This window comes from Brevundimonas sp. GW821-FHT10A07, assembly GCF_059415785.1.
Genome location: NZ_JBWKNX010000018.1, coordinates 1 through 56,091 on the forward strand (window position 1 = coordinate 1; position 56,091 = coordinate 56,091).

Here is a 56,091-nt window from a genome sequence, read left to right on the forward strand (position 1 = left end):
GACCTCAGGAATGAGGGGTCCTTATTCGACGCCGATCACACCGCTAACGGGGTCCCTTTTCCACGCCGATCCACACCTGAAGACACTGACGCACCGCCTCATAGGGCATGGCGTCCTTACGGACGAACGGCGCCATATAGGTGTCGAACGAGCTGAAGGCCTGGGCGCCCGCCCATTCGTTCTGCAGGGCGCCCAGGAAGTTGACGACCTGGCCGACCGCGCTGGACAGGTGGCGAGGCGGCGCCGACTCGATCTTGTTGGCCACGCCGTTCAGACCTTCCGTGAGCAGGTTTCTGAGCGACCAGCCCGCGCAATAGCCGCTGAGCATGTCCAGATCGTGGATGTGCAGGTCGCCCTCGCGGTGGGCGGCGCCGACGGCGGGCGGATAGAGGTGGGACAGCCAGTAGTTGGCGATCACCTTGCCGGAGACATTCAGGATCAGGCCGCCCAGGGAATAGCCCTGGTTGGCGTTCGCGTTCACCCGCCAGTCCTGCCGGTCCACATATTCGCGAACCGTTTGAACGACGTCGATGGACGGGGCGGCGGGGCGGATGACGGTCAACATATGGTGTATCACTTCTGGTGGATGACTACATGTTGGGTTTTTCCTTGGGGTCGGGTCAATGCGGCGCGGTGCGGCATCGGGCCGCGCGGCGCCGTCCGATAAGCCGAATTCAGATGTCGTCTCCGGGATTGATCGCCATCAAGACGAGGACGGCGACTCCGGCGACGGGCGATGTGACGCGCCGAAACATCGATCAGAGGACAGGGGTTTGCGCCAAGGCAAGGCGCCCGTCGCCGGGCGGCGCCAGAAGGGGGAGCAAGGAGTTCCGCCATGACCACCGATCGCCCCCTTCGCGCTCTTTCAACGCCCGTCCTGTTCAGCTTAGGGCTTCGGCCCTTCTTCCTGTTCGGCGCCCTGTGGGGAGCGATGGCGGCGCCGCTCTGGGTCTATGTTCTGGCGCATGGCGACGGACGGATCGCCGGTCGCGCGGGGATGGACTGGCATATCCATGAGATGCTGTTCGGCTATGTCGGCGCCGTCATCGGCGGTTTTCTTCTGACCGCCGTGCCGAACTGGACCGGTCGCGCGCCACTCGCGGGAACGCCGCTGGCGGTGTTGTTCGGGCTCTGGGCCGTCGGACGTCTGGCCCTGTCGACCCCCGGAGCCGACGCCTTCACCCTGCTGATCCTCGACGGCCTCTATCTGACAGGGCTGAGCCTGGTCGTCTGGCGCGACGTCCTGGCGGCGCGCAACTGGCGCAATCTCGGCGTCGCCCTGGCCGTAACCGGACTGGCCGCCGCCAATCTGGCCTTCCACCTCAGGTCAGGAGAGGCCGGCGGTCTGGACGCCGTGGTGCGCGCCGGTCTAGGCCTGATCGTCATGCTTCTGGTCCTGATCGGCGGCCGTGTGACGCCGAACTTCACCCGCAATTGGCTGGCGCGCCAGGGAAGAGGGCGGCTGCCCGCCCCTGCCTCGCGGTTCGATCTGGGGGTCATGGCGTTTACCCTGACGGCTCTCGTCGCCTGGGTGTGGCGGGCCGACCATCCGGCGGTCGGAGTGGTCCTGGCCTTGGCGGGGCTCTTGAACGGCGTGCGGCTGGCCCGGTGGTGCGGCTGGCGCACCGCCGGCGAGCCGCTGGTCTGGATTCTGCACCTCGGCTACGCCTGGCTCGCCGTCGGCCTGGTCCTGCTGGGGCTGGCCGCCATGGGGGCGAGCTTTGCGCCTTCGGCGGGCGTCCACGCCCTGACGACCGGGGCCATGGGGGTGATGATCCTGGCGGTGATGACCCGGGCCACGCGCGGCCATACGGGACGGCCGCTGGAGGCGGACCGGGCCACGGTGGTCTTGTATGGGCTCGCCAATCTCGCCGCCGTGGTGCGGGTGGCGGGCGGGCTGTGGCCGGAGGTCTATGGCGCGGCCCTGATCGTCGCGGGCGGCCTTTGGGCGGCGTCTTTGCTCGGCTATGCCCTTGTCTACGGGCCGATGTTGCTAGGACCGCGCTTGAGGTGAGGCGCCGCGGCTTGACCGGTGGATCGTTCGGCCTGAACTCAGGCCGTGCGCGGCGCGGCGGAGACGCCTGAGGGGGCCGGCGGCGGAGGCGCGCCGGGCGTCGTGGTCAGGCTTTCGGTCCCCGCCCGTCCGATCGGAAGCGGGCCGGCCTTGACGTGGTTGTCGATGAGCGGCGAGGGGCGGGCCAGGCGCTCGAGCGCGCGAGGGCGCGCCAGATGAATTTCCGGGCCTCGCACCTGAACCCCGTAGTCCGCCAGTTGGGCGAAGGCGCGCGACAGATTCTCGGGCGTCATGCCGAGGAGAGAGGCCAGGACGCGTTTCCCATACGGCAAGACGATATGATGAGGGTCGCCCTGCCGGGCGCTTTGCGCCAGAAGATAGTTGGCCACGCGTTCCAGGCAGCCGCGCAGCTTGTGAGCCTTCACCATACGCACCACGCCGCGGTAGCAGCCGGCCAATTCCTGCACCACGGCGAAACCGAAGGCGGGGTCTTGCCGCGTGGTCCGGCGCAACGCCTCGCCGGACAGCATCAGCACCTCCGACCGCTCCAGGGTCCGTGCGGACATCAAGGCCGGCGCCTCGAGCATCACGGCCGCCAGAATAAAGGTCGAGACGGGGCGCAGAACGGCGAGAACCGCCTCTTTCTCTTTCCAACTCCCCTGGAGCTCCACAGCGCCGTCCAGCAAGACATATAGAAAGTCGACCGGATCGCCCTCCATCAGCAGAGTGGTGCCGGCGGGAAACCGTTGCAGAAAAGCCCCGGCCGTGGCGTCGCGGAAGACGCTCGGGGTCATGTCCGCGAACAGGGGCAGGGTGCGGATGCGGTCAAGGTCTGTCTGACGAATGGACATGACCCACAGGATCACGTCGGACGAGATTTCCGATTGATCCCGATCAAATCGCCTTCAAAGGGGTGAAGACTCCGCCCGTCGGTGTTCAAAGGAGTCCGATTTGCGCAAAGGCAAGGCGGGCGAAGCCGAGACCGGTCATTCTGAGGCGCACGAGATGTTGCGGCGGACCGGACGGCCATGGCCCCACGAGCGGAGAAGACGGGAAAGACCGGGATCCGCGCGGCCGCGTGGGCCCTGTCCCAAGCCGTTCGCCTGGCGGATCGGCTGGAGCCGGTTCATGCGGCCGACGACAACTGGCCCCATGGGCTGGGCGATCTACTCGCCGAATTGCAGGACGGCCTGGACCTTTGTCAGGCGCGCGAGACTGGGCGGTTCGCACAGGATCAGGCCCCGGCCTCTCAGACGCGGCGTCGCGCTGAGATCCTTCGCCGCGCTCGAGCTCTGGGGGCGGTCGAGCGCGCCCTGGAGCAACTCTCGGCGTCCGCCTCCGCACCCGCAGACTGGCTTCGTCTTCAGGCGAGCTGCCGGGTCGTTACGCGCGCTCTGCGCGATTGCTGGGCGTTCGAAAGGCCGAGCGGCGGCTGCGCTTGCGCTGAGGCGGCATGATGGTCGCGCCCCTCGTCCTTCTGGTCGATGACGACCCTGCGGTGGCGCAATCCGTCGCCTTTGCGCTCGAAACCGAAGGCTTCAGGGTCCGACGATATGGCAGCGCCGAGGCGCTGCTCGAGGCCGTGGAAGATCGCGTCGGGGAGGGGGCGGGATTGCGGGCGGCGCGCTGCCTCGTCCTCGACTATCATCTGCCGGGTCTGGACGGGCTGGCGCTTCTGAATCGACTGAGAGCCGCGTCGCTCGCCGGCGGCGCCATACTGATCACCACCCACCCGCGCCGCGGGGTCTGCGAAGACGCCGCCCGCGTCGGCGCGGTCCTGCTTGAGAAGCCCCTGATCGGAGGCGCCCTGCTCGAGGCCGTCAGGGACGCCTGCGGCCTCAGCCGCCTCGCGTCAGAACCGTGACGCGAACCAGCTCGGACAGGCTGCGCACCTGCATCTTGGTCATCACATTGGCCCGGTAGACCTCGACGGTGCGCGGACTGATGCCGAGATCATAGGCGATCACCTTGTTGGCATGGCCGGCGACGAGCCCCTCCAGAACCTCTAGCTCGCGTTGGGACAGCGAAGCGAGGCGCTCGGCGACGAGAGGGTCCCGTGCGGCGGTGCGGGCGCCGTCGGGTTCCGCGAGCGCGCGCTGGAGCGCCTCGATCAAGACGGCGTCGTCGAACGGCTTTTCGATGAAGTCCTGGACGCCGGCGCGCATCGCCTCCACGGCCAAGGCCAGGTCGGCGTGTCCCGTCATCACCACGATCGGAGTGGTCGCGCCGCTCGCGCGCAGACGCCGCGCCAGATCGATACCGCTCATCTCGGGCATGCGCACATCAGTGAGGATGCAGCCCGACAGGGGTTCGCGGCGCGCCGCCTCCAGCAGTTCGAGCGGTGAGGCGTAAAGCCGCGGCTCCAGGTCGTTCGTCGAGATCAGAAAGGCGAGGGAGTCGCGCAGGGCCGCATCGTCATCGACCACGTGCACTGTCGTGTCAGCCTGGATCATCGTCGCCATCGGTGTCGTCTTCATCTGCGGTCTTCAAGGTAAAGGCGAACTGCGCGCCGCCCTCCGGACGCGGGGTCGCCCAGATGCGTCCGCCATGCGCTTCGACGATGGTTCGGCAGATCGACAGACCCACGCCCATTCCCGTTCGCTTGGTGGTCACAAAGGGCTGGAAAAGCATATCCGCCACCGACGGGTCCAGTCCCGATCCCGTATCGGCGACGGTGACGCAGGCCTCGTCGGCGCATCGCGTGAGCGATATGGTCAGATCCCGCCGGGGCTGGTCTTCCATGGCCTCGATGGCGTTGCGGATCAGATTGAGCACGACCTGCTGGATCTGGACACGATCCGCCAACACCAGATCGACGTCGGGCGGGAAATCGAGCGTGACGCGCACGCCATGCTCTTTGGCGCCGACCAGCGCCAGGGCGCCGGCCTCCTCGATCAGCTTGGGCAGGCTTTCGACGCGGCGTTCCACCTCGCCGCGCGCGACGAAGTCGCGCAGCCGGCGAATGATGTCGCCCGCGCGCAAGGCCTGGGCTCCGGCCTTGCGAAGCGCGTCCTTGAGCACCTCGCGCGGCAGTTCCTCACGATCGAGCAGACGCGCCGAGCCGTTGAGATAGTTGGCCATGGCGGTCAGGGGCTGGTTCAGTTCGTGGGCGAGGGCCGAGGCCATTTCGCCCATGGCGGTCAAGCGCGAGATATGGATCAGCTCGGTCTGCAACTCCTGTAGCCGGGTCTCCGTGGCCTGGCGGTCCGTCAGGTCGCGAATAAAGCCGGTGAAGTAGCGTTCCTCGCCGGACTGCATCTCGCCGACCGCCAGTTCGAGGGGAAAGGTCGCCCCATCGCGCCTTTGACCGACCACGACCCGACCCTGGCCGATAATCCGTCTTTCGCCCGTCCGCCGATAGCGCTCGAGATAATCGTCGTGTTGCGCCTTGTAGGGCTCGGGCATCAGCCGTTTGACATTCTCCCCGACGACCTCGCTGGCCGTCCAGCCGAACATCCGCTCGGCCGCCGGGCTGAAGGACCTTATGACGCCCCTTTCGCTGATCACGACCATGGCGTCAGGGACCGTGTCCAGGATGGACTGCAGATGCGCCTCGCGCGCGCGTAGGTGAGCGTTGGCCGCGACGACGCCGCGGCGGCCCCGGTGAAGAAGTTCCCCGCCCACGCTCAAGCCGATTCCGACAGCCAGAAAGACCAGGGCGGTGGCGATGTCGCCGCCGGTCCTTGGCCCAGCCTGCCAGGTGATCAGCAAACCCCCGGCGGCGCCGAGCAAGGCGGCGAGGGCGCCGGCGCCGAATCCGCCCACGGCGGCGGCGGCCGCGACGGCAGGGACGAAGAAGAGAAAAGCGATCCGCTCGCCCAGCATGGGCGCCATCGCCCACCGCGCGGCATAGGCCAGGCCCACTCCGCCCAGAGCGATCGCGGCGCCGACCAGATGCCGGTGCGGTCGCACCCGTTCGGCCCAAAAGAGCGGCGCGCTGATTCGGCTGGTTTTCATCGGCCTCCATCCGCCTGTTCAGGCGAGTCTGGCACGTCCGCCGACGAAGAACCATCCGGGGGGAGGAGGGAGCCTTGTCCTTTGCGCGCGCGCAAAGGCGCCAAGGGCGCCGGTTGCTAAGAGACCGGCGGCGGACGGGACCGGGCCGCCGCCTGCGACGGGAGATTTCGATGACCACGCGACGGGCGCTGCTGACGGCGGCGGCGGGATGGGGGCTCGGCGGCGCGTCCGCCGCGCGCGTCCACCGCGTTCAGATGCTGAACCGCGGGCCGGGCGGAGCCATGGTGTTCGACCCGGCCTTTCTGCGCGCCGAAATCGGAGATCTCGTTCGCTTCGTGCCGACCGATCCCGGGCATAATGCGGAGGTCATCGTCGGGCTCGCGCCGACGGGAACGCCGCCGACGCGCGGCGCAATGGGGGCGGTGTTCGACCTTCGTCTCGAACGACCCGGCCTCTACGGCGTCAAGTGCGCGCCTCATTTCGGCATGGGCATGGTGGCTCTGATCGCCGTTGGCGATGTCCGCGCCAGCCGCTCCGGGTTTGAAGCCGGTGTGGCGCGCCTTCCAGGGCTGGCCCGACGACGCATGATCGAGGCGCTGACGAGACTGGGTTGATCCGAGACGGCAACTCGGGTCTTTCCCCTAGGCGACACACCCGAGTACCGAAATCGGCCTGTCCCCCGTAGCGTCACGGCGTTGAATAAACCCGAGGTCGCCATGTCCGCAGCCCTTCTCGCGATGACCCCCGAGCCGCTCGAGCGTCCGCTCCCGACGCCAGAGCCCGAAGCCATGTGCCCGCTCAACGCCGCCTTCGCCGACAGTCAGGCTCTTCGCACCACCGTCGATCTGGGCGACGACCTGTTTCTCGCCGGCGCGGCCGCCGACTACGCCTATCGCGTGGAGGCGGGCGTCTTGATGAGCTATCGCCTGCTGCGGGACGGTCGTCGCCAAGTCGTGGACTTCCATCTGCCTGGCGAATTTCTCGGGCTTGAGGCGGGCGTGGACTATACGACCGCTGTGCAAGCCATCACGCCGGCCGTCGTCGCCGGGATGCGGCGTCGGCGTCTTTCGGCCTTGGCGGCGACCGATGTCCGCCTGACCGGCGCCCTGTGGGCGGCCTCGGTGAGGGTCTGCCAACGCAGTCAGGATCATGCCGCCATTCTCGCTCGCCAAAGCGCCACCGAACGGGTCGCCGCCTTTCTTCTCGCCTACGCCCGACGAGTCGGATCGCTCGACGACATGATCTTGCCGATGAGCCGCCAGGACATGGCGGACTTCCTGGGTCTGGCGATCCACACCGTCTCGCGCACCCTGACCCAAATGGAAGGCTCCGGCCTGATCTCGGCGCGCTCCAGTCGGCACGTTCGGCTGGTCCGCCGCGACCGGCTTGAAGCCCTTTGTTCCTAATCCGGTCTGTGAAGACCTGAAACGAGAAAGCTGATGAATATGACTGACCTTCTGAGTGATATCGACGTCCATCATGCGCCGCGTTCGGTGTCTGATCGCATCGCCTGGGGTTTTGTGAAGTCGCTCCGCTTCTGCGCGGACACCTTCTTCGCCAAGCGTTACGGCCACCGGGCCGTTGTGCTGGAGACGGTGGCGGCCGTGCCCGGCATGGTCGGAGCCACCCTGACCCACCTGAAAGCCCTGCGGCGCATGAGCGACGACCGCGGCTGGATCCGCACCCTGATGGACGAGGCCGAAAACGAGCGCATGCACCTGATGACCTTCATCGAGGTGTGCCAGCCGACCCTGTTCGAACGTTTCATCGTCATGGCCGTGCAATGGCTGTTCTATCTCTTCTTCTTCGGCCTCTATCTGGTCTCGCCCCGCACCGCCCATCGGGTCGTCGGCTATTTCGAAGAAGAGGCGGTGATCAGCTACACCCATTATCTCGCTGAGATCGACGAAGGGCGTAGCGAGAACGTCCCTGCGCCAAAGATCGCCCGCGACTACTGGGGTCTGCCCGCGTCCGCAACGCTGCGCGACGTGGTTCTGGTGGTGCGCGCCGACGAGGCGCATCACCGTGACGTCAACCATGGCTTCGCCGATGAACTGGCCGGCGGACCGGTCAAGGCCGTGCGGCCGGGTCCTGCGCATGTTCCGCTTCAACCGCATTGGACGGTTGCCTGAGGCGGGGGATCGCGATGCCGACCTCCCTGCCTCAGGCCTGGATGACGCATGCCCGTCGGACCCTGCCACGCTACACCAGCTATCCCACCGCCGTCGCTCTGCGGCCCGGGACGCTCGAAGAGGTCGAGACCTGGTTGATCGCGGATGAGGGGGAGAGCCTCTCGGTCTATGTCCACATCCCCTTCTGCGATCGACTGTGCTGGTACTGCGGCTGCCACACCAGCATTGTCTCGGACTATGAGCGGGTGGCGGCCTTCCAGGCCCAGTTGTTGCGGGAGATCGCGCTCTGGGCCGAACGGCCCGGGGTGCGGCGCGGGGTCGTGCGCCATCTGCATTTCGGCGGCGGCAGCCCCAACATCCTGCGGCCTGCGGATTTCGTCGCCGTCGTGGACCGGCTGAGGTCGATCTTCCGCTTCGCGCCCGACGCGGAGGTGGCGGTCGAACTCGACCCGGCTCGACTGGAGATCGGTTTCATCGCGGGCCTCGCGCAAGCCGGGGTCACGCGGGTAAGCCTTGGGGTTCAGACCTTCGATCCGGCGGTCCAGGCGCGGGTCAATCGACCGCAGCCCTATGCTCAGGTGGCTGAGGCCGTCGAGGAATTGCGGCGCGCAGGGATCGCGGGCGTCAATTTCGATCTGATGTATGGCCTGCCCGGTCAGACGCCGGACAATGTGGCCGAGACGGCGGACCTGGCGGCGGGGCTCGCGCCCGACCGACTCGCCGTCTTCGGCTATGCGCATGTGCCCTGGTTGAAGAAGCACCAGAGCATGATCGCCGAGACCGAACTCGCCGACGCCGCCGGACGTTGGGCCCAAGCCGGGGCGGCCCACGACCGACTGGTCTCGGCCGGTTACGAGGCGATCGGTCTGGACCACTACGCGCGTCCCGACGATCGTCTGTCGCGCGCCCTGGCGCAGGGCGGGCTGCGGCGCAATTTCCAAGGCTATACCGACGATCCCGCGCGGGTGCTCGTGCCGCTGGGGCCGTCGGCCATCGGTCAGTGGCCGACGGGACTGGTGCAAAACGCCGCGGATGCGCGGGTCTGGCGGCAGGCGATCTCCGATGGCCGGCTGCCGGTCGCACGGATACTGCCCCTGACATCCGAGGATCGGCTTCGGGGGGCGGTGATCGAAGCCCTGATGACCGGGCTGTCGGCGGATGTCGATCAGATTTCCCAGAACCACGGGCAGTCTTCCGATCACCTCGACGCCTGTCTGGACCGGCTTCGGGAGGCGGCGGACGCGGGCTTGTGCCGGATCGACGGGCGGCGCGTCTGGATCCCGGACGCGGCGCGGCGGCTGGTTCGCACCGTCGCGGCGGCGTTCGACGCGGCGGGCGAGCCGCCGCAACGCCATGCGCCGGCGGTTTGACGACGCCGGGGCTTGAGGGGCGTCAAGCCATTGAGCGCGAGGGGTCAAGGCGCTCGCGGTCGGGCGGGCCTAAATTCCAGACAAAGGAGACCCCATGCGCCCTCATCCCCTGGCTCGACTGGCCGCGCTCGTCGCCCTAGCGGCGGGGCAGGCCGCAGCCCAGACGCCCGCCGCGGACATCGTCCGTCGCGCCGACGACCTGCCGGCCCCGCTCACGGCCAAATCCCCGCGGACGCATCAGGTGCGGTTGGAGGCGATTGAGCGTGACGGCGCGCTGTCGGACGGACAGACCTATCGCTATTGGACCTTCAACGGTCGTACGCCCGGCCCCTTTTTAAGGGTGCGCGTCGGCGACAGGATCGAACTGACCCTCGCCAACGCCGCCGACAGTCAGATGATGCACAATATCGATCTGCACGCCGTGACCGGGCCGGGAGGCGGGGGCGGGGTCACGCGGGTCTATCCCGGCGAGAGCGCCAGCTTCCGCTTCAAGGCCCTGGCGCCGGGCCTCTATGTCTATCATTGCGCCGAGGCGATGGCGGCCCAGCACATCGCCAACGGCATGTACGGCCTGATCCTGGTGGAGCCCGAAGGCGGACTGCCGCCGGTCGATCATGAATTCTATGTCATGCAGGGCGAAATCTACGCCGAGGCGGACGGCGAGGGCCGTCTGATCGAGGATCTGGATCGGCTTCTGGAGGAGCGGCCGTCGCATTATGCGATGAACGGCGCGGTGCGCGGCCTGACGGGCGAGCGTCGCATGCGGGTGCGGGTGGGCGACACCGCCCGCCTCTATTTCGGGGTCGGCGGTCCCAACAAGACCGCCAGCCTGCATCTGATCGGCGAGATCATGGATCGCGTCTATCCCAACGCCGCCTTGACGGACGCCCCCTTGCACAATGTCCAAACCGTCAGCGTGCCGCCTGGCGGCGCGACCGTCGTCGAGTTCACCTTCCAGGTACCCGGAGACTACGCCCTGGTCGATCACGCCCTGACCCGGGTCGATCTCGGCGCCTTGGCGGTCATCCAAGCCGAAGGTCCGTCGTCGCCCGAGGTGTTCGACGGACGAGACCCGCACGGCCCTCACAGTCACTGATCCCCGATAGGGACGCGTCGAAGCCTTTGCGGAGACAGGAGGGCGGCGGTCAAATCCTCGGCGACGAGCGCCTCTGGCCAGGGGGCGCCGCCCAGCATCGCCGCGGCCGCCTGACCGAGCGCGGGCGCGCACTGGACCCCGGACCCGCCCAAGCCCGCGATCCAGAAATAATCCGCCGCATCGGTCGCCCAGCCCGCCACCGGATCGCGATCGGCCGCGAAGCTCCTCAGGCCCGCCCAGTGCGCCGTCGGCGTCCACTCGGTCCGCCCGGTCAGATCGTTCAGGCTTTCGCAGGCCAGAGCGACGGAGAGGGGATCGGACTGGGCGTCGCAGGGCGGGGACGGCGTCTCCTCGCAGGCGCTCGCCCAGACGGCGTCCCCGGCAGGACGCAGATAGCCCTGTCCGTTCGCCTGTTTGAGGATCGGCCAGGTCCGCACTTCCACGGCAGGCGGGGGCGCGGCTTCGATCAGGGTCCGCCGGTACGACTGCAGCCCCAGGGGCTGAACCCCGGCGAGACGCGCCGTCTCGTCGGCCCAGGGGCCAGCGGCGTTGACCAGGACCGCGCCGGCAAGGGTCCGCTCCGCCGATCGAAGCCGCCAACAGCCCTGACGCCGTTCGATCGTCTCGGCCTCGAAGCCGGTGACGATCGGGCCGTGCCGCAAGACGGCCCGGCGCAAGCGATCGACCAGGCCGGCCAGGTCGATCAGGCCGGCGTCCGTCTCCAGGAAGCCCAGAGCGGTCGCCCCTGCCCGGAGGCCGGGCGCGAGCTTCGCGATCTCGGCGGCGTCGATCCGTCGTCCCCGTCCCCATTGCTGGACGGCGGCGAGATCCGTCTCTTCGGACGCCAGATGGAGGGCCGCGCGCGGCTCCAGCAGATCAGGAGCCAGAAGGCCCCGAGACGCGCGCGCCAGCCTCGAGACGACGGGGCCGCCATAGGTGGGGATGAACATGGCGGCCGCCCGGCCGCTGGCGTGGCGACAGAGCCAGGCCTCGCGCTCGACCAGGCAGAGCCGGCGGTGCGGCGCCAGGGCGGCGGCGACGGCCAGACCCGCAAGGCCCCCGCCCAGGATCAGAAACTCGAATCTGACTTGCATGGCGGCTCCCGTGGCCGGGACAGCCTATCGGCGACGGCGGCCGCAAGGATTGAGGCGGATCAAGCCCCGAAATGACGCCGGGCAGGGCGGCGATTGAGACCGGTTCAGCCCGATCAGACCCGGCTGGGTTAGGAGCCGGGGCATCCGCGACGCAGGACGCCCCATGCCCTTTTATTCCACCAAGACCTATGGCCCCGAGCGCGGCCTGTCGTGCGCCTATCGTCAATGGGACGCCGGAACCGATTGCCAACTGCTGCACGGCTATGCGCTGGGGTTTCGGTTCGTCTTTGCCGCCGAGCAACTCGATCGGCGCGGCTGGGTCGTCGATTTCGGCGACGGCGGTTTCGGCAAGATCCGGCGGTGGCTGCACAAGATGTTCGATCACACCCTTCTGGTGGCGGTCGACGACCCGGCCCGCGACGTATTCGAATCGCTCGCTGCGGCCGGGCTGGCGGACCTGCGCACCGTGCCCAGCACCAGTTGCGAGCGGCTGGCGCAGCATGTCCACGACGCCGCTCAGGAGATTCTTCACGACGCCACCCAGGGACGTTGCTGGCTGAGTTCGGTGGAATGTTTCGAGCACAGTGCGAACAGCGCTCTGTTCGAGGCGCCTGATGCGGTCCAGCGCCAGACGGTCGCGGACGTCCTGCAGGCGGTGCTGCGGGAGATGAAATGAGCCCGCGCCTGAACCGGATTGTCGAAAGCGCGGCGGCGGAAGCGGCTCTGATGGCCCTGCGCGCGATCCCCGAGGCGGTGCTCGGAACGGCCATTCGCCGTCTTCGGCAGCGACGACCGGATGTGTTCGAACGCCTCGGGACGGCCGCGTCCGCGACCGTCGTCCTGGCGCCCACGGACCTGCCGGTCCTGTTTCGACTGACCCCGGACGCCGAGCGTCCTGTTCGCGTGGCGCGCCGGGACGATGATCGCCCCAGCGCGGCCCGGATCAGCGGGCCGCTCGTGCTGTTGCTGGGGGTTCTGGACGGCGGGCTTGACGCCGATGCGGCCTTCTTCTCGCGCGAGATCCGCGTTTCGGGCGACACCGAGACCGTGGTCTCTCTGCACAACACCCTGGAGGCGGCGGCGCTGTCGCCGTCGGATCTGCTCGGCGCGCCCGCCTGGCTGCGCGGCGTCGCCGATGCGGCGGCGCGCGGGGCGCTCTCTTGGGGTCAGGCGCGAAGGACATCATGATGGGGTCCATCGAACTCGTCTGTCCCGCCGGTTCGCCGGCGATGTTGAAAGCGGCCGTCGAGGCCGGCGCTGACAGCGTCTATTGCGGGCTGCGTGACGAAACCAACGCCCGCAATTTCCCCGGACTGAATTTCTCGCCCGAGGAACTGGCCCAGGCTGCGACTTGGGCCCACGCGCGCGGGCGAAAACTCCTCGTGGCGGTCAACACCTTTGCGCGGGCGGGACAAAGCGCCCGGTGGCGCGCCTCCGTCGACGCCGCCGCGACCTCGGGCGCCGATGCAGTGATCCTCGCCGATCTGGGGCTTTTGGCCTATGCGCGGGAGCGATGGCCGGATTTGCGACTGCACTTGTCTGTTCAGGCCGCGGCCGGATCCCCTGAAGCGGTCCGGTTCTACGCCCAGGCCTATGGCGTCCGCCGCATCGTCCTGCCGCGCGTCCTGAGCGTTCAGGAAGTCGCCGCTCTCGTTCGCGAGACAGAAGCCGAAACCGAAGCCTTCGTGTTCGGCGGCCTGTGCGTGATGGCTGAAGGGCGCTGCGCCCTGTCGTCTTACGCCGCCCGCCGCTCCCCCAATCTTTGCGGCGTCTGCTCGCCGCCCGAGGCGGTGTCCTATACCGAAGAGGACGAAGGCCTGGTTTCGAGACTGGGGGGCTTCGCGCTAGACCAGTTCGCCCCGGGCGAGAAGGCCGGATATCCCACCCTGTGCAAGGGACGGTTCGAGGCGCGCGGCCTGCTCTCCTATCTGTTCGAAGACCCCGTCAGTCTGAACGCCATGAGCCTTCTCGCCGGATTGAAGGCGGCGGGGGTCACGGCCGTGAAGATCGAAGGCCGCCAGAGGGGCAAGGCCTATGTCGCCCGTGTGGCCGGGGCCTTCCGCCAAGCGATCGACGCCCTGGATTCGGGCGCCGATCCCGAGGCCTTCGCCCCTCTGCTGACGGACCTCGCCGAAGGCGGGCGGGAGACGGCCGGCGCCTATAGAAAGTTGTGGAGATGACGGCCATGCGGATCGCGCTGGGGCCCTTGCTGTTTCACTGGGCGCCGGATCGGATTGAAGCCTTCTATGCCGAGGTAGCCGACGAGCCGTCGATCGACAGGGTCTATCTGGGCGAGGTGGTCTGCGGCAAACGTTCGCCCCTCACCCAATATGCGCTCGCGGCGGCGGCGGAGACCTTGAGCGCGGCAGGCAAGGACATCGTCTGGTCGGGCCTGGCCCTGCCGGCGACGGTCCGGGATCGCAAGGGACTGGCGGCGCTCGCCGCCCTGCCGGACCTCATTGAGGTCAACGACGTCTCCGGTCTGTCGGAGCGGCGCGACCCCTTCGTCGCCGGACCTTTGTTGAACATCTACAACGAGGGGGCGCTTGGGGAGCTGGCGCGACGCGGCTGTGTGCGCCTGTGTCCCAATGTGGAGCTTTCTCTGGAGGCGATTTCGCATCTTTCGGCGGCGCAGCCACAGGTCGAGATCGAGCTGTTCGCCTTCGGTCGGCTGCCGCTCGCCCTGTCAGGGCGCTGCTACCACGCGCGCAGCCACGGCCTGCACAAGGACGCCTGCCAGTTTGTCTGTGATCGCGATCCCGACGGGATGGATCTGAGGACCCTGGAGGGCCAGCCCTTCCTCGCGGTCAACGGCGTGCAGACCCTGTCTTGGGCGATGCAATGCGTCGATGCGCCGGTCGCCGCCCTGCGTGCCGCCGGCGTCGGAGCGTTGCGCCTGTCGCCCCATTCCGGCGATATGCCGGCCGTCGCGCGGGCGTTTCGCGCCTATGCCGACGGCCTGTGCGATCCCGATGGGCTCCTCCAGCGACTGCAGGAATTGAACCCCTCCGTCGCCTTCGTTAGCGGCTATCTGCACGGTCTCGCCGGTGTCGCCGGGACCCGCTGATCCGGGAACGGCCGGGCTTGACCCGCCCGGCGTGCGCGCAATCCTTGACCGGCTCGATCGTCGGCTGGTGACCCTGCTGGCCCTGCGCCTGAAGGTCGCCGACGCCATGGCCGCGTTCAAGTCGCCCGGGACGGTGCGCGATCCCGCCCGTATCGCGGCGGTGATCGATCATGTCCGTCAGCTGGCCGAGACGGTCGATCTGTCGCCGGACTTGGTCGAGGCTCTATGGCGGCAATTGATGCAAGCCAGCGCCGTCCGCCAGGCGCGGCTTGTGGCCTTGCACCGAAAAGCCGGCGACGCCGCCGCCGGCCTTCCTGTGCATCAGAACAGCCAGCCATGACTGCCGGCGACCGCCCCGAACACCGTCGTCAAGGCCAGGACCAGCAGCACCATATGGGCGGCGTGCAGCAGGCGGAACGCCTGATCCGGCGCGCGCTTGGCCCAGGCCGGAAAGAAGCGGTGGAGCAGAAAGGGCTCCACCACAAACAGCAGCAGGACAAACACGGCCCAGACGCACACCATGGCGTGCATCCACCAGAAGCGTAGGTCGCTGAATCGGTCCCACAGCGCCATCCGCTCAACGAGATAGACGCCCGACAGGCCGACAAGCGCTACGGCCGTGCGCGCCTGCCAGATGAAGCGACGCTCGAAGGCTTCGAAAGCCGCCAGGCGGTCGGCGCCGAGAAGCCCCCTGCGAATGGCGGGAAGCGCAACGGTGGTGGCCATCGATACGCCGCCGATCCAGATCACCACGCCCAGCACGTGAATCACGCGCGCGAGAGCCAGGTCGTCCATGGGAGTTTGTCCTTGTTCTGATCGTCAAGCTCGGTCGGGCGCGCCTCTGGTCAAGGCGCTTCTCTGGAGGGGTCAGGGGCAATGGACCCGTCGCGCAGGGGCGTGATCTGGAGCAGCACATCGTCCTGGCGCGCAGCGGCCCAGTGTTCGCCCCCGACCACAGGCAGCAAGATCAGGCTGCCGGGACCAAACACCCGCTCCGCCGCCGGATCGACGATCCCGCCGTCGCCCCAGGACAGATGGCCGGACACGACCGTGATGAGCCGCAGTCCCCCTTCGCCGCCGTGCGGCGGCAGAAGTTGACCTTTTTCGATCCAAAGGAGCATGACGGCGGGACGGCCCTGAGCGTCGAGGGCGACGAGGGTGCGGCGTGCGCCGGCGACATCCGAAGACGGCAGGCGATCCACGTCCAGCCGCCGGGCCTGGGCGGCGGCGGAAAGGGGCAGGGCGGCCGATGCGACGGCGGCGAAGGCGAACAAAGACAAGCGCTTCATGATAGGGTCTTTCTTGCGAGGTTAGAATTTGAGGCTCACGCCCGCGCCGAAGGCGCGACCGTCGCCGGGAAGGAAAACCGCCTGATCGGCGCGCGCCTGGTCGACGACGAGGGTGGAGGCGGCGTAGGTTTCGTCGAACAGGTTCAGGCCTTCGGCGAAGACGACCAGGCCGTCGCGGATCTCGCGCTCAGCCCGCAGGTCGAAGACGGCGTAAGGGTCGCTGTAGAGGGTGTTGAGGTTGTCGATCGGCGTTTTTTCCGGAACCCAGCGCACCCCGCCTTGCAGCAGCCAACCCGGCCCAGGCCGCCAGTCCAGACCGGCCTGGACCCAATGCGGCGGCGTGCCGGCCAGATGATTGTCGCCGCGCAGAGGATCGTCGTGGAAGCGGAAGTCCTGCCAGGTATAGGCGAGGCGTCCGGTCAGGTCCGGCGTCATCCGTAAGCTCAGTCCCAGCTCCAGCCCCAGGTGACGGGTGCGAGGCGCATTGACCGCGCCCAATGACACGCCGGTTTCGTCGCGCAGGCTGAGGAGCTCGTTGCGCACCCAGGCGTGATAGGCGACGGCGTCCCAGGTCCAGGCGCCGGCTCGAGCGCGCCAGCCCATTTCTACGGTCGTCGCTCGCTGCGCCTTGAGCGCGGGGGTGGCGAAGACGGCTGCGGCCTGATTGGGCGCGGCGGGATTGGGGCGTCCCGGACTGCTGTTGGGCGTGCCGTTGACGGTGGCGAACAGATCATCGTGCGTCGGCGGTTCGAAGGTCTGATTGGCCGAGACGAAGACGGTTTGCCGGTGGTCCGGCCGCCAGGTCAGGCCGAGGGCCGGGCTCCAACCCTCGTAGGTTCGTTCATAGCTGGACCCGACCGTTGGGACGGCGCCGAACGGCAGAGCCAGGCCGGGATTGGCGGGACTATAGGCCGCCGTCGGCCGCGTGGACGGCGCGTAGCGGTCCTGGTTGTCGCGCGTGGCGCGCGACCAGGCCGCCGAAGGCGACAGGGTGAGCGTCCGTCCGAGCGGGAGGTTGAAGCCGCCGTTCAGGGACAGGGTGTCCGCCTTCAGTCGATTGCGGCCGAACTGCGCGCCTCGGCGTCCTGAGAGATTGAGATAATAGTCGCGGTCGGCGGTTCCGGTCACCCATTGCAGCGTGCCCTCGAACAAGGGGATGGCGCGCGCGGGATCGGGCGCATATGCGTAACGGGCGACGACGGTGGCGTCGTCGCCGCGGGTGTCGCGCACGCCCGCCGAGATCGGAAACCGGAACATGTCGTCGGTCTGGGCATAACCCAAGGCGACGTCGATCAGATGGGCGTCCATCACGCCCGTGGCCCGAACCCCCGCATGGAATTGCGTGGCTTCGCGACGGGGCTGGTCGCGCACCACATTGGGGCCTGGATTGACGGCGCCCGTCGGCGTCACGGTCGGGCCGGTGAAGACGCTGCGCGAGCCGCTGTCGAGCAGGGCGCGGGTCAAGGGACCGGCGACGTCGAAGCCGAGGTCGGCGTAGCTGGCGAAGGCGCGCACTGTCACCCGATCCGACAGTCTCACGCCGAAGTTGGCGCCCACAGCCGATCGACTCGAGCCGTTATAAGTCCGGGAACCGTCCCGCTCGGTGTGGTCAACGCGCAGCAGAGCGTCGATCGTGTCGTGGACATAACCGGCCGAGGCGCCCGTCCCGATCTGGCCGAAGTCGCCGGCGGAGGCCTTGAGGCGCAGCCCGGGCGCGCTTCGTCCCGTCGGAGAGATGAGGTTCAAGGCGCCGCCGAGCACCGTCGCGCCGAGCCGGTTCGCGGCGTGACCGCGAAAGATCTCGATCGACTGGGCCTCGGCGGGGTTGGCGAAACCGACGATATAGGAGCCGTCGGCGCGATTGACCGGCAGGCCGTTGCGCAGCATCAGCACCCCGCGCTCGACGGGGTTCTGCTGCAGGCCGGATCCGCGAATCTGGATGCGGGGCTGATCGTTTCCGCCGAAGAAGTCCTGCACGACAACGCCCGGCGCGAAGGCGAGGGCGCGTGAAATCGTCAGATTGGCGCTTTGCGGCAGGTCATCCGCCTCGATCAGCCCTGTTGCGCCGGCCGTGGCGTTCAAGCGTTCGGCGGCCGAGGCGCGGCGGCCGATGACGACCACATCTTCCACAAAGCCCGGCGTGGCGGACTGCGCCTGGGCGGGCGCGGTGACAAGGCCCGGAGCGAAGCCGAGCGCGAGAGCGCTGCAGGTCAGAGCGAGACGAGCGACGCCGTGCGGTAAGAACGGCTGGGAGAGCGGAACGGGGAGGGGCACGGCGGGTCTCGATTTGCTAATGCGACCCGTTTTCATCTAAAGCATGCCGAACGGCGCTTTATTGCGCCAGCGCAAACTGCGGCGAGAAGTCCGCCCGATCCGGTGTCGATCCGGGCCCGCAGGAGAGGAACAGGCCCATGTCCGACCCCGTCCGGAGCGAGACCATCGCCGGTTTGGATCTGTTCCGGGGCGCCGCTTCGGCGACGTGCGCCGATCTCGCCGAGACTGTCCGGGTCGATCATCATCGAGCCGGAGCCTATGTCGGCGAACAGGGCGCGAAGGTGGAGCGGGCCTATGCGCTGAGCCGCGGCAGCGCCCGTCTGATCCAGACCGGCGCCGACGGCGGGCAGGCGCTGATCCGATTTCTGGGACCCGGCGACATGTTCGCAACGGCCGCGCTCTTTGCGCAAGGGCGCTTTCCGGCGGACATTGTGGCTCTGGAGGCGGTCGTGGTTCTGAGTTGGCCCCGCGAGGTGCTGTTCCGCATTATGGAACGCGACCCCGTGGTTGCGGTGAACGTCATTCGTATTCTGGGGACGCGCTTGGCGCAATTGCAGGAGCGGATAAGGGAGAAGTCCTTCTTGCGTGCTGACCAGCGCATCGCCCTGGCCCTTCTGCGGCTTCTGGACCCGTCCGGTCGTCCTCAAGACGCCGCCGCCATCACGATCCCGCTGCGCCGCCAGGACGTCGCCGAGTTCGCCGGTACGACCCTGTATACGGCGAGCCGCATCATCGCCGGATGGGAAAAGTCCCGTTGGCTAAAGACGACAGGACGCCGTCTCATGGTGCTGGATCCCGCCGCGCTGAGACGCCTCGCCGAGGACGGCGTGAACGGGTCCAGCGCCGCAACGCACGCTGCGGCGAGCCGATAGCCGCATCCGATTCAGTCGAAAACCACGGGGTCGCCGGCGGTGTCGAAGGCGAGGAAGCGCTGGATGGCCCCGGTGTTGACAGCCTCGACCATGTTTTCGAGCGCCCGGTCTATGTCGGGCTTGGCAGGGGCGTATCCGTCGCGCCCGGCAAGGGCCGCGGCGAACACCAGGCCCCAGGGCGGTCCGGCCGTCGCCGCTTCGGCGGCGAAAACGTCGAAGCCCGCCAGGTCCTCTGGCGCCTTGTCCACGCACATCAAGGGGGTCAGGGTTCCACCCCGACCCAGGCGATGACGCTCGCGCTGCTCGGGCGTCGGGGCGTCCGGCAAGGCCACGGCGGCGAAGACGAAAAGCAGGCGGTGCGGGGTCTGCTGGGCCAAGGCGGCGGCGACGAGTTGCTGAAAATGAGAGGTCTGGGTCATCCGAGCAGAATGCCGCCTGATCCCCGCGCTGGGCTTGCGCCTGAACAAATCACGTTCGATTTGATCCTCAGCTCCATGGCGGGGTCTGTCCCGTTGGCGAACCCGAGCCCCGGTTTTCGCGCTTCGGCCAGCGCGCCCCGACAATCTCGCTGACCCCTTGTGCGATGCAACATTCCATGCCAGCAATGTCAGGCGGCGTCCTAAAGCGCTGCGCGTAACGGGGCGTCCTCAATGAGGGGAGACGCGCCGGACATTCAGCAGATTTCGGCAATGAAGCCGCCCGGGGCGCTCTGACATGAGCGTGTCGAGGCGGCTTTCGTGCGTCCGCGATCCGCACCGGGTTTGAACAAGCCACCAAACATGGCGGGGGATGAAGGTGATGGACAAGCGCAGATTCCTGATGGCCGGCGGCGCGCTGCTGGCCGGCGCCGCAGCGGGCCTCGCCGGATGTGGCGAGAGCGAGCCGCGTTCGAACGGCGCCACGGCGCCGGCGGGGACGGTCGAAAAACCCAATCTCAAACTCGGCTTCATCAAGCTGACGGATATGGCGCCCCTGGCGATCGCCAAGGAGAAGGGCTTTTTCCTTGAGGAGGGCCTGAACGTCGCCCTCGAACCCCAGGCCAATTGGAAGGTCCTGCTGGACGGCGTGATCGGCGGCCAGCTGGACGCCGCCCACATGCTGGCGGGGCAGCCGATCGCGGCGACCATCGGTCTGGGCACCAAGGCCGATCTTATCGCGCCGCTCAGCCTGGACCTGAATGGAAACGCCATCACGGTGTCGAACCGGATCTGGGCGCAGATCGCGCCGACCCTGCCCAAGGGCGCCGACGGCAAGCCCTTGCATCCGATCTCGGCCGCCGTCCTGATGCCGGTCGTCGAGCGTTTCCGGTCCGAGGGGCGTCCGCTCAAGTTCGGCATGGTCTTCCCGGTCTCCACCCACAATTACGAGCTTCGCTATTGGCTGGCGGCCGGCGGGATCCATCCCGGCTTCTATCTGCCGCGCGACGTGGCGGGCACGACCGGCGCGGACATCCAGCTGTCGGTCACGCCGCCGCCCCAGATGCCCGCCACCCTCGAAGCCGGCACCATCGAGGGCTATAGCGTCGGCGAGCCTTGGAACCAGGCGGCCGTCAAGAAGAAGATCGGCGTGCCCCTCATCGCCGATCACGACATCTGGCCCCGCAATCCCGAGAAGGTCCTGGGCATGACCCGGGCCTTCGCCGAGACCTATCCCGCCACCACCACCGCCCTGATCCGCGCCCTGATCAAGGCCCAGCAGTGGCTGGACGCCGACCAGGGCGCCAATCGCCCGGAGGCGGTGCAGATCCTGGCCCGCTCCAACTATGTCGGGGCCGACGCCGACGTGATCGCCGCCTCCATGACGGGGCGGTTCACCTATGCGCCCGGCGATGTCCGCCCCGCCCCGGAGTTCAACATCTTCTTCGGAAGCTTCGCCGGCTATCCGTTCGCTTCCGACGCGGTCTGGCAACTGACTCAGATGCGCCGGTGGGGCCAGATCGCCGAGGATCGTCCCGACGCCTGGTACCTGGAAACCGCTCAGGCGGTCTATCGCGCCGACCTCTATCTGGCCGCCGCGCGCGCGCTGGTCGCCGAGGGGGTGATCCCGGCCGAGTCCGTCCCGGAGACGGACGGCTTCAAAGAGGTGCAGACCGGCTTCATCGACGGCGTCGCCTACGACGGGCGCGCGCCCAACGCCTATCTGGCCAAGTTCGCCATCGGTCTGAAACAGGGTCAGCGGGTCGCCGCCTCCGGCGTCTCGCCGGCCTGATCGCGCAAAGGGGAGAAGATTGATGCTGACGAACCAGGTCGCGCCCGACGGTGAAACGCCCACCAAGGTCATCGGTCGCATACCGTCCGAGACGGCGCCGCGTCGGACGCCGTCCGAGGACGCCGCGTCCGACACCCGTTCGGCGTCGGAGGAGGGGAGAGCGTCCAGGCTCGTCCGTTTCGCCGCCGGGCTTGGAGTCAAGCTGGGGGCCAGATTGCGCGCCCTGGTTCCGCCCCTGGCGGGCATCGGGATTTTCATCCTGTTGTGGGCCATGGCGGCTCCTATGGTGAAGACCTCGTTGGGCGCCCTTCCCGGGCCCGTGGCGGTCGCGGCGCAGGGCGTCGCCCTGGCCGAGGAGTGGCAGGCCGGCCAGGCCGATCGGGCCGCCTTCTATGCGGCCCAGTCCGAGCGTAATGCCGGACTGGAAGCCGCCGGACGGGGGGGCGAGGTTCGCGATTTCCGTTACGCCGGATCGCCCAGTTTCATCGATCAGATCTTCACCTCCCTGTTCACGGTGGCCTTCGGGTTCGGCTTGGCGACGGTGGTCGCCGTGCCGCTCGGCCTGGTCTGCGGCCTGTCCAAGGGGTTCAACGCCGCCTTCAATCCCCTGGTGCAGATCTTCAAGCCGATCAGTCCGCTGGCCTGGCTGCCGATCGTGACCATGGTGGTGTCGGCGACCATGACCCGCCCGGATCCGGCCCTGCCCAAGAGCTTCGTCATTTCGGCGGTCGTGGTGATGCTGTGTTCGCTGTGGCCGACCCTGATCAATACGGCCGTCGGCGCCGCCTCGATCGACCGGGATCTGCTCAATGTCGGACGGGTGCTTCGCCTCAGCCCCTTCGCCCGGCTGAGACGCCTGATCCTGCCTTCGGCCCTGCCCTATATCTTCACGGGCATGCGGCTGTCGCTGAGCGTCGGCTGGATGGTGTTGATCGCCGCTGAGATGCTGGCGCAGAACCCCGGACTGGGCAAGTTCGTATGGGACGAGTTCCAGAACGGCAGCGAGCAGTCGCTGGCCCGCATCATGTTCGCGGTCATCGTCATCGGCCTGATCGGCTTCTTGCTGGATCGGTTGATGATGGCCCTGCAAGCCCTCGCCTCGCGGAACCACGCCAAATGAGCGCGCCGATCCTGTCCTTGCGGGGACTGAGCAAATCCTACCTGGGGGCCGACGGCGCGCGCACCGACGTCCTGTCCGGCGTGGAACTGGACGTTCAGGAAGGCGAGTTCGTCGCCGTTCTCGGCTTCTCGGGCGCGGGCAAGACGACCCTGGTGTCCGCCATCGCCGGGCTGATCGAGGCGGACAGCGGCGACATCCTGATCAAGGGCCGGCCCTGCGCCGGCCCCGGACCGGATCGCGGGGTCGTCTTTCAGAGCTATTCGCTGTTTCCCTGGCTGACTGTGGAACAGAATGTCAGGCTGGCGGTCGACGCCGTTCACCTGACGATGCCCAAGACGGAGCGGGTCGAACTGGTGCGCGCGACGGTCGCCCTGGTGGGACTGGCCCATGCGCTGGATCGCAAGCCGGCGCAGTTGTCGGGCGGCATGCGCCAACGCGTGGCGGTGGCGCGGGCTCTGGCGACAAAACCCGAGATCCTGCTGCTGGACGAACCCCTGTCGGCGCTGGACGCCCTGATCCGCGCCAAGCTCCAGGACGAGATCGAGCGGATCCGGCGCCAGGAGAAACGCACCATCGTCCTGGTGACCAACGACGTGGACGAGGCCCTGTTGCTGGCCGACCGGGTCGCGGTCCTGACGCCGGCGCCCCACGCCCATATCGGCCGAATCTTCGAGGTGGCCCTGGCTCGGCCGCGGGACCGCACCGAGCTGAACCATGACGAGGCCTATAAGACGCTGAGAAACGAGATCGTCGGCTATCTGGGGCGTCTCGCCGGCGGGGCGCGCGAGGCGGCGGCTTCGAACGTGATCGACCTGCCGACGGTGGCGCCGCTCGATCTCTTGGCGCCGCCCAAGGCCTATCAGGACGCCGCCTATAGTCCGATCCATCGCCGCTATCTCGAGTTCTACAACCTGTCCAAGGTCTATCCGACGCCCAAGGGCCCGCTGACGGTGGTCGAGAAGGTCAATCTGCTGATGGACCGCGGCGAGTTCATCTCGCTGATCGGGCATTCGGGGTGCGGCAAGTCCACGGTTCTGACCATGGCCGCCGGTCTCAATCCGATCTCTGACGGCGGCATCGTGTTGAACGGTCGGGAGATCGAGATCGCGGGACCGGACAAGGCGGTGGTGTTCCAATCGCCGTCCCTGATGCCCTGGTTGACGGCGCGCCAGAACGTGGCCCTGGGGGTCGAGCGTGTCTATCCCCACGCCACCCGCGCCGAGAGAGCCGACATCGTCGCCTATTATCTGGAACGGGTCGGCCTGGGCGACGCCATGAACAAGATGGCCGCCGATATGTCCAACGGCATGCGCCAGAGGGTGGGCATCGCCCGCGCCTTCGCCCTGTCGCCCCGACTGCTGCTGCTGGACGAGCCGTTCGGCATGCTGGACAGCCTGACGCGCTGGGATCTGCAGGACGTGCTGGTCGAGGTCTGGAACCGCACCAAGGTCACGACCGTCATGGTCACTCATGACGTGGACGAGGCGATCCTGCTGGCTGATCGGGTGGTGATGATGACCAACGGGCCGAACGCCACCATCGGCAAGGTGCTGGAGGTCGATCTGCCGCGTCCGCGCGACCGCCGCGCCCTGCTGGATCATCCGCAATTCTACGCCTATCGTGAGGAAGTGCTTCAGTTCCTGGCGGACTACGAGCACGGCGCTCACGCCGACGCCGCCTGATGCGGGTCTTTCTGGCCGGCATACCCTTGCATGACGCGCTTGTCGTCGTGGTCGGCGACGGGGAGGCGGCGCTGGCGAAACTGCGGCTGTTCGTCGGCTCGCCCGCCCGACTGGTCTGGTTCACCCCCGGCGGCCCCCCCGACGCGGATCGCCGGCCGGCGAACGCGCCCACGCCCAGGGCTCGCGCGCCGACGCGGGCGGATTTTCAGGAGGCGCGGCTGGTCTTCATCGCTCTGGAGCAGGAGGATGAGGCCGAGGCGGTCGCCCGCGATGCGCGGGCGGCGGGCGCCCAGGTCAATGTGGTGGACCGGCCGGCCTTGAGCGATTTCCAGACGCCGGCCCTGATCGACCGGGATACGATCGTCGTCGCCATCGCGACCGGCGGCGCCGCGCCGATCCTGGCGCGGGACCTGCGCAGCCGTATCGAAGCCATACTGCCCCAAGCGCTCGGCCCCCTCGCCGAGATCGCCGGCGAGATTCGTGACCAGGTCAAGACGGGCATTCCGGACTTCATGGCGCGGCGACGGTTCTGGGAACGGGCGTTTCGCGGTCTGGCCGTTGATCTGGTCGGACAAGGGCGGATATCGGCCGCCCGCGCCGAGATGATGCGGCTTATAGAGGCGGCGGCGCCGGAGGCGGGGAGTCTGTATGGTCTGGGGGCCGGATCGGGCGATCCGGAACTTTTGACGCTCAAGGCGCTGCGGATCATGCAGGACGCCGATGTCATCCTTTACGACCCGGAGGTCTCGGAGCTCGTCCTGGCGCGGGCGCGACGTGATGCGCCTCGGCGAAACCTGGCGGACGCCGGCCCCGCCGAAGCCTGCCGTCTGATGGTCGAACATTGGACTCAAGGCGAACGCGTCGTGAGACTGTATGCCGGCAATCCTGCGGCGTCTGAGCGGGCGAGGCGCGAGCAGGATGCCCTGAATGCAACAGGTTGCGAAATGATCGTCGTCCCGGTCGCGCTCGACGCGGCCCGTCTAGACTCTTGACGGAGGGCGCCGCTTACTCGCGTCGGGGAACATCACAATTGCGTATCGCCATCGTCGACGACACCGGCCTGCGCGCGACCATCCTGAAAGAGGGGCTGGCCGAGGCGGGCTACATCGATATCGAGGTCGTGGCGCCCCACGGCGGTTTCGTCGCGCGTCTGGAACGGATGGCGCCCGACATCGTGCTGATGGACCTGGGCGATCCCAGCCGCGACACGCTCGAGGAAATGCTGACCGTCAGCCGCGCTCTGGCTCGACCCATCGCCATGTTCGTCGACCGGTCGGACGATGCGATGATCGGCGCCGCCATTGACGCAGGGGTATCGGCCTATGTCGTCGATGGTCTCAGGAAGGAAAGGGTGAAGCCGATCCTGGAGCTGGCGATCCGCCGGTTCAACGCCTTCAACATCCTGAGGGCGGAGCGGGACGACGCGGTCACGGCCCTGGCCGACCGCAAGACCATCGATAAGGCCAAGACCCTGCTGATGCAGGGTCGCGGTCTGTCCGAGCCCGATGCCCACGCCCTGCTGCGCTCCACCGCCATGAACCAGAGCCGCCGCATCGTCGAGGTTGCCGAAGCCTTGATCACCGCCTACGCCCTGATCGACCCACCCAAGGGAACCGGACGATGACGCCGCTTTCAATCGCCTTTCTGCCCCTGACCGACAGCGCGGTGCTGGTCGCGGCCAAGGAGATGGGTTTCGCGGAAGCGGCCGGGCTGGACCTGACGCTGGTCCGCAACACCTCCTGGGCCACGGTTCGAGACCGTCTGGTCTACGGCCAGGTTCAGGCGGCGCACATGTTGGCGCCTCTGGCCGTGGCGGTGACCTTGGGGCTCAGCCAACAGCCGACCCGGCTGGTGGCGCCCTTCCGGCTGGGGATGAACGGCAACGCCTTGACCCTGTCGCATGAGTTCGCCGCCGCCCTGGACCCGGTGCTCGCGCATCGGGTCGAGGATCCTGTCGCGACCGCCCATGACTTCGCTTCGGCCATCGGCATGCACCGTCGCAAGCCGATCATCGGCGTGGTTCATCGGTTTTCCAGCCACGCCCTCATGCTGCGCTACTGGCTGGCGTTCGCGGGGGTCGATCCCGATCGGGACTTGACCCTGCGGGTGGCGCCGCCGTCCTTGATGGTGGAGGCGTTGCGGACCGGCGAGATCGACGGCTTCATGGCGGGCGAACCCTGGAGCAGTCTCGCCGTGGACGAAGGCCTGGGCCAGATCGCCGCTTTCGGATCACGGCTCTGGCGCCGGGGGGTGGAAAAGGTCCTGGCCGCGCGCGCCGACTGGGCCGAGGCCAATCCGGAGGTTCTGAACCGGCTCTTGATCGCCTTGGACCGTTCCGCCGCCTGGTGCGACGCGCCGGAAAATCGCCCCGCCCTGGCCCGGCTGCTGGCGGCGCCCAATTATGTGAACCAGTCGGCGGCGGTGATCGAGCGCGCCTTGGCCGGGCGACTGGTGCTCGGCCAGGGGGAAGCGCCCGTGGCCGAGGCGGACTTCCTCATGCTGCACCGCGAAGCCGCCACCGCGCCGGCGATCGATCATGGCCTGTGGATCTACTCGCAGTTCGTGCGTTGGGGCATGATCGAGGCGTCCGAAACGGCGCGCGCGGCCTCTGCGGCCGTCTTCCGTCCGGACCTGTATCGTCGCGCCGTTCCAGGCAGGGACGGGGCCGGAGCGGTCGGGAACTTCTTCGACGGCCGGCCCTTCGATCCCGACCGGATCGAGGCCTATGTCGAAAGCTTCGCCGAGGCCGCCGCATGATCGCGGACAAAAACCTCTTTGTGCGATGCAAAATGACCCCTTGCCGAGCAGGGAGAAACGAGTCAACCTCATCGAACTGAGGCAAGGACGCCTCGGATTGGTCGGAACCCTCCATCGATGGGGAGTCCCGGCTTTCGCGCCCTGACCGGATCGGTGGGGGTGATCGAGATTTGGCAAAGCCGCCATGCAGGCGCTGGGAAACCAGCGTCTGCATGGCGGCTTTTTTCGTTTGGGGCGTCGAATGGACGGTTTTGCAAAGGTCTTGGCGCGGTCCACGGGCGCGACCCGGGACACCCGGGAGCATCTGGTCGTCGTCGGCAATGGCATGGCCGGCTGCCGGGCGGTGGAGGAAATTCTCGCGCGCGACGCAGACCGATACCGGGTGACCATCTTCGGGGCCGAACCCCATGTGAACTACAACAGGATCATGTTGTCCCCCGTGCTGGCGGGCGAGAAGACCTTCGATCAGATCGTCATCAACGACCGCGCCTGGTACGCCGACAATGACATCGAACTGATCGTGTCGGATCCCGTCGAGGCGATCGATCGCGCCGCCCGGACCGTGACCGCGAAGTCAGGCCGCACCGTCGGCTATGATCGTCTGCTGATCGCCACCGGATCGGACCCCTTCATCATCCCCGTGCCGGGTCACGACCTCGACGGCGTCATCAGCTTCCGCGACATGGCCGACGTCGACCGGATGGTCGCCGCCGCGCAGCAGGGCGGGGACGCGGTTGTCATCGGCGGCGGCCTTCTGGGCCTGGAGGCGGCGCACGGCTTGAGCCTGCGGGGCATGAAGGTGACGGTCATCCATCTGATGCCGAACCTGATGGAACGGCAGCTGGACGAGGCCGCCGGCTGGCTGCTGAAGTCGGCGCTGGAGGCCCGGGGGCAGACCATCCTGACCGGCGGCGATACGGCGGAGATCGTCGGCGACGTCGGCGTCGAGGGGGTGCGACTGAAGGACGGTCGGCTGATCCCGGCGTCCCTCGTCGTCATGGCGGTCGGCATCCGACCCAATATAAGTCTAGCGCGTGCGGCCGGACTGGCCGTGGGGCGCGGCATTCATGTGGACGACCATATGGTCACCTCCGACCCGGCGGTTTTGGCCGTCGGAGAATGCGTCGAACACGCCGGTCAGGTCTATGGCCTGGTCGCCCCCCTGTGGGACATGTGTCGCGCCCTGGCCGATGGACTGACGGATCGTCATACGGGCTATCGTGGCTCGGTGACCTCGACCAAGCTCAAGGTGTCCGGCATTGACGTGTTTTCCGCTGGGGATTTTTCGGGCGGCGAGGGGGCGCAGGACATCGTCCTGAGGGACGCGTCGCGCGGCGTCTACAAGCGGGTGGTGGTGCGCGAGGACCGGATCGCGGGCGCGGTCCTGTACGGCGACACCGCCGATGGCGGCTGGTATTTCGACCTGATGAAACGGGGCGAGGACATCTCGTCGGTCCGCGACATGCTGATCTTCGGTCAGGCCTTCGCCCTGGGAGGAGGGCCGCCGGACCCTAGGGCGGCCGTTGCAGCCCTCTCGGACGAAGCCGAGATCTGCGGCTGCAACGGCGTGTCCAAGAAGACGGTTGTCGCCGCAATCGAGGGCGGCGCGGCGACGCTGGACGCCATTCGCGGCGGCTGCAAGGCTTCGGCCTCCTGCGGGTCCTGCACCGGTCTGGTGGAAACCCTGCTGGCCGTGACCCTGGGCGACGACTATGCGGGCGAGCGCGCCGTTCGGACCCTGTGCAAATGCACCAGCTTCGGTCACGACGACGTGCGTCGGGAGATCGTGGCCCAAGGGATGCGGACAATCCCTGAGGTCATGCAAAGACTCCATTGGACGACGCCCGACGGCTGTTCGTCGTGCCGTCCGGCCTTGAATTATTATCTGCTGTGCGCCCTGCCCGGAGACTATGTGGACGACCAGCAAAGCCGGTTCGTCAACGAACGTCTGCACGCCAATATCCAGAAGGACGGGACCTATTCGGTAGTGCCGCGGATGTGGGGCGGGGTCACCAATCCGCGCGAACTGCGCGCCATCGCCGATGTGGTCGAGAAATACGACGCCCCCCTGGTCAAGGTCACCGGCGGCCAGAGGCTGGATATCTTTGGCATCAAGAAGGAGGATCTGCCGGCGGTCTGGGCGGATCTGAACGCCGCAGGCATGGTGTCGGGCCACGCCTACGGCAAATCACTCCGCACGGTGAAGACCTGCGTCGGGTCGGACTGGTGCCGGTTCGGCACCCAGGACTCCACCGGTCTGGGCATCCAGGCCGAGCGCATGACCTGGGGCAGCTGGATGCCCCACAAGTTCAAGATCGCGGTGTCGGGCTGCCCCCGCAACTGCGCCGAGGCCACCATCAAGGATTTCGGCGTCATCTGCGTCGACAGCGGTTATGAACTCCATGTCGGGGGCAACGGCGGCATCCATGTTCGGGTCACCGATCTGTTGTGCAAGGTCGCGACCGAGGCCGAGGCGCTGCACTATTGCGCCGCCTTCATCCAGCTTTACCGCGAACAGGCCCGCTATCTCGAGCGCACCGCGCCCTGGATCGAACGCGTCGGACTGGAGTGGATCAAGGCCCGGATCGTCGAGGACGCCGAGGGGCGCGACGCCCTGGCCGCACGCTTCCTCTACGCCCAGAGCTTCAGCCAGGAGGATCCCTGGGCCGCACGAGTGAGCGGGGTCGATCGCGAACTTCACCAACCCCTGGTCCTGGCGGAGACGGCGTGATGCGGGCGGAGCGATGGATGGATGCGGGGGCCGTCGAGGAGATCCCCCTGCGCGGCGCCCGCACGGTGACGGTGGGTGAAGACGCGATCGCGGTGTTCCGCACAGGCGACGGCGCCGTCTTCGCCCTGATCGATCGTTGCCCCCACAAGGGTGGCCCGCTGAGCCAGGGTATCGTCCACGGCCACAGCGTCGCCTGCCCGCTGCACAACTGGAGCATCGCCCTGGCCACCGGCGAAGCGCAGGCGCCGGATCGCGGCTGCACCCCGACGATCCCGGTCAGGATCGAAGCCGGGCGGGTGCTGATTGCGACGTCCAGCCCGGTCCTCGCCTGAGGTGACCCGGCCCGTCTGCACCACCTGTCCCTATTGCGGCGTCGGCTGCGGCGTGGTCGCGCGCGTCACGGGCGAGCGCACGGTGGACATCGCGGGCGACCGCGACCACCCCGCCAATAGGGGGCGGCTGTGTTCCAAGGGCACACATCTGGGCGAGACGGTCGGACTGAACGGCAGGCTGCTGCACCCGATGATCGGCGACCGGCGCGCCGCCTGGGACGAGGCGCTGGATCTGGTGGCGGACCGTTTCGCGACCGCCGTCGCCGAGCACGGCCCTGACAGCGTCGGCTTCTATGTCTCGGGCCAGCTTCTGACCGAGGACTATTATGTGGCCAACAAGCTGATGAAGGGGTTTATCGGCTCGGCCAATATCGACACCAATTCAAGACTTTGCATGTCCAGCGCGGTGTCGGCTCATCTGCGGGCCTTCGGCGAGGACGTCGTGCCGGCCTGTTACGAGGACCTGGAGGCGGCCGATCTGATCGTGCTGGTCGGCTCCAACACCGCCTGGTGCCATCCCGTGGTCTGGCAAAGGATCGAGGCGGCCCGGTCGCGGAGCGGCGTCAAGCTTGTCGTCATCGATCCGCGCCGCACCGAGACCGCTGAGATGGCGGATCTGCATCTGCCCCTTCGCGCCGGAACAGACGTCAGACTTTTCAACAGTCTTCTGGCGGCGCTTCGTGCACGAGGGCAGGTCGATGAGGCCTATATCGCGGCCCATGTCCTCACCCCTGAAGGCTTTTGGGAGGGGATTGCGGAGGACGCGGACCCGGGCGCCGCCGCGGCGGCCTGCGGTCTCGATCCTGTCGTCCTCGACGCCTTCTTCGATCTGGCGGCCCGTCATCCCCGCACCGTCACCCTGTTCAGTCAGGGCGTGAACCAGTCGACCCAGGGCGCCGACAAGGCCAACGCCATCATCAATTTTCATCTGGCGACCGGTCGGATCGGAAAGCCCGGCGCGGCGCCCTTCTCCATCACCGGACAACCGAACGCCATGGGCGGGCGCGAGGTCGGGGGGCTGGCCTCCACCCTGGCCGCCCATATGGATTTCGCCGAGGACAATCGGGATCGGGTCGGGCGGTTCTGGGGCGCTCCGGCCCTGGCGGCCGCGCCCGGATTGAAGGCCGTGGATCTGTTCCGGGCCGCCGGCGACGGTCGGCTCAAGGCCCTGTGGATCATGGCCACCAATCCGGCCGTCAGCATGCCCGACGCCGGCGCGGTCCGCGACGCCCTGGCGGCCTGTCCCTTCGTCGTCGTCTCGGACGTGATGGCCGACACCGACACCGGCCGCCTGGCCCATGTGCGGTTCCCTGCGGCGGCCTGGGGGGAGAAAGACGGGACGGTCACCAACTCCGAGCGTATGATCAGCCGCCAGAGACCTTTCTTCCCTCCGCCGGGCGAGGCGCGGCCCGACTGGCGGACCCTCGCGGACGTGGGGCGTCGGATGGGGCACGGGTCCGGTTTCGCCTGGACCACGCCGGCCGAGGTGTTCGACGAACATTGCCGTCTGACCGCCTTCGAGAACGACGGGCGTCGGCGTCTGGACCTGTCGCCGCTGATCGGTCTGGATGCGGCGGCCTATGACCGGATGACACCCGTCCGTTGGGGCGCCGATCGCGTCTTCGCGGACGGTTCTTTTTCGACGCCGGACGGCCGGGCCCGTCTGGTGGCGGTGCGCCAGCAGCCGCTGGTGAACCACGACCTGATCCTGAACACCGGACGCTATCGGGATCAGTGGCATACGATGAGCCGCACCGGATTGTCGCCGCGCCTGTCCCAGCACCGTCGCGAACCCCTGGTCGAGCTACACCCCGACGACGCGGCGCGGTTCGGCCTGGCTGACGGGGATCTGGCCGTCGTGCGGACGGCGCAGGGCGAGAGCGTCTTCCGTCTTGCAATCACCGACGCCCAGCGACCGGGCGAGGCCTTCGCGCCGATCCACTGGACGGACCGGACGGCGTCAGGGGGGCGGACGGGGCGGCTGGCCGATCCTGCGGCGGACCCCGTGTCGGGCCAGCCGGGGTTCAAACGAACGGCCATGACCGTGACCCGGCTTCACACCGACTGGCGCGCCTTCTTGATCCTGCGGGGGGAGACCGGGGTTCAGCCGGACTGTGTCTGGTGGGCGGCGGTGACGGCCCCCGGCGGCCGACTGTTCGAACTGGCGGGGAACGGCGATCCGCACGCCCTGGAGGCCCTGCTGCCGGACGGCGAGCGGATGACGGCCGTGGACCCGGCGCGCGGGACCTTGCGGATCGGCGTCCTGAAGGACGGGCGGCTTCAGGGCGCGCTGTTTGTCGCGCGCGACGGGCGACTTCCGGCCCGGGACTGGCTGCTGGCCCAGCTGTCGGAGACGGTTGAGACCGCCGGGCTCCTGGCCGGGCGAGCGCCGGGGGCGGCCGTGGATCGCGGGCCTGTCGTCTGCGCCTGTTTCGACGTGCGCGCCCGGACCATCCTGACCGCCATCGCCGAACAGGGGCTGACGAGCGTGGCCGAGGTCGGCGCAGCCCTGTCCGCCGGCTCCAACTGCGGCTCGTGCCGCCCCGCCATCGCCAGACTGCTTGCCGCCTAGGAGAGCGACCGTCCATGACCCGCAAAGATCCGTCTCACGCCGCCTTTCCCCGTCGAACCTCTATCAAGGCTGGCGGGTCCATCGGGGGCGAGGTCTGGCTGGTCGGGGCCGGGCCGGGCGATCCCGACCTGATCACCCGACAGGCCGAACGCCTGATCCGCGCCGCCGACGTCGTCTTTTATGACGCCCTGGTCGGGCCGGGGGTTCTGGCGCTCATTCCCGATGCGGTCGAACGCGTTTGCGTGGGCAAGCGGGCCGGCGTCCATTCCAAGCCCCAGGGCGGCATCAACGATCTGCTGCTGGCGGCCGCCCTGGCAGGCCGACGGGTGGTGCGGCTGAAGGGCGGCGACGCGTCAATGTTCGGCCGGTCCGCCGAGGAATTGGCTCATCTTCAGGCGCATGGGGTGCGCGTCCATGTGGCGCCGGGGGTTACGACGGCCAGCGCCGCCGCCGCCCGCGCCGGCGTCTCTCTGACCCTGAGGGGCGTGGCGCGGCGGGTTCAGTTCGTCACAGCCCATGCCCGCGCCGGAGAAGCCCTGGACATGGACTGGGCCGCGCTCGCCGATCCCAGCGCCACCCTGGCCGTCTATATGGGGCGAGCCGCCGCGCCGGAACTGAAGCGACGCCTGATGGCGGAGGGCATGGCGGGAGATACGCCCGTGCTGGTCGCCGTCAATGTCAGCCTGGCGGACGAGAAACTGCTGTTCACGCGGTTGGACCTGTTGCCCCTGACCGTCGGCGCCCTGGCGGAGGACGCGCCGACCCTGATGCTGATCGGCCAGGCGGTCGGTCGGCAAGCCGCTGTGGCGGAAACGCCCGTCGGCGCCGACGTCGCCGCAGCCGGTTCGGCGCGGCCGTGGTGAGCGACCGTGTGTCCGTCTGGATCAGCCGTGTTCGGGCAGGGCGGCTTCAGCCAGGGCCAGGTCGTCAATCGTATTGATGTTCACGAAGGCGTCGTCGTCCTCCGCAGGCCAGTCCACGATGACGCGGCCCACGGCCTCGCTGAGGCCCTGCAGGGACAGCCGGCCCTCGTCGGCCCGGCGCCTTAGGACCGGGACGGCGGTGGTGCGCCACAGGGCGCAGACCGGATGAAGCCGGCCCCCGCTTGCGGCCACGGCCACGCCCGACTCGGCCGTCAGGGCGGACTGGAGCCGCGATAGCAGATCGCCCGGCACGCGGGGCATGTCGCAAGCCAGGGTCAGAACCTGGTCGAAGCCGGCGTCCGCCGCCCAGACCAGGGCTGCGAGCAGGCCCGCCAGGGGGCCGTCGATATCCGGCGCATCGAGCACGATCGTCTCGGCGAAACCGTCCGCCTGGGCGGGATCGCGCACCACCAGGATCACCGGCCCGGCCAGGGCGTGAGCCTTGTTCAGCGCATGGTCGAGCAGGCGCAGCCCGTTAAGCCGCCGACGCGGCTTGTCGCCCCCCATTCTTCGGCCGGCCCCGCCGGCCAGGACCGCGACAACGACGGGGCTCATGGGACCTCGCGCGGACGGGGCCGAGGCGGCTTGGCGCGCCGGGTGCGAGGCACGAGCGCAGGCGGCGCGGTCAGACTTGCGGCCTCGGCGGGACTGCTGACCGTCGTCTCGAGATCGCGCACCAGTCCGTCGCGTATGGAATAGATCCAGCCGTGAATCGACAAGACCTGGCCGCGTCGCCAGGCGTCGGTGACGAAGGGATTGCGCGACAGAGCACGGACCTGAGCCAGGACGTTCTTCTCGCAGATGAAGTTCACGCGGGTCTCGGCGTCATGGATAGCCTCTAGGTCTGTGGCGTGGTCCTCGCACAGTCTCTGGACTCGTTGCATCCAGTGATCGAGCACCCCGTGCCTCTGGCCGTCGAGCACGGCGCGAACCCCGCCGCACCCGTAGTGGCCGCAGACGATGATATGCCGGACCTTCAGGGACTCCAGGGCGAACTGGAGTACGGCGAGCAGGTTCATGTCCTGGGCCGGCGCCAGATTGGCGACATTGCGATGGACGAACAGTTCGCCCGGCTGCAGTCCGACCACCTCATTGGCGGGCACCCGGCTGTCGGAGCAGCCGATCCACAGATATTCCGGCGACTGTTGCGCCGACAGGCGACGGAAATACTCTGGATCCAGTCGGGTTCGCGTCGCCGCCCAAGCCAGATTGTTGCGAAGCAGATCCTCGATCATGATGCGGTCTCGCCCATTGGCGCCTCCAGCAGGACGCCCCGGCGCGCCGCAATACGGATGCTGAGCGATCGGAGGTCCGCCGCCGTCAGACGCAGGCGGGCGATGGGCAGGACCACGGCGTTCTCCAACGCAATATGGCGACGTTCACGCGCGGCGAAATCGACGAACAGCTGTCGCGTCTGCAGATCATGGCCAGGCGCCCGACCGTCCATCAAGGCCTTTTGCAGCCGGTCGATCAAGGTCTGCGCATGGGTCAAGTCGTCGCGATGTTCGGCGGACAGGGCGCCCAGGACCGCGTCGAGTTCGTCGGCGGGCTGACACCGCCGACGCAGCAGCGGAAAAAGGTCGTCCTCCTCGTCGATGACGTGCAGCGGCATGTCGTGGCGCAGGAAGTCCAGGATTTCCTGCGCCTCGTCGCCCAGCAGGACGGTCGCGGTACCGACGCGCTCGATCAGTTGGCAGAGCTGGCGATGGCGATAGTGTTCGGCGAACAACCAGTTCAACGGTTCATGGACCAGCTCGGGAGGCAGCCGTTCGATCAGAGAGGTCTGGCTTGTCCTCGCGTCCTGTCCCGTCATGGGTCTAGAACCGGTAGTCGACGGCGGCCCAGACCTTGTCGCGGTCGGCGAAGGCGACCTGGCTTCCATCGAAATGGGCGGCCTTCACCTCCAGAGCCCACCGCGCGTCCAGCGTCAGTCTGGCCGATACGTCGAGCTCCCGACCGTAGCGGACCGAGGCGTCTGCGTCCTGGAAGTCGCGCCAGGCGGCGGTCAAGACGGCGCTGCGCCCCAGCGGCGGTCGGGTCACCGTGTAGCTGATGGTGGCGGAAACGTCGCGCAGACCGTTGGGAGGCGTGGTCAGGAAGACGTCGGCCCAGCCCTGGAAGGCGTGCAGGGTGGCCAGGGGCGTCTGGAAGGCCTGGACGCCGTCGCCATCCAACCGCTCGAGCGCCAGCGTTCCCGTCACAGGGCCGCGCTTCAGTCCTGCGGAGATCTGCCCGTAGTCGAGATCGAACCGGGCTGGATTGGCGCCATATTCCGACTGGCGCGCGTATTCGAGGGCGAAAAGGGCAGACCATTCAGGAGACAGGGGCCGACTCCCTTCCAGTCGTGCGCCCCAGGTCGCCGAGGATTGAGCGGGCGCGTCGGCGAAGTCCAGCAGATAGCCATAGGTCGTGAGCCGTCCCACCGGAGTGGGGGCCTCGATATTGATCAAATGACTGTCCGAGCGCCATTCCCCGACAGGACTGTCGTCGCCGAAGACGCGATGAACCTTGTCAATCCAGGCCCAGGTGACGGTCAGGGGCTCGAACGCCTTGGTCGTCACCTTGACGGCGTCGAATGTCTGTTCGTTCTGGCGGAAACCGACATTACCGACGAAGCGGGCGGCGCCGAGCACGATCCGCTGGCGGCCGAGGACCACCTCGGTGTCGGGCAGGCCGGTCCAGGCGACCTGCAGCCGGTTCAGCTCAAGGGCCTCCGGATCGCCCACGACCGCCCGGTGCGCAGGGCCGTGAATCGTGTCGTTATAGTCGTCGACCAAGGCGGTGACCGCCTCGCCCTCGACCAACAGGCGAAAGCCCGAATAGACCGGACTTTGCCAGCCGAGGCGCGCGCGCAGGGTCAAGGCCGTGGCGTCGTCGAGCCCGTCTTGGCCGACGTCTTCATAGCGCAGGCGGCTATCGAACAGGATGTCGCCCGCCGGACTGGAGGCGGCCGCCGGTGCTGCGGGGGACTGGGCCTGCGCCACGGCGGGCGCCGCTGTCATCAGCAGGCCGACGGCCCAGGCGCGTCCGGTCAAAGCCATGTCAATGTCTCCGGATCAGGGTGAAGGTGCGTGCAGGCTCCACCAGTTTCGATTTCAGAATGGCGCGGACGCAGGCCAGGGCCGGGTCATCGGCGCCCTGGGCGGCGGAGATCAACCGGGTCCATCCCTCGTCGTCGGCCTCGCGGATGAAGTTGGTGATTTCCCCCTGGACGAACTCGGCGGTCGCCACGCCCGCCTGGGCCGCCGTGTCGCGGGCTCGGGCGGCCAGGCCCGGATCCGCTTCGTCGAGCCAGGCTTCCAGCCGCGCCGTCACGGCGGACTGGTCGTTCAGAAGGTCGCCCAAGGACAGGGCCGCCGAAGCGACGGCGCCGTCCTCGGTCACGCTCAGCCTCACACCGCCTTCGCGGGCCTCAGCGGCCAGACCGGAGACATAGCGGGCGGCGGCCGCCGTCCAGGCGCGGCTTTCCAGGTGCAGGGCGATGCGCGGCAGGACGTGCTCGAACGGCAACTGGCGGCCCTCTATGCGCCGATCCAGGCGCAGGACATGCCAGCCGAAGCGCGACCTGACCGGTTCGGACGCTGTTTCGCCGTCCTGAAGCGCATCGAGACCCGCTTCGACCTCGGCGGCGAGATCGCCCGGCGAGATCTGACCCAAGGATCCGCCAACGCCCTTGGACGGGCAGTCGGACAGGCGCTGGGCCAGGTCGGCGAACCGATGCGGATAAGCGGCCAACTCCGTGATCGCAGCCTTGGCCGCCGCCTGCGCTTCGGCCCAGGCGGCCTCGTCCTGAGTCTGGGGCGCCAACAGGATGTGGGAGGCCTCGGTCAGGGCCGGTGTGCAAAACCGTTTCGGCGCATGGTCATAGACGCGACGGCATTCGTCACGGCTGGGCGCGTCCACCAGGATTTCAGCCTCCAGGACCGCGCGGATCAGGGCTTCCTCGGGCGTCTCCTCGCGGCCGTCTTCATCGCACTCCGGGGCCGGGGTCAGACCCAGTTGATCGGCCCGGTCCAGCAGCAGGGCCTTGATGGCCAGGGCGTGGGCCGCCGCCTTGCGCGCCTCCTCGGCGTTCGGCGCAGGATGGTGCTGGGCCTCCTCGGCGACCAGACGCTCTGGCAGGGCCACGCCGTCGATGACGATCATAGCGCTCATCGTGCGGAGCCTCCGATGCGGCGCGTCACGGGCATGCGGCGTTTGCTGCGAACAAGCTGCCAACCGCGGCGGTTGAGATACCAGACCGGCGCGGACAGCATGTGGACGAGCCGTGTGAAGGGGAAGACCAGCAGGATCGTCAGACCCAGCGTCAGATGCGCCCGGAAGATCCAGTGGACATCGGCGATGAAGTTCGCGCTGTTCGGATTAAGGGTGAAGATGCCCTGGGCCCAGCTCATGAACTTGACCATCTCATGCCCGTCGCGGTGGCCCAGCGACAGGGGAATGGTCGCCAGCCCGAGGCAGAGCTGGGTCATGAGGATGATCAGTATGGCCATGTCGCCGAAGCTGGACGTCTGGCGGATTCGCGGATCGAACAGGCGCCGGTGGAGCAGCAACAGGCCGCCCACGAGACAGGCCGAGCCGGCCAGGCCGCCGGCCACGATCGCCAGCATCTGCTTGAAGCCATGGCTGACGCCCAGGAAGTCCCAGACGGCGATCGGGGTCAGCAGACCCACGAAATGGCCCGCGAAGATGGCCAGGATTCCGACGTGAAAGAGAACCGAGCCCACCATCAGCTGTCTGCGCCGCAGAAGCTGGGAGGAGCCGGTGCGCCAGGTGTATTGTTCACGATCGAACCGCAGCACCGAGCCGATCACCAGCACGGCCAGAGCGATATAGGGATAGACGCCGAAGGCGATGAAATTCAGGTCCATGGTCTCGATCCTCAGGCCGCAGCGTCGGCGCGGCGACTATTGTCAGGGGACGGGGCGGCGTTCATGGCGGACAGGATGGCGTCGGCCTTCGGACACCCGGCCTCGGCGGGGCCGAAGGTGACGGCGGTCTCTTCCCAAGCCTTGTCGAGGGTCTCCAGATCGTCCGGATCGTCGTCCGGCTCCTGCATCAAGGCGGCCACCGCGTCGGAATCCGGCACGGCGCCCGTCATGGCCGCCAGCGCACCGAACACGGCGCGATAGGGGCTTTCGCGCTTGTGAAGCCGCTCGGCCAGCGCCGCCAGGACATGGGCGCCTTCGCCGAGCAGAGATGCGGCGTCCTCGTCCGGCAGGGTGGACAGGAAGTCCAGGAACACCGGCAGATGGTCCGGCAGCTCATTGGCGGTCAGCTCCAGGCCGTAAGAGCCGTAGAGCTCGATCAGAGCCGCCATCGCTTGGCCCCGGTCGCGGCTCTCGCCGTGAATATGCTCATAGAGATTGAGCGACAGGGAGCGCGTTCGGTCGAAGAGGTGAACAAACCCCTCCTGAAGCTCGTACAGATCCTCGTGCTCCAGCTTGCGGGCCAGCTTGTCCAGGGCGCTGACGATGGGCGGCGGGACCAGGCCTTCCGAGCGGATGGCGGCCATGATCGCCGGGGCGGCGGTCTGGATGTCCGCCGTCGGATAGGTCAGCAGAAGGGCGAGGGCGCGATAGGTCAAAGCCATGGTCAGGCCACCTCTGCTGTGGGTTTGGCGCGTGAGCGTTTGTCGGGCCCGAATAGCCCCAGTTCGGTGCGGCCGCCGGAACAGCCGTTGCCGAAGGTGAAGCCGCAGTTGCCCCGCAGGTCATAGGCGTCTTCGACCGTCTCGCGGTGCGTCGAGGGAATGACGAACCGGTCCTCGTAGTCGGCGATGGCCATGATCTTGTACATGTCGTCGATCTGGGCCGCCGTCAGGCCGACCGTCTCGGCGAGCCCGTGGTCGATGCGGCCGTCCACCGTCCGGGCGCGCATATAGGCGCGCATGGTCAGCATGCGGCGAAGCGCCAGGGTCACCGGCTCCTCGACGCCTGCGGTCAGCAGGTTGGCGAGATATTTGACCGGGATGCGAAGCGCCTCCACGTCCGGCATGTCGCCGTCCATCTCCAGGGCGCCGACAGCGGCCGCGTTCTGGATCGGGGAGAGGGGCGGCACGTACCAGACCATCGGCAGGGTCCGGTATTCGGGGTGCAGCGGCAGGGCCACCTTCCAGTCAATGGCCATCTTGTAGACCGGGCTGCGCCGCGCGCCCTCGAGCCAGGCCTCGGGCACGCCGTCCGCCCGCGCCTGGGCGATCACCGCCGGATCGTGCGGATCCAGGAAGAGGTCGAGCTGGGCTTGGTACAGATCCTTCTCGTCCGGGGTTGAAGCGGCCGCCTCGATGCGGTCCGCATCATAGAGCAAGACGCCCAGATAACGGATCCGGCCGACGCAGGTCTCCGAACAGACCGTCGGCTGCCCCACTTCGATCCGGGGGAAGCAGAAGGTGCATTTCTCGGATTTTCCCGAGTCCCAGTTGTAATAGATCTTCTTGTAGGGGCAGGCCGAGACGCACATCCGCCAGCCGCGGCATTTGTCCTGATCGATCAGAACTATACCGTCCTCCTCGCGCTTGTAGATGGCGCCGGAAGGGCAGGCGGCTACGCACGCGGGGTTGAGGCAGTGTTCGCACAGCCTCGGCAGATACATCATGAAGGTGTTTTCGAACTGGCCGTAGATCTCCTTCTGGACGTCTTCGAAATTGACGTCCTGCGAGCGCTTGGAGAACTCGCCCCCCAGGATTTCCTCCCAGTTGGGCCCCCATTCGATCTTCTCCATCCGTTTGCCGGTGATCTGCGACCGGGGCCGGGCGGTGGGGAAATGCTTCATTTCCGGCGCCGTCTGGAGATGACCGTAGTCGAAGTCGAACGGCTCGTAATAGTCGTCGATCTCGGGCAGGTCGGGGTTGGCGAAGATCTTGGCCAGGATGCGCCATTTGGCGCCCATGCGGGGCTCGATCTTGCCGTTGGGCTTGCGCCGCCAGCCGCCGTTCCACTTCTTCTGGTTTTCCCATTCCTTGGGATAACCGATGCCCGGCTTGGTCTCGACGTTGTTGAACCAGGCGTATTCCACGCCCTTGCGGCTGGTCCAGACGTTCTTGCAGGTGACGGAACAGGTATGACAGCCGATGCATTTGTCCAGGTTCAGCACCATGCCGATCTGTGCGCGGATCTTCATTGGCCGAACTCCTTGGATTTCAGAGGCTCATCGAGCCAGTCCACCTTCTTCATCTTGCGCAGCACGATGAACTCGTCCCGGTTGGAGCCGACGGTGCCGTAGTAGTTGAAGCCGTAGGCGAGTTGAGCGTAACCGCCGATCATGTGGGTCGGCTTGAGGACGGTGCGGGTCACGGAGTTGTGGATGCCGCCGCGCCGGCCGGTGATCTCCGAACCGGGCGTGTTCACGATCTTTTCCTGAGCGTGGTACATGAAGGTCGTACCCTCGCGGATCCGCTGGGACACCACGGCCCGGGCCGTCAGGGCGCCGTTGGCGTTGAAGACTTCGATCCAGTCGTTGTCGACGATCCCGGCCTTGCGGGCGTCGACTTCAGAAATCCACACCACCGGGCCGCCGCGATTGAGCGTCAGCATCAGCAGATTGTCTGAATAGGTCGAGTGGATGCCCCATTTCTGGTGCGGGGTGATGAAGTTGAGCACGATCTCGGTCTCGCCGTTGGGCTTGAGACCCTTCACATGCGTCGTCTTCAGATCGACCGGCGGCTTGTAGACGCACAGCGCCTCGCCGAAGGCCCGCATCCAGAGGTGATCCTGATAGAGCTGCTGGCGGCCGGTGAGCGTCCGCCAGGGGATCAGCTCATGCACATTGGTGTAGCCGGCGTTGTAGCAGACCGTCTCGCTCTCGATGCCCGACCAGATGGGCGAGGAGATGATCTTGCGCGGCTGGGCGAGCAGATCGCGGAAGCGGATCTTCTCGTCCTCCTTGGCGAGCGCCAGGTGAGCGTGTTGTCGCCCCGTCTGTTTCTCGAGCGCCGCCCAGGCCTTGACCGCCACCTCGCCGTTCGTCTCCGGCGCCAGCATCAGAATGGTCTCGCAAGCGTCTATCGCGCTGTCGATCCCCGGCATGCCCTCGGTCAGCCCCGGTTCAAGCACGGCGCCGTTGAGGGCGCGCAGTTCGTCGACCTCGTGACCGGTCTTCCAACCCAGGCCCTTGCCGCCGTTCCCGAGCGTCTCCAGCAGCGGGCCGAGGGCTGTGAACTGCTTGTAGAGGTTCGGATAGTCCCGCTCGACGACGGTGATCTGGGGCATGGTCTTGCCCGGAATGGCCTCGCACTCGCCGAGGTACCAATCCTGGACCTCGAAGGGCTGAGCCATTTCACCGGGGCTGTCGTGCTGGATCGGGGTGAGCACCACGTCGTGCTCGCGGCCCAGCACCTCGGGCGCGACCGCCGAGAACTTCTTGGCGATCGTCTTGAAGATGTCCCAGTCTGATTTGGACTCCCAGGCCGGGTCCACCGCCGCGGACAGCGGGTGGATGAACGGGTGCATGTCGGAGGTGTTGAGGTCGTTCTTCTCGTACCAGGTGGCCGTCGGCAGAACGATGTCGGAATAGACCGCCGTGGTCGACATGCGGAAATCGAGCGTGACGAGGAGGTCCAGTTTGCCCTCGGGCGCCGCGTCATGCCAAACCACGTCGATAGGCTTGACCTGTCCGGCCTCGCCTAGATCCTTGCCCTGAACGCCATGCGAGGCGCCGAGCAGGTGTTTGAGGAAATACTCGTGCCCCTTGCCCGACGAGCCCAGCAGGTTGGAGCGCCAGATGAACATGTTACGCGGCCAGTTCGCCGGGTCGTCCGGATCCATGCAAGAGAGCTCGATCGAGCGGTCCTTGAGGCCATTCACCGTGTAGGTCTTGGGATCGACGCCCGCCGCCTCGGCGGCCTTGACCAGGTCCAGCGAGTTGGTCTTCAGCGCCGGCGCCGAGGGCAGCCAGCCCATGCGTTCAGCCCGGACGTTGAAGTCGATCATCGAGGCCTTCCACGGCCCTTCCGGCGCCGTCGGCGACAGCAGTTCGTCGACGCCCACGGTTTCGTAGCGCCACTGATCGGAGTGGGCGTAGAAGAAGGAGGTGGAGTTCTGCTGACGCGGCGGACGGATCCAGTCCGTGGCGAAGGCCAGTGGCGCCCAGCCGGTCTGCGGCCGCAGCTTTTCCTGACCGACATAGTGGGCCCAGCCGCCGCCGGATTGACCGACGCAGCCGCACATCACCAGCATGTTGATGACGCCGCGGTAGTTCATGTCCATGTGGAACCAGTGATTCATCGCCGCGCCGATGATCACCATTGACTTGCCGTTGGTCTTTTCGGCGTTGGTGGCGAAGCCGCGCGCCGTGGCGATGATCTGATCCCGCGGGACCGAGGTGATGGCCTCGGCCCAGGCCGGGGAATAGGGCTCCAGGTCGTCGTAGGAGCGCGGCATGCAATCGCCGCCGAAGCCCTGGTCGACGCCGTAGTTGGCCAGGAACAGGTCATAGACGCAGGCGACCAGCGCCTCGCCGTCCTTCAGCTTGACCCGGCGGACTGGGACGTTGCGCGTCAGGACGTCAGGGTGGTCGGTGGAGGCGAAGCCGTTGCTGGCGGTATTGGCGAAATAGGGGAAGCGCACGCCGGCGACCTCATCGTGCGCGTCCTTCAGGCCCAGCTTCAGCGTGGTCTCGCGCCCGGCGGCGTCCCGCTCTTCAAGGTTCCAACGCCCGTCCTCGCCCCAACGGAAGCCGATCGAGCCGTTCGGGACCACGATCTCACCGGTGGCCTCGTCTATGGCGACCGTTTTCCAGTCCGGATTGTTGGCCTGATCGAGATCCCCGACGAAATCCGACGCCCGCACCAGGCGTTCCGGCACATAGCCGCCCTCCTGGGGGACCAGGCGGACCAGCATCGGCAGGTCGCTGTATTTGCGCAGATAGTCGCGGAAATACGGTACCTGCCTATCGATATGATATTCCTTGAGGATCACGTGGCCGAAGGCCATGGCCAAGGCTGCGTCGGTGCCCTGTTTGACGGGAAGCCACAGGTCGGAGAATTTCGACGCTTCGGAATAGTCGGGGCAGATGACGACGGACTTGGCGCCGCGATAGCGGGCCTCGGTGTAAAAGTGGGCGTCCGGGGTGCGGGTCTGGGGGACGTTCGATCCCCACAGCAGCATGAAGCTGGAGTTGTACCAGTCGGCGCTTTCGGCCACGTCGGTCTGCTCGCCCCAGGTTTGAGGCGAAGCCGGCGGCAGATCGCAGTACCAGTCATAGAAGGAGCCGGTGACCCCGCCCAGCAGTTGCAGATAGCGGGCGCCGGCGGCGTAGGACACCATGGACATGGCCGGGATGGGCGAGAAGCCGAACACCCGGTCGGGGCCCCAGCGCTTGGCCGTATAGGCGTTGGCGGCGGCGATGATCTCGGTGACTTCCTCCCAGTCGGCCCGCACGAAGCCGCCGGCCCCGCGCATGCTGGTGTAGGATTTGCGCGCGGCGGGATCGTTCTGAATCGAGGCCCAGGCCGCGACCGGTTCCATCGTCCGGCGGGCCTTGCGCCATACCCGCAGCAGGCGTGAGCGGATCAGCGGATATTTCACCCGGTTGGCCGAATAGAGATACCAGCTGTAGCTGGCGCCGCGCGCGCAGCCCCGGGGTTCGTGATTGGGCAGGCCCGGTCGGGTGCGAGGATAGTCGGTCTGCTGGGTCTCCCAGGTGACGATCCCGCCCTTGACGTAGATCTTCCAGGAGCAGGAACCGGTGCAGTTCACGCCGTGGGTCGAGCGCACGACCTTGTCGTGACGCCAGCGGCTTCGATAGGCCTCCTCCCAACCGCGATCCTCGTCGTTCATGACGCCGTGGCGATCGGAGAACAGTTCGGTCTTGCGCGTGAAGAAGGCGAGACGGTCTAGGGTATGGCTCATGATCAGGCCGCCTTGGGTGCGAGGTTCAGGATCGAGCGCCGGCGGGCGTAGAAGGCCCAGTTGACGACGGCGCAGCTGCAATAGAAGGCGAGGAAGAGGTACAGGGCGATCAGCGGATCCCCGGTCGCCTTCATCGAGTTGGCGAAGGCCAGCGGGATGAAGAAACCGCCATAGGCGCCGATGGCCGACGAGAAGCCGACGATGGCCGCGGATTCCAGCTCGGCCTGCTTCAATCGCTCCGCCGCCGTGGCGCGGGGCATCAGCCGGGGCATGTCGGCGCGGACGAGGGCCGGGATCATCTGGAAGGTCGAGGCGTTGCCGACGCCGGTCCAGAAGAACAGCCACAGGAAGCTGGGGAAGAATAGGCTGAAGGATGGTTCCGCGCCGAAGGCGCCGACGCTCTGAAGCACCGCCAACACCCCCAGGATCAGGGCGTAGAAGACGATCTGTGTGACGTTGTGCCCGCCCCAGCGATCAGACACCCAGCCGGTCAAGGCCCGAGATGCGGCGCCGACCAGGGGGCCGAGGAAGGCGATCTGCAGGATGTTCACATCGGGGAAGAGCGTCTTGCCGAGCAGGGGGAAGGCGGCCGAGAAGCCGATGAAGGACCCGAAGGTGCCGATGTAGAGAAAGCAGATCAGCCAGTTGTGCTTGCGCTGGAACACCACGGCCTGCTCGCGGAACGACGCGCGCGCCGAGGCGACGTCGTTCATGCCGAACCAGGCGGCGGCGGCGGCGATCAGAATGAAGGGGACCCAGACGAAGCCCGCATTCTGAAGCCAGACCTGATGCTGAACACCGTCTTCGACAAAGGTCTGAGGCGCGCCCAGCAGGGGGCTGAACAGGGCCACGCCGGTGATCAGAGGCGCGGTGAACTGGAGGACGCTGACCCCCAGGTTGCCGAAGCCGGCGTTCAGGGCCAGGGCGTTGCCCTTCTGGGCCTTGGGAAAGAAGAAGCCGATATTGGCCATGGACGAGGCGAAGGCCGCGCCACCCAGGCCGCAGAACAGGGCCAGGACGACAAAGACCCCATAGGGCGTCTCAGGGTTCTGGACGGCGACCCCTATGCCGATGGCGGGGATGGCCAGGGACAGGGTCGATAGGGTGGTCCATAGCCGCCCGCCGAAAATGGGGACCATGAAACTGTAGAAGATCCGCAAGGTTGCGCCCGACAGGGCCGGCAGCGCCGTCAGCCAGAACAGCTCGGCGGTCGAAAACTTGAAGCCGACCGTGTTGAGACGGGTCGCCGCCGTGGACCAGAGCATCCAGATGGAAAAGGCCAGCAGCAGATTGGGGATCGAGATCCAGAGATTGCGGCGGGCGATCCGGTGTCCGGAAGCGGCCCAGAACGCGGGATCCTCCGGACGCCAGTCATGCAGAATGTGACGAGACATATGCGTCTTTCTCTAATGCGAACGCAGGGATGAGGAGGCGGCCTTGTCCGGGCCGACGCCCGCCAGTTCGGGGAATTCCGGCAGGTCCGCCAGAATGGGCGCGCGGCGGCGCTCCATCCGGCGCACCGCGAAGTGCATCCAGACGAGGGCGGTCAGGACCAGGAGGAACAGCAGCATGAAACAGCTGGTCCAGACGCCGGTCAGGTCATTGAGGGCGCCGAAGACGATGGGCATGATGAAGCCGCCCAGACCGCCGATCATGCCCACCAGACCGCCGACGGAGCCGACGTGGTCGGGGTAGTAGACGGGGATGTGCTTGTAGACGGCGGCCTTGCCCAGGCTCATGGCGAAGCCGAGGACGAACACCAGGGCCGTGAAGACCGGCAGGCTGATCGCCAGGCGGAAGCGGATCGGGCCTTCGATCCCATCGACCACATAGGCGGTCGCCGGATAGGACAGGATGAAGGTGCAGATCACGCTGATGGCGAAGGTCAGATACATGACCTTGCGGGCGCCGATCTTGTCCGACAACCAGCCGCCGAAAACCCGGAACAACGAACCCGGTATCGAATAGGCGGCCGCCAGCATGCCGGCGACGCCGATCCCCACCCCATAGGCGCCGGTGAGATAGTGCGGCAGCCATAGGGCGAGGGCGACAAAGCCGCCGAAGACGAAGAAATAATAGAGGGCGAAGCGCCAGACCCGCAGATCCTTCAGCGGGGTCAGTTGCATCCAGGCGGCGGCGGCCTTTTCACCACTGCGGCGACGCGCGACCAACTGCGGCTCGTCGCGGGTCAGCAGGAAAAAGCCAAGAGCGATGATCAGCAGGGCGCCGGCCCAGATCTGGGCGACGGCCTCCCAACCCAGGGCCAGCATCACAAAGGGCGCGGCGAACTTGGTAACCGCTGCGCCGACGTTGCCGGCGCCGAAGATGCCGAGCGCCGTGCCCTGACGGCCGGCGGGATAGAATTTCGAGACATAGGCGACGCCGACGGCGAAGGCGCCCCCGGCCATGCCGACGCCGAGGGCGGCGATCAGAAACTGGCCGTAGGTCTGGGCGTAGGACAGCAGGAAGGTCGCCGCCGCCGCCAGGACCATGACGATCAGATTGACGCGCCGTCCGCCGAACTGCTCGGTCCAGACGCCCAGAAAGACCCGAACCAGGGATCCGGTCAGGATCGGCGTTCCGACCAGCAGGCCGAACTGGGCTTCGGAGAGGCCCAGGTTGGTCTTTATCTGGACGCCAATGATCGAGAAAATCGTCCACACCGCAAAACAGGCGGTGAAGGCGAAGGTGCTGACCCACAGGGCCGATGCGGCGCCTGGGGCGGGGTTTTCGGCGGATGCCAACGGACTGCTCCCTTCACGGACGGCGTCTCAGCGGCCGCCGCTCAGCTGTCCTAGCTGGCGTCTCGTCAGTCTTATTTGATGCGTATCAATTCGCGTCTTTGTAAAAGCGGTCGTGTGGCGAATTTATACATGATTTTCCAAGTAAAGCGACATTTGGCAGTTGTTGTCTTGTCTTAGGTCGGGGCGTGGATTGATGTTTGTCAATCGACGGCCTATCGAACGGGGGCGTCGCCTAGATGGAATCAACCTGTTCCGTCGAGGAGACGACTGTCCCGACCGCATCAGGAGCCATAGCCATGACCATGCGCGCTTCCGATCTCGATCGCGTCCGAGCCCTGCCGTTGTTTTCGCGGGCCTCGCCCGAGGTCTTTCGCGACGTGACGGCGGGGGCCTTTCTTCAACGGTTTCCTGCCGGAACCACGCTTCTGATGGAAGGCGACACGGTCGACTTCCTCTATGTTCTTCTGGAAGGCGCGGTGGAGCTTCAGGGCTCGTGGAAGGAGAAGGAGACGACGCTGGCGCTGCTGCGTCCGGTCTCGACCTTCATCCTGGCCGCAGTCGTGCTTGATGCGGACGCGCTGATGTCTGCGCGCACCCTGGAGCGATCTGAAATCCTGATGCTGTCGGGCGAGGCTCTGCGTCGCACCATGCGCCAGGACGCGGACTTCAGCTTCGCCGTCGCGGAGGAAGTGTCCGGCTGTTATCGGGGATTGGTCCGGGCCGTAAAGAACCAGAAGCTGCGGGGCGGGGTCGAGCGGCTGGCCAATTATCTGATCACCCAAAGGGCGCGTCAGGGTTTGCGTGATCCGATCGTCTTGCCGCACGAGAAGCGCGTACTGGCGTCACTGCTGGGCATGTCGCCCGAAAATCTGTCCCGCGCCTTCGCTGGTCTGTCCAGCTACGGGGTCGTGGTGCGCGGCGCGGAAGTGAGCCTGGGACGTCCGGACGCCCTGGAACGACTGGCGCGCCCGCACCCGCTGATCGACAACCATATGCCCGCGCCCGCCGGCGGCGCCGGCAAGGCGGAGATCGAGCGGTGGACGACCCGCTCAGGGCGCACCTGCGGCTCAAGTCTGTCCTGATCAGCCGCCGAGCTGGGCGAGGTTTTTTAGGTCGCCCGAACGACCCGACGCCAGGTCGTGGCCGGCGGCCTTGCCGCCGAGCGAGGAGACGATACGACGGGTGAGGGCTTCGCGGTCGTCGTCGTTCTGCAGCAGTTCGCGCAGATCGACGCCCCCGTCGCCGAACAGGCAAAGCCGCAGTTTGCCTCGTGCGGTCACGCGCAGCCTGTTGCAGCTGTCGCAGAACCCCGGCGCATAGGGGGCGATGAAGCCGAGCGCGCCGGCGTGATCGGGATGGCGGTATTCGAAAGCCGGGCCTGCGTCGAAGGCGCGCGGCGTCGGCATCCAACCGTTGTGATCCAGCCAGGCGCGGAATCTGTCGGCCCTGACATGATGGCGGGTGAAGAAATCGTCGTTTTCGGTCGTCTTCATCAGTTCGATGAAGCGAACGGAGACGGGGCGGTCGCGCACGAAACGCGCCCAGTCGTCGAATCCCGCCTCGGCCGTTTCGCGCAACAGGACGGCGTTGACCTTGACGGCGGAGAAGCCCTCCTCAAGGGCGCGGTCGAGCCCCGTCAGAACCTGGCCCAATTTGTCGTGGCCGGTGATCCGATGAAAAACCTGCGGATCGATGGAGTCGATGCTGAGGTTGATGTGGGTCAGTCCTGAGGCGCGCCAGCCCTCGACCTGGCGCGCCAGGTTCCAGCCGTTAGTGGTTACGGCGATCTTGGCCACGCCGGGCGAGGCGGCGACCGTCCGCAGGATCGCGTCGAAATCCTTGCGGACGGTCGGCTCTCCGCCGGTCAGACGCACCTTGCTGAGGCCCAGGTCCGAAAATCCGGCCACCAGCCGACCGATCTCCTCGACTGTCAAAAACGACAGAGGGCCCGTCTTCTTCCAGCCGTTCGGCAGGCAATAGGTGCAACTGAAGTTGCACACCTCCGTGACCGAGAGGCGAAGATAATGGAACCGGCGGCCAAAGCCGTCGGTCATGGCAGCGGCGTCAAACGCCATGGAAGCTCCTTTCCAGAGGCGGGAGGCGGAGGGATTTCTCCCGCCGCCCTCGATCCTTGCGGATCCGGCCGTCAGACCTTGGCGCGATTGCTGTAGGTCGGACGGCTCGGAGCGAATACTGACTGATGTGTTACACGATGAACCTGCACCCGACTATGATGGGCGCGTGGAATGATCTTGACGAAGATCAAGTCGAAACCCTTCAAGTCTTGTGCGGCCGGGCGGACGACCATGTTAATCGGCCGAAGCGATGCCCGGGGCGCCGCGTGGAGAGACGAGCCCATGTCGATGAAAGAAGGCGATGTCGGACGGCGTCGCGTGCTGGCCCTGATCGGGGCGACGGCTCTGGCGGGATGCGCGCCCCGCTCATCCGAAGACCGGCCGCTCGACCTGTTCGCGGCGGCCAGCCTGCGTGAAGTGCTCGACGCCGCCGCCGCCCAGTATGATCGGTCCTCGGGGCGGCGCGTTCGCGCGACCTATGCCGGCAGCGCCCAGCTCGCGCGTCAGATCGCGCAAGGCGCCCCGGCCGATCTGTTCATCTCGGCCGACGAAGACTGGATGGACTGGCTGCAAGGCCGCGGCCTGGTCGAGATCGCCGCGCGCCGCCGCCTCGCCGCCAATCGGCTGGTGTTGGTCGCGCCGGCCTCGGCTGCGGCCGGCATGGTCGATCTGGCCTCGCCAGACGCCGTGGCTCAGCGACTAGGGGAGGGCCGTCTGGCCATTGCCGAGGCCTCAGTGCCGGCGGGCCGTTATGGGCGACAGGCGCTTATGCGTCTGAACCTCTGGTCCCAGGTCAAGGATCGCCTGGCGCCGACAGCGGATGTACGCGCCGCCCTGGCGCTGGTGGCGCGAGGAGAGACCCCGCTCGGGGTGGTCTATGCGACCGACGCCCGCGTCGAGGCGAAGGTCCGGGTGGCGGCGGTCTTTCCAACGGACGCCCATGTGCCCATCCTCTATCCCGGCGCGCCCGTCCGACGCCTTGACGGGGCCGGGGATATTCAGGGGGCGCAGGTCTTCCTCGATTTTCTGACCAGCCCCCAGGGTCAGGCTTTGTTTAGGGAATTCGGCTTTGCCCCGCCCGTTTGAGCCCGTCCGGTGATCCCGTTCAGTCTCGAGGAACAGCAGATCATCGGTCTGTCGCTGAAGGTCGCGGCGACCGCGACCCTGTTCAGCCTGCCGCCCGGCGTCGCCCTGGCCTATCTCCTGTCGCGCGGCGACTTCCCCGGAAAGGGCCTGCTGTCGGGCCTGACCCATTTGCCGCTGATCCTGCCGCCGGTCGTGACAGGTTATGGGCTCTTGCTGCTGTTCGGACGCAGCGGTCCGCTTGGCGCCTGGCTGGAGCCGCTGGGAATCGTCTTCGCCTTCGATTGGACGGGGGCGGCGCTGGCCGCCGCCATCATGGGGTTTCCGCTGCTGGTGCGGGCCGTCCAGCTGTCGTTCGACCTTGTCGATCCCCGAATCGAGCGGGCCGCTGAAACCCTGGGGGCCAGCCCCTTCATTCGTTTCCTGACCGTCACTCTGCCGCTCGCTCTGCCGGGTCTCGCCGCCGGAACCGTGCTCGCCTTCGCCAAGGCCTTGGGCGAGTTCGGCGCCACCATTACCTTCGTCGCCAACATACCCGGCGAGACCCGCACCCTGCCGCTGGCCATCTATAGTCTGACCCAGGCGCCGGGCGGCGAGGCCGCTGCGCTGCGGCTCGTCCTGATCTCCATCGGCGTCTCGATTACGGCGCTCCTGATCTCCGAGTGGGGCGCCCGGGTCGCCGCCCAGCGGATCGGGGCGACGCGATGACCCTGGACGTATCCTGTCAGATCGAGCGCGGCGATTTCTCGTTGGAGATCGATTTCTCGAGCGACGCCCGCATCACCTGCCTGTTCGGCCGCTCGGGCAGCGGAAAAACCACTCTGGCCGAGGTCGTCGCCGGCCTGATCCGCCCCCGTAGCGGCCGGGTGGCGCTGGACGGAGAGGTCTTGTTCGACGACTCAACGGGTCTGTCGATTCCGACCTGGAAGCGGCGTATCGGCTACGTGTTCCAGGACGCGCGCCTGTTTCCGCACATGACGGCGCGGGACAATCTTCTGTACGGCCCGCGACGGGCCGGCGATCCTCGGCCGGATCTGGAGGAAATCGTCGCCCTGCTGGGGCTTGAAGCCCTTCTGGAGCGGCGGCCCGGCGTGTTGTCGGGCGGCGAGGCGCGCCGGGTCGCGATCGGGCGTGCGCTGTTGACCCGCCCCCGGTTGCTGATCCTGGACGAACCCCTTTCGGGCCTGGACGGCGCCCGACGCGGCGAAATCCTGCCCTATCTCGATCAGTTGTCGCGAGCGGGACCGCCCATTCTCTACGTCAGTCACGCCGTCGAAGAGGTCGCGCGTCTGGCCGATCGTGTGGTGCTGGTCGGTGACGGTCGCGCCGTGGGCGCCGAGCCCCCGGACCAGGCTTTCGACCGGCCGGAGGCCGAGACCGCCGCCGGGCTCAGTGCGCCGCTGTCCATCCTCGACGGGCGGGTGAGCGGGCACGACCCGGCCGGCTGCGCCACGCGGATCGACCTGGCCGGAACCCCCTTCCTGTCGCCGCTTCTGGATGTCGCGCCGGGCGAGCGGCTGAGGATCGTGGTCGATGCGCGCGACGTGGCCCTGGCCCTGACCGACCCGATCGACGCCAGTTTCCAGAACCGGCTGCCGATGCGGGTGGCGAGCCTTGAAACCCGAGGAGACGGGGTTCTGACGCGGCTGGAGGCGGGCGGGCTCACGCTGAAAGCCCTGGTCACGCCTCAGGCCTGTCGCCAGCTCGATCTGACGCCCGGCTTGCCCGTGATCGCCCTGGTCAAGGCGACCGCCGCCGCGCGCTACGCCTGACAGGGATCACGGTCGGGCCAGGCGCGGCGTCGCCAGCATCGGCCCATAGGCGAACACGAATGTGAAAAAGGCCGCCGACCAGAGGGCGGCGGAGACGGTCAGCAGCAGCGGATAGAGGCTGGGCGTCAGTCCGCCCGCCACGCGGGACAGGGCGGCGGCGTTGATCAGTCCGTAGATCGCGACCTCGGTTCGCCCGGCGACCAGGGGCCGTCCGGCATGGCCCCGGCTGGCGCGGGTCATGACGGCCAGGGTCATGACGCCGACCGCCCCCGCCGTCAGGGCGTGCACGCCGACGGACGGTGACATCAGGCGCGGCGCGGTGATCGAGAGACCCATCAGGATCAAGCTCGCAGCAAGCCACATATAGCCGAGGTGCAGGATCCACACGAGCGGTTCGGTCAGGGTCGCGTGACCGCGCCATCGCCCCAGACGCAACAGCGTCAGGCCGCCCGCCGTCAGAAGCGTCGCTCCGGTCCCCGGATGCGCGGGACTGACGCACCAGGCGGTCAGGGCTGCAGCGGTGACGATCAGGGCTGCGGCGTCAAAACGACCCGCGACGGCGGGCAGCGGCCCGCCGCGTTTGATCTGCCAGTTGCGAGTGAAACTGGGCGTGATCCGGCCGCCGATCACGGCGATGAGCAGGGCGACGATTCCGAGCCCCAGTCGGGTGGACAGGGAGGCGACACCGCTCGCCTTCGCCTCAAGGTGGAAGCCGATATTGGCGAGGGCGAAGAGACTGACCATGACGGCGACAGGAAGGTTGCGGCCGTTTCTGCCCGCCGCCGCTTCTCGCCAGATCAAGCCCGCCATGACCGACAGGAACAGGCTGTCGATAATCCCGGGCCAGGCCGCGTCGGCCAGGCTGGGGGCCAGGGTCTTGGCGAGCATGGCGGCCCGACCCGCCGCCCACAAGGCGAACAACTGGGCCAGCGGACGGCCGACGACGGGCAGGCGGCCGGTCCAGTTGGGCACGGCGGTCAACAGGAACCCCGCCACGACGCCGCCCGTATAGCCGAACAGCATTTCATGGATGTGCCAGCCAAGGCCGACCGGACCTCCGGCGAGAAAGGCGTAAAGCCAAAGGGGCGCGGCCACCGCCGACCACAGGGCGCCGAACAGGAAAAAGGGGCGCAGACCCAGGCTGAAGACGGCCGGCCCCCGATAGGCCCGAAGCGCGGCGGCCGTATTCACCGCGGCCTCGGAACGACGGTCTCAGCCCTGACCCTCATCCGCATTTGGAGTAGCCGCACTCGAGACAACTGTCGCAACCCTCCTTGCGCACCAGGCCTGGCGCGCCGCAGCGGGGGCAGGCCGAGGGCGCCGGCCCGGGCGCTGAGGAAACGGGATGAGGTTCGATGGATTCGGCGGACTCGCACCCGCTTTCGGCGGCGAGGCCAAGGTGCCGCTCAATCACTGCGCCGATCGCTGCGGGAAGCGACGGCGTGTAGCGCCCTTCCATCCAGGCGCCGCCGCCGGGATCGAACACCGCCTTCAACTCCTCGGCGACAAAGGAGACGTCCCCGCCGCGCCGGAAGACCGCCGAGACCATCCGGGTCAGGGCGACGGTCCAGGCGTAGTGTGCCATGTTCTTGGAGTTGACGAAGATCTCGAACGGTCGCCGCGCCCCTTCGTCATCGGGGTCCGCGTCATTGATGGTGACGTAGACGGCGTGGGCGTCCAGCGGCCAGCGGATCTTGTAGGTCGCGCCTTCGAGCCGACCGGGGCGCGGCGTCAGAGGATCGACGTCGGACGACGGAGCCGCCGCCGGAACGGAGGCCGGCGCCTCGACGCTGAGCACCGAACCGGTGATGGCGTTGGGGCGATAGGTGGTCAGCCCCTTGCAACCCATCCGATAGCCTTGACGATAGACATCCGAAAACGCCGAGAAGTCGATGTTTTCCGGGCAGTTGATCGTCTTCGAGATCGAGCTGTCGATCTGCGCCTGCGCCGCCGCCTGCATCCTCAGGTGATGCTCCGGGGTCAGGGTCTGGGCGCTGACGAAGGCGTCGCCGGGCGCGCTGTCGAGCGGCGCGTCAGGGCCTTTGAGCGTCTTCCATAACGCCAGGGCGTAGTCTTCGACGGCCTCCTCACGTCGCGTCCCATCGGGCTGCATGACCTTGCGCGTATAGGCGAAAGCAAACACGGGCTCGATGCCGGACGAGACATTGCCGGCCAGGAGGGAGGTGGTGCCCGTCGGCGCGATCGAGGTCAGACAGCCGTTGCGCAGGCCGTGAAGCCCGATCAGTTCCCGAGTCTCCGCATCCAGGCTTGCGAGATTGGGCCGCTGCAGCATCGCGGGGTCATAGAGGGGGAAGGCGCCCTTTTCGGCCGCGAGTTCAGCCGAGGCGCGATAGGCTTCTCGCCGGATCAGGCCCAGCCACCGCCCGGTCAGGGCGACGGCGCGGTCTTCTCCATAGCGGGCGCCGCAGAAGATCAGGGCGTCGGCCAAGCCGGTCACGCCGAGGCCAAGCCGGCGTTTGGCGCGAGCTTCGGCCTCCTGGGCGGGCAGAGGAAAACGGGAAATGTCGATGACATTGTCCAACATCCGCACGGCAGTGCGGGTGAGGTCGGCCAACTCCTGTTCGTCCAGCGCCGCATCGGGCTCGAAAGGCGCCGAGACGAGGCGGGCCAGATTGATCGACCCGAGAAGACAGGCTCCATAAGGCGGCAACATCTGTTCGCCGCAGGGATTGCTGGCCGCGATGACTTCGCAATGCGCCAAATTGTTCGCAGCATTGACCCGATCGATGAAGATCACGCCCGGTTCCGCCGCGTCATAGGTGGCCTGCATCAGTCGGGTCCAGAGATCCGTGGCGCGGACCGTGCGTCGGATTTCGCCGTCGAACACCAGGGGCCAGTCCGCATCCGCGTCCAATGCGGCCATGAAGGCGTCGGGAACCAGAACCGAGAGATTGAAATTCCTGAAGCGGACCGCGTCGCGTTTGGCGTCGATGAAGGCCTCGATGTCCGGATGGTCGATGCGCAAACAGCCCATCATCGCCCCGCGCCTCTGACCGGCGGACATGATGGTGCGGCACATCGAATCCCACACGTCCATGAAACTGAGCGGACCCGAGGCCTCCGCCCCGACCCCTCGCACGAGAGCGCCGGAGGGGCGGACTGTGGAAAAGTCCATGCCGACGCCGCCGCCCTGCTGCAGGGTGACGGCGGCTTCGCGCAGATGCTGGAAGATGCCGTCCAGATCGTCCGGGACGACGCCCATGACGAAACAGTTGAACAAGGTCACGGCGCGACCAGTGCCGGCGCCGGCGAGGATTCGTCCAGCGGGCAGGAACCGGTAGGCGTCCAGCGTCTCGCGGAACCGGGCCCGCCATCGCGCCCGGGTCTTGGTCGGCTCCGCTTCGGCCAGGGCGGCCGCCACACGGTCCCATGTGGCTTCGACGGTAGCGTCTCCCGTCCCCTCGTGCGGGCGGAAGCGATATTTGCTGTTCCAGATTTCTCCGGCCAAGGGACTGTCGAACGCCATAGCTGCACCCTGTCAAAACGTGGCGCTCAGACTCGGTGATTCCCTGCGGCGTGCGGAACAGGCTGCGGCATGTCGCAGGCGCCGACGAGCGTCAGCATCGCCCTTGACGCCGATCAAGCCGAGCGCGGCCTCAGCGGCCTAGAAGGAGCGAAACCCCAGGCCGGGGCGCAAAAAGGGACCCTTCGCCGCATGGCTCTTCGACATCAATCCATCGCCGCGATCGCCGCCTCTCTTCCGGGCGCTTGCGACGTCCTGCTGCGCCACAAGATCGATTTCTGCTCCAAAGGGGAGGCGACCCTGGCCCTGGCGGCGGAGGCGCGTCGCCTGAATCTCGCTGAGCTCCAAGCCGAACTGTCCGCCACCGCACGCCAGGCCGAGCCCTATCCGACCGAACCCGCAGCGCTGATCGCCCACATCATCGAGCGCTACCACAAGGTCCATCGCCTCGAGTTTCCGGGTCTCATTGACACCGCGCGCCGCGTCGAAGCGACGCATAAGGATCGCTGCGACTGTCCACGCGGCTTGCACGACCTGCTGTCGCGCATGTTCGAGGACCTTGAGGACCATCAGCACAAGGAGGAGGCGATTCT

At 67.4% G+C, this 56,091-nt stretch carries 51 protein-coding genes and 1 riboswitch (1 of these 52 only partly in view); of the genes, 28 read left to right on the top strand and 23 right to left on the bottom strand.

Annotated features, from left to right (window positions below):
• Nucleotides 1–43: 43 nt before the first annotated feature.
• The gene (gene nrdD / locus AC07NC_RS14080) at nt 44–565 is read right to left on the bottom strand and encodes an anaerobic ribonucleoside-triphosphate reductase (RefSeq protein WP_447941467.1); all 522 of its coding nucleotides are present in this window, start codon (nt 563–565) and stop codon (nt 44–46) included.
• A gap of 270 nt (nt 566–835) precedes the next feature.
• Between nrdD and AC07NC_RS14085 the strand changes: the two genes are divergently transcribed.
• On the top strand, nt 836–2,014 hold the full coding sequence (locus AC07NC_RS14085) for an NnrS family protein (RefSeq protein WP_154725574.1): 1,179 nt from the start codon (nt 836–838) through the stop codon (nt 2,012–2,014).
• Nucleotides 2,015–2,052: 38 nt separating this feature from the next.
• On the opposite strand, the gene ftrB (AC07NC_RS14090) is transcribed toward AC07NC_RS14085, so the two are convergent.
• A complete protein-coding gene (gene ftrB / locus AC07NC_RS14090) occupies nt 2,053–2,880 on the bottom strand; it encodes a transcriptional activator FtrB (protein WP_008259927.1) in 828 nt (275 codons plus the stop codon).
• Nucleotides 2,881–3,467: 587 nt separating this feature from the next.
• Between ftrB (AC07NC_RS14090) and AC07NC_RS14095 the strand changes: the two genes are divergently transcribed.
• A complete protein-coding gene (locus tag AC07NC_RS14095) occupies nt 3,468–3,878 on the top strand; it encodes a response regulator transcription factor (protein ID WP_008262946.1) in 411 nt (136 codons plus the stop codon).
• Here the strand turns inward: AC07NC_RS14095 and fixJ are convergent.
• Nucleotides 3,853–4,476: a response regulator FixJ gene (fixJ, locus tag AC07NC_RS14100; RefSeq protein ID WP_230307531.1), complete on the bottom strand. Its 624-nt coding sequence runs from the start codon at nt 4,474–4,476 to the stop codon at nt 3,853–3,855. The two genes, AC07NC_RS14095 and fixJ, sit on opposite strands and share 26 nt — an antisense overlap.
• Nucleotides 4,454–5,971 (bottom strand): PAS domain-containing sensor histidine kinase, encoded by a 1,518-nt coding sequence (locus AC07NC_RS14105; protein WP_008258641.1) that lies wholly within the window; start codon nt 5,969–5,971, stop codon nt 4,454–4,456. The genes fixJ and AC07NC_RS14105 overlap by 23 nt, the downstream gene beginning before the upstream one ends.
• 170 nt (nt 5,972–6,141) lie before the next feature.
• On the opposite strand from AC07NC_RS14105, the gene AC07NC_RS14110 reads away from it, so the two are divergent.
• The 5 genes from AC07NC_RS14110 to nirK all read left to right on the top strand — a co-directional run bounded on the left by AC07NC_RS14110 (nt 6,142) and on the right by nirK (nt 10,569).
• Nucleotides 6,142–6,585, top strand: a complete 444-nt coding sequence (locus AC07NC_RS14110; RefSeq protein WP_154725575.1) for a pseudoazurin — start codon at nt 6,142–6,144, stop codon at nt 6,583–6,585.
• A gap of 102 nt (nt 6,586–6,687) precedes the next feature.
• Complete coding sequence (locus AC07NC_RS14115) at nt 6,688–7,377, top strand: helix-turn-helix domain-containing protein (protein ID WP_154725576.1); 690 nt, start codon at nt 6,688–6,690, stop codon at nt 7,375–7,377.
• Nucleotides 7,378–7,410: 33 nt separating this feature from the next.
• Complete coding sequence (locus AC07NC_RS14120) at nt 7,411–8,103, top strand: alternative oxidase (protein ID WP_292147172.1); 693 nt, start codon at nt 7,411–7,413, stop codon at nt 8,101–8,103.
• 14 nt (nt 8,104–8,117) lie between these two features.
• Nucleotides 8,118–9,473: an oxygen-independent coproporphyrinogen III oxidase gene (gene hemN, locus AC07NC_RS14125; protein WP_154725577.1), complete on the top strand. Its 1,356-nt coding sequence runs from the start codon at nt 8,118–8,120 to the stop codon at nt 9,471–9,473.
• 94 nt (nt 9,474–9,567) lie between these two features.
• Nucleotides 9,568–10,569 (top strand): copper-containing nitrite reductase, encoded by a 1,002-nt coding sequence (gene nirK, locus AC07NC_RS14130; protein WP_154725578.1) that lies wholly within the window; start codon nt 9,568–9,570, stop codon nt 10,567–10,569.
• Here nirK and AC07NC_RS14135 read toward each other — a convergent pair.
• The gene (locus tag AC07NC_RS14135; protein ID WP_154725579.1) at nt 10,563–11,663 is read right to left on the bottom strand and encodes an NAD(P)/FAD-dependent oxidoreductase; all 1,101 of its coding nucleotides are present in this window, start codon (nt 11,661–11,663) and stop codon (nt 10,563–10,565) included. The two genes, nirK and AC07NC_RS14135, sit on opposite strands and share 7 nt — an antisense overlap.
• A 163-nt stretch (nt 11,664–11,826) precedes the next feature.
• On the opposite strand from AC07NC_RS14135, the gene AC07NC_RS14140 reads away from it, so the two are divergent.
• Genes AC07NC_RS14140 through AC07NC_RS14160 form a run of 5 tightly spaced genes read left to right on the top strand, consistent with a single transcriptional unit; the run spans nt 11,827 to nt 15,070 of the window.
• Nucleotides 11,827–12,339 (top strand): 6-pyruvoyl trahydropterin synthase family protein, encoded by a 513-nt coding sequence (locus tag AC07NC_RS14140; RefSeq protein ID WP_040349654.1) that lies wholly within the window; start codon nt 11,827–11,829, stop codon nt 12,337–12,339.
• Nucleotides 12,336–12,851, top strand: coding sequence for a ubiquinone anaerobic biosynthesis accessory factor UbiT (ubiT, locus tag AC07NC_RS14145; protein ID WP_008262680.1), 516 nt, complete (start codon nt 12,336–12,338; stop codon nt 12,849–12,851). Before AC07NC_RS14140 ends, ubiT begins: the two co-directional genes overlap by 4 nt.
• On the top strand, nt 12,848–13,843 hold the full coding sequence (gene ubiU, locus AC07NC_RS14150; RefSeq protein WP_040349652.1) for a ubiquinone anaerobic biosynthesis protein UbiU: 996 nt from the start codon (nt 12,848–12,850) through the stop codon (nt 13,841–13,843). The genes ubiT and ubiU overlap by 4 nt, the downstream gene beginning before the upstream one ends.
• A gap of 5 nt (nt 13,844–13,848) precedes the next feature.
• Nucleotides 13,849–14,730: a ubiquinone anaerobic biosynthesis protein UbiV gene (ubiV, locus tag AC07NC_RS14155; RefSeq protein WP_230307532.1), complete on the top strand. Its 882-nt coding sequence runs from the start codon at nt 13,849–13,851 to the stop codon at nt 14,728–14,730.
• 31 nt (nt 14,731–14,761) lie between these two features.
• Nucleotides 14,762–15,070 carry a chorismate mutase gene (locus AC07NC_RS14160; protein ID WP_196066329.1) on the top strand — a complete coding sequence of 103 codons (309 nt, stop codon included), beginning with the start codon at nt 14,762–14,764 and terminating at the stop codon, nt 15,068–15,070.
• Here AC07NC_RS14160 and AC07NC_RS14165 read toward each other — a convergent pair.
• Genes AC07NC_RS14165 through AC07NC_RS14175 form a run of 3 tightly spaced genes read right to left on the bottom strand, consistent with a single transcriptional unit; the run spans nt 15,052 to nt 18,293 of the window.
• Complete coding sequence (locus AC07NC_RS14165) at nt 15,052–15,525, bottom strand: membrane protein (protein ID WP_008259168.1); 474 nt, start codon at nt 15,523–15,525, stop codon at nt 15,052–15,054. The genes AC07NC_RS14160 and AC07NC_RS14165 overlap by 19 nt on opposite strands.
• A gap of 50 nt (nt 15,526–15,575) precedes the next feature.
• Nucleotides 15,576–16,019, bottom strand: a complete 444-nt coding sequence (locus AC07NC_RS14170) for a cupin domain-containing protein (RefSeq protein WP_008263475.1) — start codon at nt 16,017–16,019, stop codon at nt 15,576–15,578.
• Nucleotides 16,020–16,040: 21 nt separating this feature from the next.
• Nucleotides 16,041–18,293, bottom strand: a complete 2,253-nt coding sequence (locus AC07NC_RS14175; protein WP_198004288.1) for a TonB-dependent receptor family protein — start codon at nt 18,291–18,293, stop codon at nt 16,041–16,043.
• A 137-nt stretch (nt 18,294–18,430) separates the two neighbouring features.
• Here AC07NC_RS14175 and AC07NC_RS14180 point away from each other — a divergent pair, with 137 nt between their 5' ends.
• Nucleotides 18,431–19,165, top strand: a complete 735-nt coding sequence (locus AC07NC_RS14180) for a Crp/Fnr family transcriptional regulator (protein ID WP_008260628.1) — start codon at nt 18,431–18,433, stop codon at nt 19,163–19,165.
• Nucleotides 19,166–19,176: 11 nt separating this feature from the next.
• Here the strand turns inward: AC07NC_RS14180 and AC07NC_RS14185 are convergent, their stop codons facing one another.
• Nucleotides 19,177–19,584, bottom strand: a complete 408-nt coding sequence (locus AC07NC_RS14185) for a hypothetical protein (protein WP_008263563.1) — start codon at nt 19,582–19,584, stop codon at nt 19,177–19,179.
• 379 nt (nt 19,585–19,963) lie between these two features.
• Here AC07NC_RS14185 and AC07NC_RS14190 point away from each other — a divergent pair, with 379 nt between their 5' ends.
• From AC07NC_RS14190 to cobA, 10 genes are all read left to right on the top strand, one after another.
• Nucleotides 19,964–21,373, top strand: coding sequence for a CmpA/NrtA family ABC transporter substrate-binding protein (locus AC07NC_RS14190; RefSeq protein WP_230307533.1), 1,410 nt, complete (start codon nt 19,964–19,966; stop codon nt 21,371–21,373).
• Between the two features lie 22 nt (nt 21,374–21,395).
• Complete coding sequence (locus tag AC07NC_RS14195; RefSeq protein ID WP_494569953.1) at nt 21,396–22,493, top strand: ABC transporter permease; 1,098 nt, start codon at nt 21,396–21,398, stop codon at nt 22,491–22,493.
• Nucleotides 22,490–24,175, top strand: a complete 1,686-nt coding sequence (locus tag AC07NC_RS14200; RefSeq protein WP_154725582.1) for an ABC transporter ATP-binding protein — start codon at nt 22,490–22,492, stop codon at nt 24,173–24,175. Before AC07NC_RS14195 ends, AC07NC_RS14200 begins: the two co-directional genes overlap by 4 nt.
• Nucleotides 24,175–25,167, top strand: a complete 993-nt coding sequence (locus AC07NC_RS14205) for a siroheme synthase (protein WP_008261796.1) — start codon at nt 24,175–24,177, stop codon at nt 25,165–25,167. Before AC07NC_RS14200 ends, AC07NC_RS14205 begins: the two co-directional genes overlap by 1 nt.
• Before the next feature lie 38 nt (nt 25,168–25,205).
• Entirely contained in the window at nt 25,206–25,799 is a 594-nt protein-coding gene (locus AC07NC_RS14210; protein ID WP_008262932.1) for an ANTAR domain-containing response regulator, read from the top strand.
• Nucleotides 25,796–26,932, top strand: coding sequence for a CmpA/NrtA family ABC transporter substrate-binding protein (locus AC07NC_RS14215; protein WP_154725583.1), 1,137 nt, complete (start codon nt 25,796–25,798; stop codon nt 26,930–26,932). Before AC07NC_RS14210 ends, AC07NC_RS14215 begins: the two co-directional genes overlap by 4 nt.
• A 241-nt stretch (nt 26,933–27,173) precedes the next feature.
• Entirely contained in the window at nt 27,174–29,663 is a 2,490-nt protein-coding gene (nirB, locus tag AC07NC_RS14220; protein ID WP_050771652.1) for a nitrite reductase large subunit NirB, read from the top strand.
• Entirely contained in the window at nt 29,663–29,995 is a 333-nt protein-coding gene (nirD, locus tag AC07NC_RS14225; protein ID WP_040349647.1) for a nitrite reductase small subunit NirD, read from the top strand. The genes nirB and nirD overlap by 1 nt, the downstream gene beginning before the upstream one ends.
• On the top strand, nt 29,967–32,567 hold the full coding sequence (locus AC07NC_RS14230; protein WP_230307534.1) for a nitrate reductase: 2,601 nt from the start codon (nt 29,967–29,969) through the stop codon (nt 32,565–32,567). Before nirD ends, AC07NC_RS14230 begins: the two co-directional genes overlap by 29 nt.
• Before the next feature lie 14 nt (nt 32,568–32,581).
• A complete protein-coding gene (cobA, locus tag AC07NC_RS14235) occupies nt 32,582–33,430 on the top strand; it encodes a uroporphyrinogen-III C-methyltransferase (RefSeq protein WP_230307535.1) in 849 nt (282 codons plus the stop codon).
• Nucleotides 33,431–33,451: 21 nt separating this feature from the next.
• Here the strand turns inward: cobA and mobA are convergent, their stop codons facing one another.
• Genes mobA through AC07NC_RS14290 form a run of 11 tightly spaced genes read right to left on the bottom strand, consistent with a single transcriptional unit; the run spans nt 33,452 to nt 47,084 of the window.
• A complete protein-coding gene (gene mobA / locus AC07NC_RS14240; protein WP_008262656.1) occupies nt 33,452–34,045 on the bottom strand; it encodes a molybdenum cofactor guanylyltransferase in 594 nt (197 codons plus the stop codon).
• Nucleotides 34,042–34,725, bottom strand: coding sequence for a carbonic anhydrase (locus AC07NC_RS14245; protein ID WP_008258838.1), 684 nt, complete (start codon nt 34,723–34,725; stop codon nt 34,042–34,044). The genes mobA and AC07NC_RS14245 overlap by 4 nt, the downstream gene beginning before the upstream one ends.
• Nucleotides 34,722–35,303, bottom strand: a complete 582-nt coding sequence (locus AC07NC_RS14250; RefSeq protein WP_008263206.1) for a hemerythrin domain-containing protein — start codon at nt 35,301–35,303, stop codon at nt 34,722–34,724. Before AC07NC_RS14250 ends, AC07NC_RS14245 begins: the two co-directional genes overlap by 4 nt.
• 4 nt (nt 35,304–35,307) lie before the next feature.
• The gene (locus AC07NC_RS14255; RefSeq protein ID WP_008263836.1) at nt 35,308–36,531 is read right to left on the bottom strand and encodes a hypothetical protein; all 1,224 of its coding nucleotides are present in this window, start codon (nt 36,529–36,531) and stop codon (nt 35,308–35,310) included.
• 1 nt (nt 36,532) lies between these two features.
• Complete coding sequence (locus AC07NC_RS14260; RefSeq protein WP_154725584.1) at nt 36,533–37,645, bottom strand: peptidylprolyl isomerase; 1,113 nt, start codon at nt 37,643–37,645, stop codon at nt 36,533–36,535.
• Complete coding sequence (narI, locus tag AC07NC_RS14265) at nt 37,642–38,361, bottom strand: respiratory nitrate reductase subunit gamma (RefSeq protein ID WP_008263174.1); 720 nt, start codon at nt 38,359–38,361, stop codon at nt 37,642–37,644. Before narI ends, AC07NC_RS14260 begins: the two co-directional genes overlap by 4 nt.
• An 11-nt stretch (nt 38,362–38,372) precedes the next feature.
• Nucleotides 38,373–39,083, bottom strand: coding sequence for a nitrate reductase molybdenum cofactor assembly chaperone (narJ, locus tag AC07NC_RS14270; protein ID WP_008262296.1), 711 nt, complete (start codon nt 39,081–39,083; stop codon nt 38,373–38,375).
• Between the two features lie 2 nt (nt 39,084–39,085).
• Nucleotides 39,086–40,612, bottom strand: a complete 1,527-nt coding sequence (gene narH, locus AC07NC_RS14275; RefSeq protein ID WP_008261108.1) for a nitrate reductase subunit beta — start codon at nt 40,610–40,612, stop codon at nt 39,086–39,088.
• Nucleotides 40,609–44,340 carry a nitrate reductase subunit alpha gene (locus AC07NC_RS14280; protein WP_154725585.1) on the bottom strand — a complete coding sequence of 1,244 codons (3,732 nt, stop codon included), beginning with the start codon at nt 44,338–44,340 and terminating at the stop codon, nt 40,609–40,611. Before AC07NC_RS14280 ends, narH begins: the two co-directional genes overlap by 4 nt.
• Nucleotides 44,341–44,342: 2 nt before the next feature.
• Nucleotides 44,343–45,734, bottom strand: a complete 1,392-nt coding sequence (locus tag AC07NC_RS14285; RefSeq protein WP_008262382.1) for an MFS transporter — start codon at nt 45,732–45,734, stop codon at nt 44,343–44,345.
• Between the two features lie 12 nt (nt 45,735–45,746).
• Nucleotides 45,747–47,084 (bottom strand): MFS transporter, encoded by a 1,338-nt coding sequence (locus AC07NC_RS14290; RefSeq protein ID WP_154725586.1) that lies wholly within the window; start codon nt 47,082–47,084, stop codon nt 45,747–45,749.
• Between the two features lie 296 nt (nt 47,085–47,380).
• Between AC07NC_RS14290 and ftrB (AC07NC_RS14295) the strand changes: the two genes are divergently transcribed.
• Nucleotides 47,381–48,166 (top strand): transcriptional activator FtrB, encoded by a 786-nt coding sequence (gene ftrB / locus AC07NC_RS14295; protein ID WP_154725587.1) that lies wholly within the window; start codon nt 47,381–47,383, stop codon nt 48,164–48,166.
• Here the strand turns inward: ftrB (AC07NC_RS14295) and moaA are convergent, their stop codons facing one another.
• On the bottom strand, nt 48,167–49,159 hold the full coding sequence (gene moaA, locus AC07NC_RS14300; RefSeq protein WP_008264188.1) for a GTP 3',8-cyclase MoaA: 993 nt from the start codon (nt 49,157–49,159) through the stop codon (nt 48,167–48,169).
• Nucleotides 49,149–49,283, bottom strand: a riboswitch (molybdenum cofactor riboswitch). (Overlaps the previous gene by 11 nt.)
• A 158-nt stretch (nt 49,284–49,441) precedes the next feature.
• On the opposite strand from moaA, the gene modA reads away from it, so the two are divergent.
• From modA to modC, 3 genes are read left to right on the top strand one after another with little or no spacing between them, the layout of a single operon-like run.
• A complete protein-coding gene (modA, locus tag AC07NC_RS14305; RefSeq protein ID WP_008263547.1) occupies nt 49,442–50,245 on the top strand; it encodes a molybdate ABC transporter substrate-binding protein in 804 nt (267 codons plus the stop codon).
• Between the two features lie 9 nt (nt 50,246–50,254).
• Nucleotides 50,255–50,950 carry a molybdate ABC transporter permease subunit gene (gene modB, locus AC07NC_RS14310; protein ID WP_008262437.1) on the top strand — a complete coding sequence of 232 codons (696 nt, stop codon included), beginning with the start codon at nt 50,255–50,257 and terminating at the stop codon, nt 50,948–50,950.
• Nucleotides 50,947–52,014 carry a molybdenum ABC transporter ATP-binding protein gene (gene modC, locus AC07NC_RS14315; RefSeq protein ID WP_008264113.1) on the top strand — a complete coding sequence of 356 codons (1,068 nt, stop codon included), beginning with the start codon at nt 50,947–50,949 and terminating at the stop codon, nt 52,012–52,014. Before modB ends, modC begins: the two co-directional genes overlap by 4 nt.
• A 6-nt stretch (nt 52,015–52,020) precedes the next feature.
• Here modC and AC07NC_RS14320 read toward each other — a convergent pair whose 3' ends face one another.
• Nucleotides 52,021–53,205 (bottom strand): NnrS family protein, encoded by a 1,185-nt coding sequence (locus tag AC07NC_RS14320; protein ID WP_154725588.1) that lies wholly within the window; start codon nt 53,203–53,205, stop codon nt 52,021–52,023.
• Between the two features lie 34 nt (nt 53,206–53,239).
• Nucleotides 53,240–55,501 carry an adenosylcobalamin-dependent ribonucleoside-diphosphate reductase gene (locus AC07NC_RS14325; protein ID WP_154725589.1) on the bottom strand — a complete coding sequence of 754 codons (2,262 nt, stop codon included), beginning with the start codon at nt 55,499–55,501 and terminating at the stop codon, nt 53,240–53,242.
• Between the two features lie 69 nt (nt 55,502–55,570).
• Between AC07NC_RS14325 and AC07NC_RS14330 the strand changes: the two genes are divergently transcribed.
• Nucleotides 55,571–56,091, top strand: partial view of a DUF542 domain-containing protein gene (locus AC07NC_RS14330; RefSeq protein ID WP_154725590.1) — the 5' portion only. 244 nt of this gene lie beyond the right edge of the window; the window shows 521 of its 765 coding nt (coding positions 1–521); its start codon is at nt 55,571–55,573; its stop codon lies beyond the right edge, outside the window.

Excerpts from the sequence above, each read along its gene's own strand:
- AC07NC_RS14120 (WP_292147172.1), top strand. The coding sequence starts at position 7,411 with ATGAATATGACTGACCTTCTGAGTGATATCGACGTCCATCATGCGCCG.
- AC07NC_RS14180 (WP_008260628.1), top strand. The coding sequence starts at position 18,431 with ATGTCCGACCCCGTCCGGAGCGAGACCATCGCCGGTTTGGATCTGTTC.
- AC07NC_RS14215 (WP_154725583.1), top strand. The coding sequence starts at position 25,796 with ATGACGCCGCTTTCAATCGCCTTTCTGCCCCTGACCGACAGCGCGGTG.
- AC07NC_RS14110 (WP_154725575.1), top strand. The coding sequence starts at position 6,142 with ATGACCACGCGACGGGCGCTGCTGACGGCGGCGGCGGGATGGGGGCTC.
- AC07NC_RS14190 (WP_230307533.1), top strand. The coding sequence starts at position 19,964 with ATGGACAAGCGCAGATTCCTGATGGCCGGCGGCGCGCTGCTGGCCGGC.
- AC07NC_RS14200 (WP_154725582.1), top strand. The coding sequence starts at position 22,490 with ATGAGCGCGCCGATCCTGTCCTTGCGGGGACTGAGCAAATCCTACCTG.
- AC07NC_RS14105 (WP_008258641.1), bottom strand. The coding sequence starts at position 5,971 with ATGAAAACCAGCCGAATCAGCGCGCCGCTCTTTTGGGCCGAACGGGTG.
- narH (WP_008261108.1), bottom strand. The coding sequence starts at position 40,612 with ATGAAGATCCGCGCACAGATCGGCATGGTGCTGAACCTGGACAAATGC.
- nirK (WP_154725578.1), top strand. The coding sequence starts at position 9,568 with ATGCGCCCTCATCCCCTGGCTCGACTGGCCGCGCTCGTCGCCCTAGCG.
- AC07NC_RS14195 (WP_494569953.1), top strand. The coding sequence starts at position 21,396 with ATGCTGACGAACCAGGTCGCGCCCGACGGTGAAACGCCCACCAAGGTC.
- mobA (WP_008262656.1), bottom strand. The coding sequence starts at position 34,045 with ATGAGCCCCGTCGTTGTCGCGGTCCTGGCCGGCGGGGCCGGCCGAAGA.
- cobA (WP_230307535.1), top strand. The coding sequence starts at position 32,582 with ATGACCCGCAAAGATCCGTCTCACGCCGCCTTTCCCCGTCGAACCTCT.
- ubiU (WP_040349652.1), top strand. The coding sequence starts at position 12,848 with ATGATGGGGTCCATCGAACTCGTCTGTCCCGCCGGTTCGCCGGCGATG.
- hemN (WP_154725577.1), top strand. The coding sequence starts at position 8,118 with ATGCCGACCTCCCTGCCTCAGGCCTGGATGACGCATGCCCGTCGGACC.
- AC07NC_RS14115 (WP_154725576.1), top strand. The coding sequence starts at position 6,688 with ATGTCCGCAGCCCTTCTCGCGATGACCCCCGAGCCGCTCGAGCGTCCG.
- narJ (WP_008262296.1), bottom strand. The coding sequence starts at position 39,083 with ATGGCTTTGACCTATCGCGCCCTCGCCCTTCTGCTGACCTATCCGACG.
- AC07NC_RS14250 (WP_008263206.1), bottom strand. The coding sequence starts at position 35,303 with ATGACGGGACAGGACGCGAGGACAAGCCAGACCTCTCTGATCGAACGG.
- modC (WP_008264113.1), top strand. The coding sequence starts at position 50,947 with ATGACCCTGGACGTATCCTGTCAGATCGAGCGCGGCGATTTCTCGTTG.
- ubiT (WP_008262680.1), top strand. The coding sequence starts at position 12,336 with ATGAGCCCGCGCCTGAACCGGATTGTCGAAAGCGCGGCGGCGGAAGCG.
- nrdD (WP_447941467.1), bottom strand. The coding sequence starts at position 565 with ATGTTGACCGTCATCCGCCCCGCCGCCCCGTCCATCGACGTCGTTCAA.
- AC07NC_RS14245 (WP_008258838.1), bottom strand. The coding sequence starts at position 34,725 with ATGATCGAGGATCTGCTTCGCAACAATCTGGCTTGGGCGGCGACGCGA.
- modA (WP_008263547.1), top strand. The coding sequence starts at position 49,442 with ATGTCGATGAAAGAAGGCGATGTCGGACGGCGTCGCGTGCTGGCCCTG.
- AC07NC_RS14325 (WP_154725589.1), bottom strand. The coding sequence starts at position 55,501 with ATGGCGTTCGACAGTCCCTTGGCCGGAGAAATCTGGAACAGCAAATAT.
- AC07NC_RS14140 (WP_040349654.1), top strand. The coding sequence starts at position 11,827 with ATGCCCTTTTATTCCACCAAGACCTATGGCCCCGAGCGCGGCCTGTCG.
- AC07NC_RS14095 (WP_008262946.1), top strand. The coding sequence starts at position 3,468 with ATGATGGTCGCGCCCCTCGTCCTTCTGGTCGATGACGACCCTGCGGTG.
- nirB (WP_050771652.1), top strand. The coding sequence starts at position 27,174 with ATGGACGGTTTTGCAAAGGTCTTGGCGCGGTCCACGGGCGCGACCCGG.
- fixJ (WP_230307531.1), bottom strand. The coding sequence starts at position 4,476 with ATGGCGACGATGATCCAGGCTGACACGACAGTGCACGTGGTCGATGAC.
- ubiV (WP_230307532.1), top strand. The coding sequence starts at position 13,849 with ATGCGGATCGCGCTGGGGCCCTTGCTGTTTCACTGGGCGCCGGATCGG.
- narI (WP_008263174.1), bottom strand. The coding sequence starts at position 38,361 with ATGGACCTGAATTTCATCGCCTTCGGCGTCTATCCCTATATCGCTCTG.
- AC07NC_RS14165 (WP_008259168.1), bottom strand. The coding sequence starts at position 15,525 with ATGGACGACCTGGCTCTCGCGCGCGTGATTCACGTGCTGGGCGTGGTG.
- AC07NC_RS14280 (WP_154725585.1), bottom strand. The coding sequence starts at position 44,340 with ATGAGCCATACCCTAGACCGTCTCGCCTTCTTCACGCGCAAGACCGAA.
- AC07NC_RS14285 (WP_008262382.1), bottom strand. The coding sequence starts at position 45,734 with ATGTCTCGTCACATTCTGCATGACTGGCGTCCGGAGGATCCCGCGTTC.
- AC07NC_RS14260 (WP_154725584.1), bottom strand. The coding sequence starts at position 37,645 with ATGAGCGCTATGATCGTCATCGACGGCGTGGCCCTGCCAGAGCGTCTG.
- AC07NC_RS14135 (WP_154725579.1), bottom strand. The coding sequence starts at position 11,663 with ATGCAAGTCAGATTCGAGTTTCTGATCCTGGGCGGGGGCCTTGCGGGT.
- nirD (WP_040349647.1), top strand. The coding sequence starts at position 29,663 with ATGCGGGCGGAGCGATGGATGGATGCGGGGGCCGTCGAGGAGATCCCC.
- AC07NC_RS14255 (WP_008263836.1), bottom strand. The coding sequence starts at position 36,531 with ATGGCTTTGACCGGACGCGCCTGGGCCGTCGGCCTGCTGATGACAGCG.
- AC07NC_RS14185 (WP_008263563.1), bottom strand. The coding sequence starts at position 19,584 with ATGACCCAGACCTCTCATTTTCAGCAACTCGTCGCCGCCGCCTTGGCC.
- AC07NC_RS14170 (WP_008263475.1), bottom strand. The coding sequence starts at position 16,019 with ATGAAGCGCTTGTCTTTGTTCGCCTTCGCCGCCGTCGCATCGGCCGCC.
- moaA (WP_008264188.1), bottom strand. The coding sequence starts at position 49,159 with ATGGCGTTTGACGCCGCTGCCATGACCGACGGCTTTGGCCGCCGGTTC.
- AC07NC_RS14085 (WP_154725574.1), top strand. The coding sequence starts at position 836 with ATGACCACCGATCGCCCCCTTCGCGCTCTTTCAACGCCCGTCCTGTTC.
- ftrB (WP_154725587.1), top strand. The coding sequence starts at position 47,381 with ATGACCATGCGCGCTTCCGATCTCGATCGCGTCCGAGCCCTGCCGTTG.
- AC07NC_RS14205 (WP_008261796.1), top strand. The coding sequence starts at position 24,175 with ATGCGGGTCTTTCTGGCCGGCATACCCTTGCATGACGCGCTTGTCGTC.